Raw genomic sequence first — 49,959 nt, forward strand, 5'->3', positions numbered from 1 at the left:
CCGGCGCGCTATTCTCCCCGACCGCTCGCGGGCGTTCAAGAAATGCCCGTCCGCAAACGCCCGCCGCGACGGGTGATTTCATGACTCGCGCGTCATCTTTAGGCGGGCTACACTGCCTGCGGCAGCACAACAAGCAGTCCGCGCCGAATCGTTGGCAGGAGGTGACCCGATGCGCGAAGTGGTGGTTGTCAGCGGCGTGCGCACGCCGGTCGGCACTTACGGTGGTTCCCTGAAGGATGTATCCCTCGGCGACCTGGGCGCCGCCGTCGTGCGCGAGGCCGTGAACCGTGCGGGTGTGGCACCGGAAGACGTGGGCCATACGGTGTTCGGTAACGTCATTCACACCGAACCGCGGGACATGTACCTGGCCCGCGTGGCCTCGGTTAACGGCGGTCTCCCGGTGGAGACGCCCGCGCTCACCTTGAACCGTCTCTGCGGCAGCGGGCTCCAGGCAATCCTCACGGCCGCTTCCTACATCCAGCTCGGTGACGCCCACTGCACGGTGGCCGGCGGTGGCGACGCCATGAGCCGTGCCCCCTACTGGCTGCCGAGTGGCCGTTGGGGCCAGCGTATGGGTGACGGCCAGATGCTCGATGCCATGGTGGGCGCCCTCACGGATCCCTTCGACAAGTGCCACATGGGCATCACCGCCGAGAACGTCGCGGAAAAGTGGAGCATTTCCCGTGAGGATCAGGACGCCCTCGCCGCCGAAAGCCACCGTCGCGCCGTCGCTGCCATCGAGGCTGGCTACTTCCGTGAGCAGATCCTGCCGATCGAGATCCCGGGGCGAAAGGGGCCGACGACGGTGGACACCGACGAGGGCCCGCGCCGCGATGTCGACCCGGAGAAAATGGCCGCCATGAAGCCGGTGTTCAAGCGCGACGGCGGCACCGTTACCCCGGGCAATGCCTCGACGCTGAACGACGGCGCCGCCGCAGTGGTGCTCATGGAGCGGGGCCTCGCTGCCGAACGCGGGTTCACCGCCAGGGCACGCCTGGTGGGGGGCACCGTGGCCGCCGTGGATCCCAAATACATGGGCATAGGCCCGGTGCCGGCGGTACGTCGGCTGCTCGACAGAACCGGCGTGGCCAGTAACGACGTGGACGTCTGGGAGATCAATGAAGCCTTTGCCGCCCAGGCACTCGCCGTGACGCACGACCTCGACCTCGATCCGGCGCGGGTCAACCCGAACGGCAGCGGCATCTCCCTGGGGCACCCCATCGGTGCCACCGGCGCCATCCTCACGGTCAAGGCGCTCGCGGAGCTGGAGCGCGTCGACGGCCGGTACGCGGTGGTGACCATGTGCATCGGTGGCGGTCAGGGCATCGCGGCGCTGTTCGAGCGGCCGTGAGCCGGGAGCGCAGCGGCGGGGCGTTCGACGCCCCGCTGATGTGCAGCCTGCTCGCCGAATGCCTGGGCGGCGCCGGCCGCGCCGGCGAGTGGGTGCGCATGCTGGTCAACGGTTTTCGCCCGCGCCCCGATCCGTTGCGCACCCGCGCCGCTTCCGTGGGACAGCTCACCACGCTCACGCGCATTCCCGCCCCCAGCCTGCGTCTGCTCCGCGACGCGCCGGATCTGGATACCTACGTGCAACGGTGGAACGCCCTCGACGCCACATGGTCGGTACCGGTGCGCACCCGTCTCATGCGAACATCGGATGGCAACCTGCACCTGCATCGCCATCGCTTCGACGGCCTGCCGCCCCAACCCCATCAGGACGCCGCGGTCACCGCACTGATGGCCGCCCACCTCCGCGGACAGGGGCTGCACGTCAGCCGGCCCGACGCGGCAAAACCCCTCGAGCTCACCCTTACCCTCGGCGAGCCCGCCGCGACCACGGACTTCTTCCCCCCCGGCGACGCCACGCCGTCGGTATGGTCAACGCTGACAAGCGCGCCGGACGCACACTGGACGCTGGCACGAACGGCAACCCGCCTCGGCGTGTCTGCCCGCACCCTCCAGCGCCAACTTGCCCGTGAGGGCGTGGCCATTCGCCAGCTCAAGGTCGGCGCGCGGGTGACGCTGGCGAGCGGCGCGCTCATCGCGGATGCCCCCTCGGTCACCGAGCTGGCGCATGCGCTTGGTTTCAGCGACTCTGCCCACTTCTCCCATGCCTTCCATCGTGCCAGCGGCGTAACGCCCAGCCGCTACCGGGCTATCGCCATGGCCTGAGGCGGTGGCACGAAAATACAAGCCTCGCCGAACGGCAACGCGCAAGACTCTGCCTCCGCCACACCCCGATACACGGAGGATTACGACGATGCGCGCCGCCGCCCTGTTCCTCGCCGCCGCCGTCATGATGGGCGCCACCCTGCCCCTGGGCCGCACTCTGCGACTCGCTGGCGCCCCGGCGCTGCCGCTGCTCGCCGCGGCCTTCGCGATTGCGGGCCTCACGTTGCTCGTACTCACCGTGCGCCGGGAGCACGGTCAGCTCACCGCACCGCGCACCTGGCGGTTCGCCGCCGTCGCCGCCCTGCTGGGCATGACGCTGCCGCACACCATCGCATTCTCGGCGCTCTCCACCCTCGGGGCCGCCGCTGTGGCCCTCGGCTACGCGTTGCCGCCGGCATTCACGTACCTGCTCGCCCGACTCACAGGCATGGAGAGCGGGCGCCCCGTTCGCCTCGCGGCGACCGCGCTGGCGCTCGCCGGCGGGCTGGTCCTGGCATGGCCGTCGGACACGTCCGTGGAATCCGCGTGGCTCGCGAAGACCGCCGTGCTGCTCCTGCTGCCCTTCTCCCTGGCCGCCGGCAACCTCTATCGCAAGCGTTTCATGCCGCCACGCGCCTCGTCCGCCCTACTGGCGGGGGTTACGCTGACCGCCGCCGCGGTGGAGCTCACGCTCACCACACTGGCCAGCGGTGCATCGTTCACCGGTCCGTGGCTCACGAACCCGGCGTTCGCCGCCCTCGTGATCGCCACCGGCATCGGGTTCGTCTTCTACTTCGCCGCGCAGAAACGCATCGACGTGACCCTTTTCAGCCAGATCGGCAACCTGATGGCCATCACCGCCGCCCTGGTCGCATGGGTCCTGCTCGGCGAGGCTCCGCCGCTCGCGATGGCGCCTGCGGTACCGTTGATCGCGGCGGGGGCCTGGTTGCTCGCGCGGTATCCGGCACACCGCGCGAACGCCAACGCCAGGGAACGCCGGGATGCGTATCTGGACCCGGAGTCAGGATAGCGCAGGTCCCGCAGTCGAACTGGCCGGACGGGGGTGAAACCATCCACGCGCAGCGGTAACGCGAGCGCCCCGCGCGCAAGATGATGAGCACCCTGCCCGGTGTGCCCGTCGAATGGTGACACCGAGCGGCAACACCCCGTGCGCGCTCCCCCCGAGCCGGCGCGCTTGGGCATCGTCAATAGGCCCTAGTAGACTCGAGCGATGAGCATTGACAACGCCCCCGCACCGCTTCGCGACGCCCTGGACACCCTGCCCGAACGGCTACGGGCCGTGGTCGCCGATCAGCTCGCGGACTTTCTCGCCGAGCACGCACCACCGGCCGACGAGCGGATACAGGCGACCCTGCCCCCCGTGTGGGCGGCGAGCGAGTTCGTTGCCCGCACCTGCCAGAAGCGCCCGGCGCTGTTCACCGACATAATCCGGCCGGCGGGGCTCGACACGCCACGAAGCCTCGACGACTACCGCGCGCGGCTCGACGATGCCCTGGCCGACGTGGCGGACACGGACGCCCTGCATCGCAGCCTGCGCCGTTTCCGCGAAGCGGAGATGGTACGCATCGCCTGGCGCGACCTCGCCGGTATCGCGGCGCTCGACGACACGCTCGCCGAGCTCTCGGCCCTCGCCGAGGCCTGTATCGACCGCACCCTCGCCCACCTCTACGCCGCCCGCTGCGAGCGCTGGGGCACACCGCGCAATGCCGCCGGCGAGGCGCAGCAGCTGGTGGTGCTCGGCATGGGCAAGCTCGGCGGTGGCGAGCTCAATTTCTCCTCCGATATCGACCTTGTCTTCGCCTATCCGGAGGCAGGCGAGACCGATGCACGCAGACCCCGCGCCAATGAGGAGTTCTTCAACCGCCTCGGCCGAGAGCTCATCGCCGCACTCGACCAGCAGACCGTCGACGGTCAGGCATTCCGTGTGGACATGCGCCTGCGCCCCTATGGCAGCGCCGGCCCGCTCACACAGAGCTTCCGTGGCATGGAGATCTACTACCAGGACCAGGGCCGCGAGTGGGAGCGCTACGCGCTCATAAAGGCCCGGGTAGTCGGCGGTGACTACGAACGTGGCGCCGAGCTTCTCACCACGCTGCGCCCCTTCATCTACCGGCGCTACCTGGACTACGGGGCATTCGAGAACCTCCGCGAGATGAAGGCCATGGTCGACCGCGAGGTTCGCCGCCGCGGCATGGCGGACAACATCAAGCTCGGCCGCGGCGGCATCCGCGAGATCGAGTTCATCGGCCAGGCGTTCCAGCTCATCCGCGGTGGCCAGGAGCCGGCGCTGCGGGAGCGACGCCTGCTACCCGTACTCGACCGCCTCGCCGGGCAGGGGCAGATCCCCGAATGGGCGCGGGACGAGCTCGTCGAAGGCTACGACTTCCTGCGCCGGACGGAGAACCGGCTCCAGGCGATGCACGACCAGCAGACCCACGAGCTCCCCTCGGACTCACTGGAACGCCAGCGCCTGGCCTTCGCCATGAGCTACGAGGACTACGAGCGCTTCGCCACGGACCTGGAGGCCTGGCGGCAGAGAATTCAGGGACACTTCGATCAGGTCTTCGTCGCACCGCAGGAAGCCGGCGAGGCGGACGGTGCGGCTCTGGACTTCGGCGACGTCTGGGCGGCAACGGCCGACGACGACGAAACCGACGAATTCCTCTACGACGCCGGTTTCCAGCGCCCCTCCCGCGCCCGTGAGCGCATCGCCGCCCTGCGCGAGGGCCACAGTACCCGCTCACTGTCGGCACGGGGCCGGGCGCGGCTGGACCGGCTGATGCCCATGCTCCTGCAGGCGGTGGCCGCCCAGGATCGAGCCGATGCCGCACTGGAGCGGGTGCTCGCGCTGCTCGAGGCGGTGGCCCGCCGCACGGTCTATCTGGCGCTGCTCAACGAGCACCCCATGGCACTGTCACAACTCGTGCAGCTATGCGGCGCGAGCCCCTGGATCGCCCGCCTGCTCACGCGACACCCGGTGCTGCTCGACGAGCTGCTGGACCCTCGCACCCTCTATGCACCGCTGCGCCGTGAAGCGCTCACCACGGAGCTCGCCCGCCGTCTCGACCAGGTGCCCGCCGACGACCTGGAGCAGCAGATGGAGGTGCTTCGCCACTTCCGCCAGGCCAACGTCCTCCGCGTCGCCGCCGCCGACATCGCCGGCGCCATCCCCATCATGGTGGTCAGCGACTACCTCACCGAAATCGCCGAAGTGGTCCTCGAGCAGGTTCTCGCCGTGGCCTGGCATCACGTCACCCGCCGCTTCGGCCAGCCCACCGGCCAGGTGGATGGCGAAGCCGTGGCGCAGGGTTTCGCCATCCTCGCCTACGGCAAGCTCGGCGGCATCGAGCTCGGCTACGGCTCGGACCTGGACCTGGTGTTCATCAACGACGCGAACGGCGAGCAGCTCGTCACCGACGGCGAGAAATCCGTGGAGAACGCCGTGTTCTTCGCCCGGCTCGCCCAGCGGATCATTCACATCCTCTCCACGACCACGCCCGGTGGCGTTCTCTACGAAGTGGACACGCGCCTGCGCCCGAGCGGCAAGTCGGGCCTGCTCGCCACCAGCCTGGATGCCTTCGCGGAATACCAGCATCGCAATGCCTGGACATGGGAGCATCAGGCGCTGGTGCGCGCCCGTGTCGTCGCCGGTGACCGGACACTGGCGGAACGGGTCGAAGCGGTGCGACGGGAAGTGCTCGCCACCGAGCGCGACCGCGAGAGCCTGCGTGCCGAAGTCGCGAACATGCGCGAGCGCATGCGCCGCGAGAAAGCCTCCCGGGAGGCGGACGTCTTCGACCTCAAGCAGGACCGCGGCGGTATCGCGGACATCGAATTTATGGTGCAATATGGCGTCCTTGCCGGTGCCCACGCGAACCCCGGGCTGCTGCGCTTTACCGACAATATCCGTCTGCTCGGCGAGCTGAGTGGCGACAACGGGCTTTTCGGCGCGGACGCCGCCGAAAGGCTGGCGGAAGCCTATCGGGTATTCCGGGCCAAGATTCACCGGCTGACGCTGCAGGAAGAGCCGGCACGCGTGCCCGCGGACGAGTTCCCGAACGAGCGCGAGGCCGTGACGGCACTGTGGGACGAGATCATGGGGGCGGGCCGCGACGAGGCGGCGGCGCCGCAAAGCGAACGGTAGAGCGTGAGGGAGAGCCGCGCATGAGCATGGCGGACCGCGATGGCGTGATCTGGTTGGACGGCGAGTTCGTGCCCTGGCGGGAAGCGAAGGTCCACGTTCTCACTCACACGCTGCACTACGGCTTCGGCGTGTTCGAAGGCGTGCGCGCCTACCAGACCGTGAACGGCCCGGCGATCTTCCGCCTGCGCGAGCACACCAGGCGCCTGCTCGACTCCGCCAAAATCCTCGGCATGCACATGCCGTTCAACGCCGAGCAGATCAACCAGGCCTGCATCGAAACCGTCCGCGAAAACGGTCTGGAGAGTGCCTACCTGCGCCCCATGGCGTTCTACGGCTCCGAAGGCATGGGCCTGCGCGCCGACAATCTCTCCACGCACGTGATGATCGCCGCCTGGGAGTGGGGTGCGTACCTGGGCGCAGAGAACATCGAGCGCGGCATCCGCATCAAGACTTCGTCCTACACCCGGCATCACGTCAACGTGACCATGTGCCGCGCCAAGGCGAACGGCAACTACATCAACTCGATGCTCGCGCTGCAGGAGGCGGTGGCCGCCGGCTACGACGAGGCGCTGCTGCTCGACACCGAGGGATTCGTCGCCGAAGGCTCGGGAGAGAATTTCTTCATGGTGCGCGACGGCGTGATCTATACGCCGGAACTCGCCTCGGCACTCGCCGGCATCACCCGCGACGCCGTGATCCAGCTCGCCGCCGAAGCCGGCTTCGAGATTCGCGAGAAACGCATCACCCGGGACGAGGTCTACGTCTGCGACGAGGCCTTCTTCACGGGCACTGCCGCCGAGGTGACGCCCATCCGCGAACTCGACGGCCGCATCATCGGCGAAGGCGCCCGCGGGCCGATCACGACGCGGCTGCAGAAGCTCTTCTTCGACCAGGTGGAGGGCCGCCGGGACGCCCACCCGGAATGGCTCACACCCGTGGCCTGACCATCGCTCGGGAGGATACGACGTGCCTGACCCGCAGACCCACGACCAGGAGGGCCTGATCGAGCCCAGCTCCGCCCATCGCTACGAGGTGACCGCGGACGACCTGCCACTGTCCTGCCCCATGCCGGGAATGTACCTTTGGAGCTCCCACCCCAAGGTGTACATACCACTGCACAAGACCGGCGAAGGCAAATGCCCCTACTGCGGTGCGGAATATGTGGTCAAGGATTTCGACCCGGACGACCCACGCATCCGCGCCCAACACCGGCGCGAGTGACCGCCTGGCGCCGGCGGACCACCGTCGGCGCCACCTCCACCCGTGTTTCGAGCCCGACTCGTCGACTGCCTGCTGCGCCTCACCGCCCGGCTCCCGCTGCCGCTGTTGTACGCCGCCGGCGGTGCGCTCGGCCGCCTCGCCGACCGCATTCCGAACGACGCCCGCCACATCACGCGGGTGAACGTGGAGCTGTGCTTTCCGGAGCTCGACGAAGCCGGCAAACGCCGCCTCGCCCGCCGGGCGCTCGCCGCGTCGGCACGTAACCTCCTCGAGCTCGGCGCGCTGTGGCACCGGCCACTGCCGCGGACCCGGGCGCTGGTGCGCGAGGTGGACGGTGCAGGGGTGTTCGACGACGCTCTCGCCGAGGGCCGCGGCGTCCTCATCATCGCCCCGCACCTGGGCGCCTGGGAGCTGCTGCAGGCGTGGGTGGCCGCGCGGGCTTCGCTCCATGCCCTTTACCGACCGCCACGCCAGCAGTGGCTGGAGGGGGTCATCACCCGCGCACGCTCGCGCACCGGCGCTCGCATGTGGCCGGCACGCCCTTCGGGCATACGGGCGCTGTTCAAGGCGCTGCGTGCCGGTGAGGCGGTAGGCATCCTCCCGGATCAGCAGCCGCCGGGCGAGGGCGTGTTCGCGCCGTTTTTCGGCCAACCGGCGAAGACCATGACACTGTTCGGCAAGCTCGCCGCGCGTGGCAATGCCCCGGTGCTGGTGGGCTGGGCGGAGCGTCTGCCCGGCGGTCGCGGCTACCGCGTGCACTGGCGCCGCGTGCAGAAACCGGTCGCCGATCCGGACCCCCAGCGGGCGGCCGAGGCACTCAACGACGCGATCGAGGCGGCGGTGCGCGAATGCCCGGAGCAGTACCTGTGGACCTACCGCCGCTTCTCCCGCCAACCCCAGGGTGTGCGCAATCCCTACAAGTGCTTCGCAAGCCGTGGGGGGTGGTTGGTGCGGAGGGATTGATCGCTCGGCGTCGAGAATACGACAAGCAAGCTCGTGCCGCTTCGCGGCGAATGGATCATGCCGGCATCCGATGCGCTTGCGCGCACGTGTGCCGGCCTACGCGAGTTGCACCTTCTCCCCCACCAGGGGCATCGATCCACCGTCCCTCGCGGGAACGCCCGTAGCGTTTACAGGTGCCGGAGGCGGGCGTTGCGGCGGGAGCGTCTGCCGCCGCAACGTCCGCCTCCGGCACACCCCCAACGGTAACCGGTACCTGAGGGGACGCGGGCCGCAATGCGCGATTACGCCTTTCACAAGAAGACGGCTGTAAAGCGAGCCCCGACGGCGGTAAATCCGCGCAATAGGGGCCGGCCACCAGAAGCAGCCGACCCACCGGGATTGACCCCTTCGCGCGGGCCACCTCAGGCGGCGGCTTCCTCGTCCGATTCCTGGTCCACCGAGTTGCGGATGAGGAAGTCGAACGCGCTGAGTGCAGCCTTGGAGCCCTCGCCCATGGCAATGACGATCTGCTTGTACGGCACGGTGGTGGCGTCGCCGGCGGCGAACACGCCCGGCACCGAGGTCTCGCCGCGGGCGTCCACCTCGATCTCGCCGAACTTGCTGAGCTCGATCGAGCCCTGAAGCCACTCGGTGTTGGGCAGCAGGCCGATCTGGACGAATACGCCGGCGAGCGCCACGTGGCGGGTCTCACCAGTGGCACGGTCCTCGTAGTCGAGGCCGTTGACCCTGGAGCCGTCGCCGGTGATCTCGGTAGTCTTCGCCGAGCAGATCACGTCCACGTTGGAGAGGCTGTGCAGCTTCTTCTGCAACACGTCGTCGGCGTTCAATTCGTCGGCGAACTCCAGCACGGTGACGTGGTCGACGATGCCCGCCAGGTCAATGGCCGCCTCGACGCCGGAGTTGCCGCCGCCGATGACGGCAACGTGCTTGCCCTTGAACAGCGGGCCATCGCAGTGCGGGCAGTAGGCAACACCCTTGTTGCGATACGCTTCCTCGCCGGGCACTCCGAGCGCCCGCCACCGCGCTCCGGTGGCAAGCACCAGCGTTCTGGCGCGCAGCGATCCACCGTTGGCCATCTGCACCTCGTGCGGGCGCCCCGGCGCATCGGCGGGCACCAGCCTCTCCGCGCGCTGAAGGTTCATGATGTCCACGCCATACCCCCTGACGTGCTCCTCCATGGAAGCGCTCAGCTTCGGCCCCTCGGTATAGGGCACGGAGATGAAGTTCTCGATGCCCAGGGTATCCTGCACCTGACCGCCGAAGCGCTCAGCGGCGATGCCGGTGGTAATGCCCTTGCGTGCCGCGTAGATGGCCGCCGCCGCTCCGCCAGGGCCGCCGCCGACGACGAGCACGTCGAACACGTTCTTGGCGTTGACCTTCTCCGCCTCGCGTGCCTCCGAGCCGGTGTCGAGTTTGGCGACGATCTCTTCCAGACCCATGCGCCCCTGGGCGAAGGGCTCGCCGTTGAGGAACACGCTCGGCACGGCCATGACCTCGCGGGCCTCGACCTCATCCTGGAACAGGGCACCGTCGATCGACTCGTGACGGATCCTCGGGTTGATCACGCTCATCAGATTGAGCGCCTGCACCACGTCCGGGCAGTTCTGGCACGACAGCGAAAAGAACGTCTCGAAACGGAAGTCGCCGTCCAGCGACTCGATCTGCTCGATCACCTCGCGGGTGGCCTTGGACGGATGACCGCCCACCTGCAGCAGCGCCAGAACGAGCGAGGAGAATTCGTGGCCCATGGGAATGCCGGCGAAACGCACGGCGATGTCGGTACCCGCGCGCTGGATCGTGAACGACGGCCTGCGCACGTCGGCGCCATCGTCGCGCAGCAGAGTGATCTTTTCCGACAGCGCCTTGATCTCGTGGAGCAGCTCGTCGAGCTCCCGCGACTTCTCGCCGTTGTCCAGGGTGGCGACCAGCTCGACCGGCTGCGTCACATTCTCGAGATAGGCCTTCAACTGGTCCTTGAGTTTGGCGTCCAACATCACGACGGCTCCCCCCATCGGCTGAGCTTGGTTCCGGTGCGTCGCCGGCCCGGCTTCGCGTATCCGGCGTGCGCGGGAATATTCTCGGGTAGCGGACCCGGGCCCCCCGGGTCCGCTGGAGCGGCATTCAGATCTTGCCGACCAGGTCCAGGGAAGGCTCGAGCGTCGTCTCGCCCTCCTTCCACTTGGCCGGGCAGACCTCGCCCGGATTGTTGCGAACGTACTGGGCGGCCTTGACCTTGCGCAGCAGGTCGGCGGCATCACGGCCGATGCCCTCGGCGGTCACCTCGACGGCCTGGATGACACCGTCGGGGTCGACCACGAAGGTGGCCCGGTCCGCCACGCCCTCGTTCTCGCGCAGGTTCTCGAAGTTGTTGGTGATCGCGTGGGTGGGATCACCAATCATGGTGTAGTTGATCTTGCCTATGGCCTCGGACGTGTCATGCCAGGCCTTGTGGGCGAAGTGCGTGTCGGTGGACACGCTGTAGATCTCCACACCCAGCTCCTGGAACTCGTCGTAGTGATCGGCGAGATCCTCGAGCTCCGTGGGGCAAACGAACGTGAAGTCGGCCGGGTAGAAGAACACCACCGACCACTTGCCGCGGAGATCCGCATCGGAGACCTCGAAGAACTTGCCCTGCTTGAACGCCTGCGCCTTGAACGGCTTGATCTCGGTGTTGATCAGAGACATCGGTTTACTCCCTACCGTTGAAAATCACGGATAAGGGTAAGGATCCACCAACAATCAATCCAATCGATAGTTTTTCTTGTCGCAATAGGCGGTCGCTATCGAATGTGCGCGCAACCACCTCGGGCGGCAGCGGTCCGCTTTACGCACCGAAGCGGTAGCCAAAGCGCTGAATGTCTTCGGCGTAGTGCCGGGCCACCAGCTCGCGGGTCTCGGGGGTGTAATAGTCGGTATAGGGGCGTCGGCCCCCGGCTTTGCGCCGGTGCGGCAGGTCGGGCGGCGCAATGCCGATGTGACCACAGATCTCGGCGAAATCCTCCGCCAGGCACTCATAGCGCGCGATGTAGTCGACGATCTGCCGGCCCTGGAAGTCGCAGACATACTCCCACTGCCGCTCCTGGGAAATATCCAGGAGGTAGTCGTACTCCCGTTCGGGGTCCAGCTTGGCGTGCAGGAACTGCTCGAAGGTCTCCAGATGGGCGAAGCGATGGGGGCGCTCGCGTTTCAAGTGGTGAAAGGAGCTGACCTGCAGATCCCAGGGGTTGCGCACCACCGCGAACTTGAAGAACCCGTCGAAGAGCTCCCGTGGCAACATCTCCATCGCAGCGATCGCCTTGGCGTGGCGTGGAAACTTGATGCCGAGCGCGTGTTTCGGCCGGGTCGACTGGCTTATCAGGCTGCAGAAGGCGAGCAGCGGCGTGTACGGCCACCCCCAGCGGTACGGGCGCAGCGCGGTACGGATGCTGGTGCCACCGGTTTTGGCGATGTGCACGAAAAGAAAACGGTGGGTATAGGAAATCAGCATGGCGACTCAGTGCGTGTCTCGTCGTCCGCGGGCTCGAGCCCCAGGCAGCGGAGGTAGCCATCGGCGCTCGCTTCCACCGTATAGCCGGCCACCGCCTCCCGCAGCAGCGACGCCGGCGTGGGCTCGGCAAGCACGTGCGCCATGGCCGTGGCGAGCGCCTCATCGTCGCCAACCGGTACCAGCGGGCCGTAGCGCCCGTCGGCGAGGAGCTCACGGGGGCCGCTGGGACAATTCGTCGCCACCACCGGCGTTCCGCAGGCGGCTGCCTCCGTGAGCACATTCGGCGACCCTTCCCAGGCGGAGGAGAGCACGAAGAGGTCGGCTCGGGCCATCCAGGCGTACGGGTTGTGCACCTGCCCCACGAGATCCACCGCCTCCGCCACCCCGGCTTCGGCCGCACAAGTCTCCAGATGCGAGCGCTCGCCGCCCTCGCCGAGAATAATGAGCCGAGCATCGCGCACCCGGCGCATGCGGGCGAAGGCCCGGATAAGGGTGACGAAGTCCTTCTGCCGGGTGAGACGCCCCGCCCCCATCACCACCGGCACCGAACCAGTATCCAGCCACCGATGCACCACCGGCTCGGCAATGAGCCCGGGCAGCTCCGTGGTGATCACCGGGTTGCGCACGACATGAACCCGCTCGGCCGGCAGCCCGGTGATGTGCCGCGTGTCCGCCGCCACCCCTTCGGAAACCGCCACGACGGCGTCGATGCGTGGGTACAGACGCTGCATCGGGGCACAGCGCCACCACCGCTGGATCGCGCTACGCCCCTCCAGCGCCGCGGACAGGTTCGTTCCCAGGCGGCCCACCAGCCGCGTTGGCACCCCTGTGAGCGCCCGCGCGACGATCGCGGTGCGAATGGCTCGATCCTTGGCCGCGAGCAGCGCCGCCGGACGCTGCCGGCGCAGATAGCGGCAGAGTGCCGGCAGGGCCATGCGCGTGTGGTCGGTGCCGGCATCCACGAGCCGCACCCCCGGGGGCAACGGCTCGGCCAGCGCGTTCGCGCCCACGGCAATCAGGTCCACGGCGAACCCGCGTTCCACGAAGGCCCCCAACAGCCGCAGCACCATGCGCTCCACGCCGCCGCGGCCGGAGAAGGACACGAATGCCGCGACGCGGGTATCCGTATCCGCTGCAGCATCCACGCTGCGGCGGCCGGTCCGGTCCGAATGGGTGATAGCCACTACAGCCCAGCTCCCCCTAGTGTCCGGGCACGGACGTTCGTCGTATTGATGAACGCGCCGGCCCGGCGCGGGAATCTCGCGCACCTAACCCGAGCGCCAGGGCGTAGGCCTCCGCACTCGCCGTCAGGGTGTAATCACTCACCGCCTCACGCAGCACTGCCGGTGACGGCGGCGAAGCGAGTGTCTTCTCGATGGCCTGCGCCAGGGCCTGCGGGTCGGCCACGGGCGCAAGCGCACCGAAACGCCCGTCACCCAGGATATCGCGGGGACCACTCACGCAATCGGTGGCGACCGCCGGCGTCCCGAGCGCCATGGCCTCGATGAGCACGTTGGGCTGCCCTTCCCAGCGCGAGGACAGTGCAAAGAGCGCGGCACGGCGCATATAAGCGTAAGGATTGTCCGTGAACCCGGGCAGGGCGACGTCATCCTGCACCCCGAGACGGCGAATGAGCCGCTCCATACGCTGGCGCTGGCGACCTTCGCCGAGAATTACCAACCGCACCGGACGCCGGGCCCGCACGGCAGCGAAAGCGCGGATCAGGGTGGGAAAGTCCTTCTGGCGCCGGAACCCGCCGACACCGAGAATCACCGGTGCCCCCCCGTCCTCGAGCCAGGGATGCGGACACGGCGCCGCCGCCGCGGCGTACAAGTCGTCGTCGATTACCGGGTTGGGCAACACGTGCACCCGCTCCGGGGCCACACCCAACGGCCCCGTGAGCTCGTCGCCCGTGGCCCGGGAAACCACGAGAAAACCGTCCACGTTGCGATAGGTCGCGCGCAGCCGCCGCCGCAACCACCAACGCCGCAACGGATTGCGGGAGCGCTGGCGCACCCGGTGAAGCTGAGGCACACCAATACGACAGTACAGTGGCACTTCCAGGCCGGCACGCGTGAGCACGCCCACCGCCAGCGCTTCGTCTTCGGGCTTGCCGGTGACCAGTCGCGCCGGGCGCTCACACTCGAGATAGGCTTGCAGCTGACCGGCGGGATCGTCTCGTTCGTGCCGGAACACGCGCACATGGGTCTCCAGCTGCTCCACGTAGGGAAGCTCGCCCTTCGGCACCAGGAAGTCCACCGCGAGACCGCGCTCCCGGGCGAAGCCGAGCGCGAGCCGCACCAGCATCCGCTCGACACCGCCTTTTCCGTAACCGCTCAGAAAGATCGCCAGATCACGGCTCATGGGCCCTCCGTCGCAGCCGCCGGGGATACTACCATGCGCGCTCGCCAGCGCCGCGGATCTGATACCATCCGTGTCACACCGACCCAACCGCTATACGCATCACGGGAACCACCGCCGCCGCATGCGCCCGACTTATGACATCGTGCTCTTCGGCATGATAAGCCGCCATCCGGGCAAGAACCGGGGCGGTGTCTCCATGAGTGTGCGCCGGCTGGCCAATGCCCTGAACGCGCAAGGCACCCGGGTGGCGATCGTCACCTCCCAGGCCGCCTGTCACGACGAGTGGCTGGAGCACGTCGATCCGGCCGTCACCGTCATCGCCCATCGCCGGCTCTCGCGGCTGCGGCTGAGTCTCGCGATGGCACGGTTTCTCGCCGTGCATCGTCCACGAAGCGTGGTCGCTTTCGACCAGCGTGCCGGGCTCATCCTTCGGCGAACGCCGCGCCTGCCTGGCACCACCCCCCGTTTGTTCTGGTCACCGCGGGTTGCGGTATCGGCCCGTACCGCAGCAGCCGGCGATCGCGCCCGGGTCCGCCGTGTGCGCGAAATTCGCGCCATACACCGCGACTTCGACGGTATCATCGCCATCTCCCACGGGCTTGCGGAAGACCTTACCGCCTTCGCCGGCATTCCGGCCGACGCCATTACCACGATCCACAACCCTGTGATCGACGCCGCATTCAGCCAGGCTGCGGCCCGGCCCTGCCCAAAGACACCGGAGATTCCCCCGCAGCGACGCCTGATCGTCACCACCGGCCGCCTCACCGGCCAGAAAGATCACGCTACGCTGATCGCCGCCTTCGGTCGCGTCCAGGAGCGAGTTCCATCGCATTTGCTGATCATAGGCGAAGGCCCGGAGCGCGCCGCGCTGGAGCACCGCATCACCGAAGCCGGGCTCGCCGGGCACGTGAGCCTTCCCGGACACATCACCAACCCGCTGCCGCTGATGGCGCGCGCCGACGTCTTCGCGCTTTCGTCACGCTGGGAAGGCTTCGGCAACGTGCTCGCCGAGGCTCTCGCCCTGGGGCGGCCGGTGGTGGCCACGGACTGCCCGTTCGGCCCGCGGGAAATTCTCGACCACGGCCGCTACGGCGCGTTGACGCCCGTGGGTGATGCCGATGCCATGGCCGATGCCCTGTTGCAAACGCTCGCCGCACCGCCTGCGCCGGCTCACCAGCGCACCGGCAGCACGCGTTTCGATGCCGAACACATCGCCGCCCGCTACCGCCAGCTCATGCTGGCGCGGACGTGATACCCAGACGTTACTAACCTTTGCGAAAGTATTGCCAGGTTTCAGCGCCACTGCGCGGTGTCTCGGCAAGGCGCGGGAGCGCCGGCGTGGCGAGGCTCACGTCAAGCGAGCGCAACGCCGCCGAGGCGCCGCGCAGTGGCGCCCTGCGGGTGGCCGTGTGCGCCGCTGTGGACTGCGTTGCTCGTCGCTCATGTAGAGCTGCTACACCACACTCCTCGCGCCACTGACCGTCGAGGCGAGTGACTCGGGATACCGCAAGCCCACAGTGGCGGCGTACCGCCACGGCTTGTCGAAGCGAACAGCGGCGCACACGGCCACTGAAACCTGGCAATACTTTCGCAAAGGTTAGTACCGGGCACGCCAGCCGCGGGCGACGGCGAGACCGGCGAAAAGCGCGAGCACGAACGGCGCGCGATAGCCGCCAAGCACGTGGTTCGACATGGAAGCGCCGAACATGGCAATCAACACGACGAGACTGAGCACGGCGTAGCCCTCGCGTTCTCCGGCCCGTAGTGCCCGCCGGGCGTACCAGGCAGGCACTAGGAAGAACGCCGCGAAAAACGCGAGCCCCGGCATCCCGTATTCCACCCACATCACCAGGGCACTGTTGTGGAGATGCTCGACGCCATAATGCGCCACCACGGCGTCACCCGACGCCGCGAGGACGGCAGCGTCGGTACCCGGCCCCTGACCCAGCCAGGGCCGCTCGCTCACCGCCTCGATGCCGACTTGGTAGATATGCAGGCGCTGGCCCACGGAAGTTTCCGTATCCACGTCTTGCCACTCGCCCACCAAGGCACTGACGAGCGCGTCGTGCTCGCCGCGCCAGCGTTCCAGCATGCCCTCCCCCAGCACCAGGGTGGCGCCAATGAGCACCGACGCGAGCCCGAGGATGGCGACGACGAGCGCCGGCCAGCGGCAACGGTTCGCCGTACCGGCTCGAAGCAGGGCGACAACAAGCACGGGTAAGAGCACGATTGCGAGCAGCCACACGGCGCGCGTCTGCGACAGGAACACGCCGGCCAGCGTGACCGCCGCGAGGACCAGCAGCGCCCCCCCCGCACCGAGACGTACCGGCCGCGACCACGATGGCTGCTGCGAGACCCTGTAGGCCGCGAGAATCGCACACAGCGCCCCGATCAGCGCCCACAGAGCGAAATTGACCGCCGAGTCGCCGAACGACGCCCGCGCGCTGCCGGCGAGCAGCGCCCAGCCGTCCTCGGCCTGCCAGCGCGCCAGCACCCTGGCAAGGAGCCCCAGAGGCAGGAGGGCGATCGTCCAGGCAGCAGCCGACGGCAGGCGCTCGAACCAGAAAGCGAGCACCAGTATCGACAGCAACCCACCCTGGACGTACGGCGCGGTGGCGGCAAACGGCGCGAGCGTACCAGAGAGGGTCGCCGACACGGCGGCGTAGATGCCGATGTAGCCAAGGTAGGCGAGCGTGATCCGTCCGGCGAGGGTGTGGACGAGATATCGCAGGAGCCCGTCGCGCATGACGACGGCGGCGATCAGGAGCAGACCGAGCGCCGAGTTGGCCCAGCTCACCTTGTAGGTCGCACTGAACGCGAACACGGCGACGAGCGCCAGTGCCACGCGCTCCGCCCAGCGTGGCGACCGACTCGCTGTGCCCCATAGCCCGCTCACGCCTGCACGCATCGACGCCAGACAGACTCGTTGCCGTTCACCATGGCCTCCACGGAGAAGGCCCGGAGCACACGTTCCCGCCCCGCCGCACCCAGCCGTTCCCGGATATCGGGTTCGGCGAGCAGGCCGATAACCGCCCGTGCCAGCGCGTTCGCATCGCCGACCGGAACCAGGTGCCCGTTCTCGCCATCGACCACCACCTCAGGGATACCGCCCACCGGGGTGGCGACCACCGGTACCTCGCAGGCAGCCGCCTGCAGCAGCGAGACGCCGAGCCCTTCCATGTAGGCGGGGTGGGCGAGCACGTCGAGGCAGGGCATCACCTGTTCGAGATCATCGCGAAAACCGGCGAAGACGAAGCGTTCCGCAAGCCCCGCCTCTGCCACTGCCGCACGGATTGCGTCGACCTCCGGGCCCTGGCCGAAAAGCAGAAAACGGGTGCGTGGCTGCGTGGCCAGAATGGCCGACGCCGCCTCGACGAGCAACCGATGCCCCTTCCGAGGGATGAACTGGGCGACCATGCCAACGGTCTGCTCATCGGCGTCCAGCGAGAAGATGCGCCGGAACCATTCACGGTCGCCGCCGGGGCGATAGCGCTCGGTGTCCACCGCGCTCGGTACGCAGGTCACCTTCTCCGGCGGCACGCCTTCGGCGAGCAGAACGCGGCGGATGCCCTCGGAGATCGTCACGACGTGGGCATAGAGGCGATACTTCAGCGCGACCTGCCAGCGGCGTTCCGGGTTGTCCACGCGCCGGCTGAGCACCGCCGGCACGCCGGCGAAACGCGCGGCGATACCACCGAGCACGTCCGCACCGCGGCGACTGTGCAGGTGGACCAGGTCGGCGCACTCCTCGCGCAGCACCCGGACGAGCCGGCGTGCGAACCCAATGTCCAGATCGCCGCGTACCGGAATGGCCACGACACGGTCGGCGACGCCCTCGGCGGCCGCAGCGATTTCGCTGCCCGCGGGGCAGACGAGCACGTGCCGGCCCGGATGCTCGCGCACGCCGCGCAGGAGAAAGAGCACCTGGAGGGCGCCGCCGTAGAGGTGCATCCCCGTCTCCACGTGGACGACGGTCATGCCGCCTCCATGAGCGACCGGGTCAGCGCATACACGTCATCGGCGCGATGCAGCCGCATGCAACTGAACACGCCGCCGCACAGTGGACGGCGCCGGCACGGCGAACACCACAGGGGTTCGTAAAGCACCCGGGTCACCGGGCTGTCGGTCTCCAGGTACGGCCGGGTCGAGCCGAACAACGCCACCGTGGGCACGTTGAACGCGCTGCCCATATGGGTGAGCGCGGTATCCACGCCCACCAATGCACGGGCGCCGGCGACCACCGCAGCGCTCGCGCGCAGCGACAGCTTGCCGGCGAGACTCACCGCGGCGGTGTCGGCGGTCAGCCGCGCCGCGGCCTCCCTGTCATCTCCTCCGCCGAGAATCACCGGGGTCACGCCTGCCTCGGCGGAGAAGTGCCCCGCCAGGCAACGCCAGCGCTCCTCGAACCAATGCTTCTGGGGGCGGGTCGTAAACGGGGCGAACACCACGTGATCGCCGACCACCCCAGCGCCGGAGACGGCTTCCCGGGCGGCGGCACGATCGTCCTCGGCAAGCGCGAGGTCCATGGGAAAACGCTGCGCATCGACGCCAAGGTGTTCGGCAAGCGCACGGTATTCGCTCCCGATACGCGGATCGTCGCGGGGTGGTGCGAGAACACGCGTCATCAACCGTTCGCTACCCTCGCGCGAGGCAATGCCGATGCGTTCGCCCGCACCGGTGATACGCGCCCATGACCCGCTCTTGAGCAACCCCTGGGTGTCCAGCACCAGATCGAACTCACGTGCACGCAGCTCGCGTACGAAGGCTCTCACCGAGCGCACGAGCTCAGGGTAGCGACGCTCGCCGCGCAGCCGCTGCCACTCGCCGCGCGGCCAGACCATGACCTCATCGAGACGCGGGTTGGCCTGCAACAGGCTGGCGCCGGCGGGCTCGGCGAGCCAGGCGATATGGGCGTCCGGCCACCGGGCGCGCAACGCCGGGATCAACCCGGATGCCATGACGATGTCGCCGAGCGCCGAAAGCCGGATCACCAGAATACGGCGCATCAGCCGGCCTCCCGATGGCGGCCGTTGCGCAGACGTTCGTAGAGGCTCACGTAGCCATCGACGACGGCGGTCTCGCCGTGCTCGCGCTCCAGCGTCTCACGCCCGGCGGTGACCAGCGATGCGCGTTGGCTGTCATCGAGGGCCAGCAGCTCGGCGAGCACCGCCGCCAGCCCCGCCGGGTCCTCGCAGGGCGCCAGCAGACCGTTGTCCCCGTCGCGGACGATCTCGTTCGCCCCGGGCGTGCGGGTACCCGCCACCGGCAGCTCATGATTCCAGCCTTCCAGGATGACGTTGCCCAGCGTCTCGTGGCGCGAGGGACAGACGAGAACATCACCGAGCGCGAACCAGGGGTCGGGATCATCCTGCCAGCCGGGCCAGTGCACGCGCGGCGCCACGCCCAGCTCGGCGGCGAGCGCCCGCAGGTCACCGGCGAGCGGTCCATCGCCAACGATAATGAGATGCAATGGCCTGCCGCCGTGCTCGGCGGGCAGACGCGCGAAGGCCCGCAGAAGGTCGTCGAAGCCCTTGATATCGATGAACCGCCCCAGCGTGAACACCACCCGGGCCTCCTCGGGGAGGCCAAGGCGCAGGCGCAGCGCCGCCCGCTCCCCCGCCGTCACGGTTCGCGGGGGTGGCACGAAATTGCCGATGTGGAAGACGCGCTCGGCGGGCAGTCCCTCGCGCACCAGATAATCACAGACACCACGGGTGTTACCGACCCAGGCATCGCAATGACGGTAATACCCATCGAGCTTGTAGTAGCCACCAAGGCGTGCGATGTGAGACGCACCGAGACGTGCCGGCACCCTGGTCAGTCGCGTCGCCCGCCCCATGTACGTCTGCACCGCGTCGGGTCGCTCCCGGCGCAACAGCCGCCGCAGACGCGCAACGGTGCCGGCGTCCCACTTGTTGGCGAAGGGAAGGTGGTACTGACGCACGCCCGAAGCCGCGAGTGCACGCGCCACCGGACTGCCCGGACGATTGACCGCCACGGTCTCGTGGCCGGCGGCGTTGAGGGCCTCGATCAGACGCACGTAGAAGCGGTCCGCCCCCCCGAACTGCCGGCTGCCGAGCACGTGCACGCTTTTCATGCGGCCCGGGCACCACCGGCGCGGTCCTTGCGCGCATGCTTGCAGTGAAGTTTCCAGAGAAAACCGATGAGGTTGTCCCCGTAGGAAATCGCCTTGCGGGGGATCTCCTGCGCGCCATCGGCGGTGTTCGCGGCACCGCGGATACAGGTAAGCCCGCTGGCATAGCCGGCCTCGGCGACGAGTTCCCGGCTGCGGACGTCGTAGTCGCCGTAGGGATAGCAGAAATGGCGTACCGGCACGCCGAGCAGCGTCTCCAGGCGAACCTTGCTCTCGTGGATCTCCCGCCGCTGCGCGGTTTCGTCCAGGCGGGAGAGCCGCGGGTGGCTCAGGGTGTGGGAACCGAACGTCACGCCCTCCGCGCTCAGGGCACGCAGGGTGTCCGCATCCATGAGCGGCGCCTTCGCCTGCCCGTCACCAAGCCACTCCGCCCGCCCGCCGATATGGTCGGCGACCAGGAAAACCGTCGCGGGAAAGCCATGGCGCCGCAGCACCGGCCAGGCATGCTCGCGGAAATTCTCGTAGCCGTCGTCGAAGGTGAGCACCACCGCGCGGGGCGGCAGGGTCGCGTCCCCGTAGAGTCCATCGAGCAGGCGGTCGAGACCGATGACGTTGTAGCGGAACCGGCGCAGCCAGGCCATCTGGGCCCGGAATCGGCGCACATGACAGTAACCTGCCCGGTGCAGCTTGGGTGCGGCGAACGGCCCCACCTGGTGATACATCAACACGGAGACCGGCGGTTCGGCAGGCGGCATCGACTCGCTCATCCCTGGGGCGTGGCGTGAACGCACGGCGCGGAGTTTACTAAGCTTGCGTGCGGCATTGCCATGCATCAGTTCCGCGCCAGCCGTTCCACAATACCGGTGGTGGAGTAGCCGTCCACCAGCGGCAGAATACGCACCTCGCCGCCGCGAGCGAGCACGTGCTCGTGCCCGGCCACGTCCTCGACGCCGTAGTCGCCGCCCTTGACCAGCACGTCCGGGGACACCGTCTCGATCACGCGCGTAGGAGTATCCTCGGCAAACGGCACGACCCAGTCCACGCTCGCCAGCCCCGCGAGCACCGCCATGCGATGCGCCAGCGGGTTCACCGGCCGTGCCTCGCCCTTGAGCCGACGCACCGAGGTGTCGTCGTTCACCGCCACCACGAGGCGGTCACCGAGGGCGCGCGCCTGCTCCAGGCAGGCGACGTGGCCCGGGTGGAGAATGTCGAAACAGCCGTTGGTCATGACCACGACTTCCTGCCGCGCGCGCGCGGCGGCCACCCTTTCGAGCAGCTCTGCCTCACCGAGCACATCGTGACGGCCCCCGCCGGGCTGCCAGCGCCGCGCGGCACTGCGAAGCTCGGCGGCACTCGCCGTGGCAGTACCCAGCTTCCCCACGACCACGCCTGCGGCCAGATTGGCGACGGCCGCCGCCTGGGTGAGATCATCGCCGGCAGCGAGCGCCGCGGCGAACACCGCGATGACCGTGTCCCCGGCACCGGTGACATCGAAGACCTCCTGCGCCTGGGCTGGAATGTGCACCGGCTCGGCGCCCCGGCGCAGCAGCGTCATACCTTCTTCGCCCCGGGTGACCAGCAATGCGTCCACCTCCAGCTGCTCGGCGAGCGCCGCACCGCGGGCGTGAAGCGTCGCCTCGTCGGCGCACGTACCCACCACACGCTCGAATTCCGAGCGGTTCGGCGTGATTACCGTCGCTCCCCGGTAGGCCTGGAGGTCCACCCGCTTCGGGTCGACGAGCACGGGCAGACCGCGGGAACGGGCTGCCGCGATCAACGGTCCGGGGTCGCCGAGGGCCCCCTTCGCGTAGTCGGAGAGAATGAGCGCGTCCATGCCATCGAGTGCCGACTCGATGGCGGCGGAGGACAACGCCGGCACACGCTCGGCGGCATCCTCGAAATCCAGGCGAATCATCTGCTGGTGCTGGCTGACCACGCGCAGCTTCGTGATCGTTCGCATCGCTGAATGACGCTGCCAGTGGCACTCGACGCCGTCGCCCATCAGCGCCCGGCCGAGCGCTCCGGCGGCCTCGTCCTCACCCACCGGGGCAACCAGACGGGCCCGCCCCCCCAGGGCGGAGACACCGCGTGCCACGTTCGCGGCACCACCGGGGCGATCACTCGCCTCGCCCACGCGAACCACCGGCACCGGTGCCTCCGGCGAAATCCGTGCGGTTTCGCCGTACCAGTAACGATCCAGCATGACGTCACCGGCCACGAGCAGGGCCACATTGTCGAACTCGGGTATCCTCATGAGCGTTTCCTGCGTCTGCGCCGCGTCCGCGTATAGGGTCGCGACTCGCCCTCCGGGCGCGTCTTGAAGCGCCGATGCACCCAATAGTACTGATCCGGGTAGCGGCGCACCTCCGCCTCCAGGGACGCATTCAGCCGCGTCGCGTCGGCGAGGTCATCCCCGCTGGGGAAGCCCTCCAGCGGTGCCCCGAGCTTCACCACGTAGCCGGCGCCATCTTCGCGAGCGAGCCCGTAACAGGGAATCACCGCGGCGCCGGAAAGCCTCGCCAGACGCGAGGTCATGGTAATCGTGGCCGCCGGCACGCCGAAAAACGGTGCGAACACGGCGTGGCGCCGACCGTAGTCCTGATCCGGCGGATACCACACCACCCGGCGCGCACGCAGCGCCCGCACCAGCGCCCGCATGTCGCGACGGTCGAAGGCGTGCTCCAGGTGACGCCGCCGGCTCTCGCCCATGAAATGCTCGATCACCGCGTTGCGATTCTGCCGGTAGATCACCTGGAAGGGGAACTCCCGGGCCAGGATCCGCCCGGAGATATCCAGCGGAATGAAGTGCGCGCTGACCAGGATGACGCCACGGCCTTCGGCCAGGGCGCGGTGCACGTGCTCGACGCCTTCCACATGCCCGAGCCGGGCGATGCGGCGCTCGGGCGCCCACCAGGCCAACGCCAGCTCCACCAGTCCGCGTCCGGTGCGACGGAAATTGCGCCTTGCCAGGGTGTCGCGCTCGGCGCTGGACCACTCGGGAAAGCACAGCCGCAGATTGGTATCGACGATATGGCGGCGATAGGGAATGAGGTACCAGGCGAGCCACCCGAGCACATCCCCCACGGCCATGCCCCAGCGATACGGCAGGCGAGCGGCGCCCCACAATACTCCAATGCCCAGCCAGGTCAGCCAGTAACGCGGCGCGAGCAGCTTGCGATCCATGGACGATACGCGTGGATGAGACAAGCGGTGCAGTATACCAGACGGCCGGTAGCGCACCGCTATGCTAGTGTGCGCGGCGATGGATCCACGCACACCTTACACTGCCGCCCTGCGTGTGGCGACACCGTTACTGTTCGCGCGCCTGCTCTGGCGCGCGCGCCGGGCGCCCGGCTACCGGGCGCGCTGGGGTGAACGGCTCGGCTACGCACCCGCCCTGCCCGGCGGGTGCATCTGGGTGCATGCGGTCTCGGTGGGTGAGACCATCGCCGCACGCGGGCTGATCGAACGGCTCATGCACGAGCACCATGATCGGCCCATGCTGGTGACTTCCACCACCCCCACCGGCTCCGCGCGCGTACGCGCGCTGTTCGGCGACCGCGTCCACCACTGCTACCTGCCCTACGATGTCCCCGGAGCGGTATGCCGATTCCTCGACCGTACTCAGCCCTCGCTGGGCATCGTCATGGAGACCGAGATCTGGCCGAACCTGCTCGCCGCCGCCGAGCAGCGCCGCGTGCCGGTCATGCTGGCCAATGCTCGCCTGTCGGCGCGTTCGGCGGCGGGGTATGCCCGGGTACCGCGGCTCGCTGCCGCCGCGCTTCGTCGCTTCGCCGCCATCGCCGCACAAACCGAAGCGGATGCCGCGCGTTTGCGCACGCTCGGGGCACCACCCGAACGCATCGCGGTCACCGGCAGCCTCAAGTTCGACCAGGAAGTAAGCGAGGCACACCGAGTGGCAGGGCGAACGCTTCGTGCGGTGCTCGGCACACGACCCGTCTGGGTCGCAGCGAGCACCCACGAGGGCGAAGACGCCGCGGTGCTCGATGCACACCGCTCACTACGGCAGCGCGTCACCGACGCCGCGTTGGTCCTGGTGCCCCGCCATCCCGAGCGGTTCGATGCCGTCGCCCGCCAGGCGCAGGCGGCAGGATTCCGTATCGCCCGCCGCTCGGTCGCCACACAGGCCGAACTCGAGCCCGCGGAGGTGATCATCGGTGACACCATGGGTGAGCTCCCTGCGCTGCTGGCCGCCGGCGACCTGGCTTTCATGGGGGGAAGCCTGGTGGACGTGGGCGGGCACAACCCCCTGGAACCGGCCGCGCTTGCCCTGCCCGTGCTCACCGGCCCGGCCGTGCACAATTTCAGCGAGATCTTCAGGATGCTGGAATCGGCGGGTGCGGCACGTTTCGTCAGCGACGGTGGAACACTCGCGGCGGCGGTCGAAGCCCTGTTCACCGATCCTCAGATACGGACCGACATGGGCGCGGCCGCGGCGGCCGTGATGGCGGCCAACCGCGGTGCGCTGGAGCGGGTCACTGCGACGGCGACGCGTCTTCTTCGGAGTCGATAGCCTCGACACTCACGTACGGCCCCACCTCCTCGGCGAGCAGCTGGTTGATCGAGGCGAGATCGTCCTCGCCCAGACTGCCGACGGTCTCCTGCAGCCGCAGTGTATTCAGCAGGTAGTCGTGCCGGGCCTGCTGGTAGTCGCGTTCAGCCTCGAAAAGCCGCTGCTGGGCGTCGAGCACATCCACGATGGTACGCGTGCCCACCTCGAAGCCGGCTTCGGTGGCGGACAGCGCCGTGCGGTTGGACGTGCGTGCCTGATCCAGCGCCTGCACGCGCTGAAGCGCCGTCTGCACGCCGCGGTAAGCGTCCGCCGCGGCGCGGGTGACGCTGCGCCGGGTGGCCTCCAGTGCGGCCCGCGCCTCGGTGTACTGGGACTGTGTCTCGCGCACCCGCGAGCTCGTCTCCCCACCGGTGTATAGCGGCACGGTGAGCTCCAGGCCAGCGGCGAGTTCCTGGCTATCCGAGCCACCGGTCACCCCCGAGGAACCAACGCCGCCGCTGGCGTGGCTACCGCCGTAGCTCGCCACGGCGTCGACCTGCGGGTAGTGTCCGCCACGGGCGACGTCCACGCGCTCCATGGCCGCCTCCGCCGACCGGCGGGCCGCCGTCAGATCCCAGTTCTGCTCCTCGGCACGCTGCCGCCACGCATCCTCCTCGGCCGGCGAGGGCGCGGTGAGCTCGACGCCCTCACGCACGCGGGCGAGGTCCTCATAGCTCGCGCCGGTTACCTCGCGAAGGCTCGCCAGTGCGCTTTCCAGGGCGTTCTCGGCCTGAATCACACCGGCACGGGCGGTATCGTAGCGCGCCTTGGCCTCCTCCACGTCGGTACGCGCGATGAGCCCGACATCGAAGCGCTCGCGGGCCTGCTCGAGCTGGCGGTTGATCGCCTTGAGCTGGGCCTGGGCCGCCTGCAGCGCGACCTGGGCATCGAGCACACCGAAATAGCGTTCCGCGACACGGGTCATCAGTGCCTGCTCGGCACTGGCGAAGCGCGCCGTCGCCTGGGCTACCGACGCCTCCGCCACATCGAGCTGCTCAAAGGCGTCATAACGGAATACCGGTTGACGCAGCTCCACACCGTAGCTCACGGAATTGAAGCTCTCGTTCATGGACGGCGCCCCGTCCGGGTCGACATCCTGGTAGGTGCGCTGCGCCGAGGCGTTGGCGCCGATCTCCGGAAGAATGCCGGCCCGCGCCTGGGGCAACGCTTCCCGGGCGGTTGTCAGCTCGGCCTGCGCCTGCTGGAACGTCGGGTCGCTCTCGCGGGCCTGGCGATAGGCATCGATCAGGTCCTCGGCAGCCACCGCCGGCAGCGACGCCGCAGTCAGCACCGCGGTGAGCACGATACGTTTCATCATCCACTGGACTCCCTTCAGTAGCGTGGCACGGCCGCATCCACGTGCTGCGACCACGCATCGATACCGCCACTAAGATTGATGATTTCGTCGAATCCGGCCCGTTCGAGCCACTGCCCGGCCATGGCGCTGCGCACGCCGTGATGACAGATCACCGCCGTGGGGCGGCGCGGATCGAGCTCCGCGGCGCGCTGCGGCAACTCGGCGAGCGGAATGTGATGGGTCCCCGCGATGGCCGCGGTATCGACTTCCCAGGGCTCGCGCACATCGACGAGCTGGAGGTTCGGCTCCGCCTGCAGGCGGGCGGCCAGCGCCGGCGCGTCTAGTGATTCCATGCCGTCCCGGAGACCACCCTAGAGCTCGAACCGGGGGGTGACCCGGGCGCCGCGCAGCGGCGGTATGCTGGTATCGAACAGGCTCTCCACGGCCCACTGGTCATCCGCCACCCGCGTGATGAGCAATGCCTCCATGATCGGCAGCTGGCCAACCACGACGATGAGCCGCCCACCGATGGCAAGCGTACGGTGAAACCCCTGGTGCAACTCGGGCAGGGAACCGGTGACAGCGATGACGTCATAGCGATGACCGTCATCCCAGCCCGCCGCGGCATCGCCGACCTCGAGGCGGACGTTCTCGACGCCGCGGCTGGCGAGGTGCTCGGCGGCAAGCTCCCGGAAACTCTCGTGTATGTCCACGCTGGTGACCTCGCCTGCCAGCCGTGCGAGGCAGGCAGCGAAGTAACCGCTCCCGGTACCGATCTCCAGCGCGCGTTCACCGGGTTGTGGTTCGAGCGCCTGCAGCATGCGGGCCTCCACCCGCGGCTCGAGCATTACTTCATCATGGGCCAGCGGCAGCTGCAGGTCCGCGTACGCGAGATTGCGGTACTGGGCGGGGACGAAGTCCTCGCGCGGCAGCGCCTCGAGTACGTCCAGGATACGGTCGTTGAGCACCTCCCAGGGCCGAACCTGCTGCTCGACCATGTTGAAACGTGCCCGCTCGAGATTGACTTCGGTCATGCCGCGATCCTCGGTTCATCCACCCCACGGAAACCGGTCCAAGACTAAGCACTTTGCTATTACCAGGCAACCGCATGACCGTACAATCACTTGAGTGGCTTCCACGCCCCGCGCCCGCAACAGCCGGCCTCAGGGCAGTAGCGCCTTGGCCGCCCCCAGCCCCGTCAGCCAGGCGCGCCACAAAGCCAGCGCCAGGCCGATCAGCGAACGGCTGTCGCGTCGCTTCCAGGCCGGGCGGCGCATCCCCAGCAGGAATCCGCCGACACCCGCGGCAGCCAGCACCGACGGCCGGCCGGCCACACGCCGAAACGCCTGACGGCAACGCCCCCGTGCCGCCGCGAGCGTCTCACGATCGCTCTTCAGCCGCAGGCGCTGACGACGCACTGCCCGTTTGAGTCCGTGCATCCTCGCCTCCGCCCAGCAACAGTTCCCGCGTATGCTCGAAGGTGAGCCAGCGCGACAACCGGCGCAGGTACCAGCCCACTGCCCAGGCACCGGCAACGTTCACGCCGGCGAGAGCGAGCAGCACCCAGACCACGGGGGCCCCGACGGCCGTCACCCACACGAGCACTGCCGCCTGCGCCAGAAGCCAGGCGGCAGTGACAAGGATCGCGGCTGCGACGCCCGCCCCCACCATTCGCACCGCGGCGAGGCCGGCCAGACGCGTCTCCAGGGCGGCGAGCTCACCGGCATCGGCGGCAAACCGGCGGTAACCGGCAACGACTTCACCGACCGCCGTCGCCGCCTCGGTGAATGGTCCACCTTCCTGTGAAGCTCGACCGTCGCCCTCGCTCATGCTCACCGCCGGCGCAACAGCGCCCCGACGATGAAGCCCGCAGCCGCGGCGATCCCCAGGCTGGTATAGGGATGCGTGCGGAGATAGCCGTTGAGTTGCTCGTAGACTTCCTCGCCTTCGCTGCGGGCACGCTGGCGCGCCTCGTTTACACGACTAGCAGCGTCGGCGCCGCGTTCGCGGATGCGCTCCTCGGCGTAGCCGCCGCGTTCGGCGAGTCGGTCCACGGTCTCGTGGGCGGCGCTCGCCAGACGCTCGGTGGTGCGATGGCGCTCGTCACCCGCGCCCTCGTTCATCGGGGTCGACGTCTGATCGCTCATGCTCACTTCCTCCCGGGCCCTTCGGCCCAAAAGTGGCTGTGATTACCCCATCATATGTCATGCGGCCAGGAGCGCGTTCCATCAACCCTTGCGGCGCCGCAGATCCGCGCGCGGGTCGAAACGGCACTGCTCGCGCATGCGCTCGAACAACGTCCGCGCGCGCTCGTCGTCGGCGGGCGGATTGACGATCCGCAACGTTATGTACTGATCACCCGGCGGATCTCCGGGCAACCCGCGGCCGCGCAGGCGCAGGCGCCCGCCGCTCTGCGAGCCCGGCGGAACCCGCATCTCCACATCCCCGTCCAGCGTCGGCACCTTCAGTCGCGCCCCAAGCGCCGCTTCCCATGGCGCCACCGGCAATTCCAGATGAATATCGCGGCCACGGAGCTCGAAGTAACGATGGGGCGCGATGTGGATCTCGAGATACAGATCGCCTGCCTGACCGCCCATGCCGTAGCCGCCCTGGCCGGCCAGACGAATGCGCTGCCCCTCGGTGACACCTGCGGGTACACGCACCCTCAGACTCCTCCGAGTGCGGCGCACGCGCCCGGCGGCGTCCGGCTCGCTGCCCTCGAGCTGCACGGTGCGCGTGACGCCGTGGTAGGCCTCTTCCAGGGTCACGGTGAGGGACGCGCCCTGGTCCGCACCGCGGGGACGCGCTCCGCCGGCGAAACCGTGCGCACGCCCCGGACCGCCACCGGCTGACCCGGCGTGGCGACCGAACAGGCTGTCGAACGGGGAACCGTGCGCACCGCCGAACAACGCCTCGAAGAAGTCGCTGAAGTCCTCGTCGAACCGGCCATGGCCGGGGTCGGCGCCATGGAACTCCCAGCCGGGCGGCGGCCGGAAATCCTCGCCGGCGTGCCAGCCGCTGCCGAGCTGATCGTAGGCGCGGCGCTTGTCGGGGTCGCTCAACACCTCGTACGCTTCGCCGACTTCCTTGAAGCGCTGCTCGGCGTCCGGCTCACTGCTCACATCCGGATGATAGCGACGCGCTAGCTTGCGGTACGCCCGCTTGATCTCGTCGGCGCTGGCGTCACGGCTCACTCCCAGCGTTTGGTAGTAGTCCTTGTATTCCATGTAACCCTATGCCCCTGATGCACTGACCCGTCGGGACTTCGAACACCGGGGCGTGGCGAGGGGGCGCGGCTGCGCCCCCGTGCTCACCCCTCGACCTGAATGCGTCGTGGCCGGGTCTTCTCCTGCTTCGGAATCACCACCTGCAACACACCATGGTCACTGCGAGCGCTGATACGCTCTGCATCGGCGGTGTCCGGCAGGCTGAACCGCCGGTAGAAGGATCCGGCCACACGTTCGACGCGCTTGTAACCTTCGGCCGATTCGTTCACTTCCGACTGCCGACTCCCGCTTATCGTCAGCAACCCGCCTTCCATGTGTATGTCGATGTCCTCGGGGCGGACGCCGGGCAGATCCGCTTCGATGACATAACGGTTCGGCTCTTCGCGAATATCCACCGCCGGTGTCCAGTCGCTGGTCGCCAGGCTGCTGGCGTCGTCACCGCCCTCGGAGAGGCGGCTCAGCTCGCGGGTAAGCTCATTGATCAGCCCCAGGGGCTCATAACGTCGAATCGCCATATCTGAAACCTCCGTTCAACGACATTGCTTTCATGGCGGCAGCGACGAGAGCCGATCAGCGCTTCCATCAGCACCGCCGTCAACAGAGGAAGTGGTGCCGGGGACAACGAATTCAAGACAACTCGGCGACTTGCGCTTGCAGCAGCGTGCGGGCGCTGGTATAAAGACCGGTCTTCGAGGAACCTCTGATCAGCACCATGTCCTGCCGCCGGATCGCGGGCGGCCGCGGAGGGGTCTGATCAGAGGTTCCTCGTACGTGGATCGACTAGGGGTCGAACGGATACGCCGATTCAGGAGGCAGTTCCCATGGCGAAGGTCTGCCAGGTAACGGGCAAGCGCCCGGCTACGGGCAACAACGTCTCGCACTCGAACATCAAGACCAAGCGCCGCTTCCTGCCCAACCTGCGGTATCACCGCTTTTGGGTGGAGAGCGAGCAGCGCTTCGTTCGTCTGCGGGTTTCTTCCAAGGGCATGCGGATCATCGACAAGAAGGGCATCGACGAGGTGCTCACCGATATTCGCGCCCGCGGCGAGAAGGTCTGAGGTGAAGCATCATGCGCGATAAGATCAAGCTCGTCTCCAGTGCCGGCACCGGGCACTTCTACACCACGGACAAGAACAAGCGGAACACCCCGCACAAGCTGGAGTTCCGCAAGTACGATCCGGTGGCGCGCAAGCACGTGATTTATCGTGAGGCGAAGCTCAAGTAAGCACATCGCCGCCACGTGACGGATCGAGAAAAACCCGCCTTTTCGGCGGGTTTTTTGTGCCCGGATCCCGCCGAGCACGCCCTCATGGCCACGCGGCCGCCGCTACGCCGCCGCCGGCTGCACGACGGTGAAACCGCGCAGACGCCGGGCGAAATCCTCCAGAGTCTGAATGCCGGTGGCCTCCGCCTCCGCACACCACTGCCGCAGCTGTTGCAGCAGCGCTTCGTGGGAGCGCGGCGCCCTCACCCAAAGCTGCTGCAGGGCGAGCTTGTATCGGTAGACGGTCTCCAGGCGCGCGCTTTGCGCCAGTGCCTGCTCGAGCCGCGCCTGCGCGGACTCGTCCACCAGCGCGGGATCCCGCACCAGCGCACGCCGTGCCCGCCGCAACAACCGCCGGCAACCCCGATCGGCGTTGGCGCGCTCCGCCCGCCATGTGGGCAACAGCACGTCCCGGGCATAGAAAGCCATCACGTGTACCCGTGCGCGCACGAGTGAACGCACGGTCTCCAGATCCGCCTCGGGTTTGTCCTGGATGCGCGCGCTCGGGGCGACACGCTTGACCCGTGCAAGACCCAGCGCCTGCAGGGCCCGGATATAGCACCACCCCAGATCGAACTCCCAGGGCCGAAGCGCGAACCGCGCGGAGCTCGGGAACGCATGGTGGTTGTTGTGAAGCTCCTCGCCACCAATCACCGCCCCCCACGGAACAAGATTGGTCGACGCGTCGGCGGGCTCGAAGTTGCGGTACCCCAGTGCGTGGCCGACACCATTGATCACGCCGGCCGCCCAGAAAGGAATCCACAGCATCTGCACCGCCCAAATGGAGATACCCAACGCCCCGAACAGCGCGACGTCGATGACCGCCATCAGGGTTACGCCAAGGAAATTGAAGCGGCGGTAGACGTTACGCTCCACCCAATCATCAGGCGTACCGTGCGCGAATTCGGCGACGATCGACGGATCCGCCGTCGCCCCGCGGTAGAGTTCGGCCCCCTCCAGCAACACGCGCCGCAGCCCGAGCACTTGCGGGCTGTGCGGGTCCTCTTCGGTCTCGCAGCGGGCGTGGTGCTTGCGGTGCACCGCAACCCACTCCGCCGTGACCATGCCGGTAGTCAGCCACAACCAGAAGCGGAAGAAGTGCGCGACCAGCGGATGCAGATCCAGGGCACGGTGCGCCTGGTGGCGATGGAGATAGAGGGTGACGGCAGCGATGGTGACATGGGTGAGCCCCAGCACCACCAGGATATACCCCCACCACGGAAGCGGAAGAAGACCAAACCACATGGGCGCGGGAAACCTCGGGGCCACTGCATTATGGCGAACGCCTGGCGGCGCTCCCTATGACACTATAGCGAAGCGGCCGAGACGCCGTCCAACCGGCTGCATCCTCCGCCGCTCGCCGGTATCATGCCGCCGTTGCACGCCACCCCGGGAGGGATCCCGATGCCCGCGCCCGTCGTCGAAGCCCGCGCACTGGCACTACGCCGCGGCCGCCGTATGGTGGTGCGCGCGGCAACACTGCAGCTCGCCCCGGGCGAGCGCCTGGGCCTGGTTGGCATCAACGGCAGCGGCAAGACCTCGCTGCTTCGCGCCATCGCCGGGCTCGCACGCCCCTGTGCCGGCGAGCTGAGCGTCTTCGGCATGCCACCGCACCGCCACGCATCGGCACGCCGGCGCATCGGATGGCTGCCCGAGCAGGCGCCGCTGCTGCCGGAGCTCGACGTGCGCGGCGCCCTGCGTCACGCGGCCGCTCTCGCCGGCGTGCCCGCCAGGGCGCGCACCAGGGCCGCGGAGACGGCCGTAGAGCGTTGCGGCCTAACGGCGGTGGCGGCAAAACGGGTCACGCAGCTTTCGCTCGGTTACCGCCGACGCCTCGGACTCGCCCAGGCGCTCGTCCACGAACCACGGCTGCTGCTGCTGGACGAACCCAGCAACGGTCTCGACGCCGAGGCCCGCGGGGCGCTCTACGAACTCATCGCCGGGCTCTCCCCGGCGCCGGCGCTGATCGTGGCGACGCATGCCGGCAGCGACCTCGAAGCCCTGTGCGGGCGCATACGCGTTCTCCACGACGGCCGCCTGAGCGACCCGGCAGCAGGCAACCACGACTGGTGGCTGGTGCTTGGCGCGAACGCCGGGCCGGCCCCCGGGAGCCTGCCCGGCGTTGCCGACGCCCGAGCTGCTGGTGAACGCCGCTGGCGGGTGCGTCTCTCCCGCGATGCCGAGCCGGAGACAGTGCTCGCTGCGGGCATCGAGGGCGGCTGGCGCGTCGCGGAATGGCGCAGCCTGCGCTCGGATCCGGAAGCACTCATCGGCGCCACCGGCAACACGGAGACGATGCCATGATCGCCATCGCCCGTCGGGAATTCCTTGCACTGTGGCGCACGCCCACGGGCTGGGCACTGGCCGCGGCCAGTCAGCTGGTGCTCGCCTGGTGGTTTCTCAGCCTCGTCGACCGCTACCGGCGGGAGTACGAACCCGCCCTGACCCGGGTCGACAGCGCGCTCGGCGCCGGCGAGCTGATCATCGCACCCTGGTTCGGGGGGCTGCCGACGCTCACCCTCGTGCTCATGATTACCGCGGCCCTGGGCGTGCGTCTGGTGACCGATGATCGCCGCTGGGGCGGCCTCTCTCTGGCGCTGGCCGGGCCAGGGCGAGCAGGGGCCATCGCCGCCGGCAAGTATCTTGGCGGCCTGGGCTATCTCACCGTGCTGCTGTGCCTGTGGCTGACATTGCCGCTGTCACTCGCCATCGGGACGACGCTGGATCTTCCCGCGCTGGCGAGCGCCGCACTGGGCATGTGGCTCGCGACAGCCGCCCTGCTCGCGCTGTCGCTGGCGATGGCCGCCCTTGCCGAGACGCCCGCGGCGGCCGCCGGCCTCGCATTCGGTTCCGGCCTTCTGCTCATGCTCATCAAAGGCGGCGAGGCACCCGGCGCCCTCGCGTGGTGGGGTCTTGGCGGACACCTGCAGGGCTTTCTCGACGCTCGCGTTCACGCCGCGGACATCGCCTATTTCGTGACCCTGGTCACCACCGGGCTGCTCGCCACCACGGCGCGGCTCATGCAGTTGCGGGAGGCGCCATGAAACGGCTACGCGTTCGCATGCCCGGCCGCTGGCTGCTCGCCGCATTGGCCGCAGTCGCGGTAGCCGTGACGGGCACGCTTCTCGCTCCACGGACAACGGCTGTCTGGCACTGGACGGCAAGCGGCACGCAACTGTCCGAGGCCAGCATCCGCCTGCTCGAGACCTTGCAGGGACCGATCAGCCTCACCGTGGCACTGCCCGAAGGTCACCCGGTAAGAGCCCATGTGCGCCGGCTGGCCGCCAGTTACGAACGCCACACGACGGTGGAGCTCGAGTTCGTCGACCCCGGGCGCTCGCAGCAACGCGCCCGGGAACTCGGCTTGCTGCGTGACGGTGAAGGCCTCGTCGGCTGGCAGGGACGCCATGAACGGTTTTCGACGCCTTCCGAGGCGCGGATATCGAGGGCATTGCAGCGCATGAGCCGGCGTTCCGGGCGCTACGTCGTCTGGCTGACCGGTCACGGAGAGCGCCGTCCCGACCGCGGAACGAACTTCGACATGCAGGCGTTCGCGCAGGCCCTGGAGCGTCGCGGTTACCGCCCGCGCAGCGTGCACGCCAAGCGCGTTGCGAGCATCCCCGACAACACGGCAGTGCTGGTGGTGGCGGCACCGACACGTCACCTGGATACCGCCGCGCGAACGTTGATCGACGACTACATCTCCCGCGGCGGGTCGGTGCTTTGGCTAACGGAGCCCGGCGGCCAGGCGGGAACGCTGTTGCCCGTGGCCGTGGGCGACGCCCCCCTCGAGGATCCGCGCACACCGGAACTGCTGGACGTGGACGATACCCGGCTGCTGGTGCTCGACGCCGAGCAGGGCCATCCGGCCTCACGAGGTGTGCAGGCGCCGCTTCTGCTCTCGCGGGCCACCTCGCTCACACCCGGCGAAAGCGAGTGGCAGATCACGCCTGTGATCACCGGCAGCCGCCGGCTCACCAGTGATGAGCGACCTGCCACGCTGGCACTGGCGCTAACGCGGCAGCTTGAGGACCGACGCCAGCATGCCGCCATCGTCGGCGATGCCGACTTCCTCGCCGATGCCTATCTCGGCAACGGCGCGAACCTGCCGTTTGCGCTCAATCTCGTTGACTGGCTGGGCGGGAACAACGCGCTGACGGGCACGTTCATGCGGGGCGCCCCGGATCAGCGCCTGGATTTCCGGCGCACGGACGTTCTGCTGCTCGGCTTCGGGCACATCTTCGCCCTGCCCATACTGCTCGCCCTCGGCGCCGCGTGGACCTGGCGCAGGCAACGCGGCGGACGAGCATCCACCGGCTGACCCGGTGGTATCATCCGGACACCACCCGGCACGCCAGCGACGACACCAACCACATGCCCGAGCTCCCGGAAGTCGAGACCACCCGCCGCGGCATCGCGCCACACGTGATGCATCGCCACATCGCCGCACTCACCGTGCGCGAACGCAGGCTACGCTGGCCGGTCGCCGATGGCCTGGAAGCCCGGGTACGGGGACGACGGGTCGTGGACGTGGGGCGGCGCGCGAAGTATCTGCTCATCACCCTGGACGATGACAGCACGTTAATGGTGCACCTGGGCATGTCGGGCAGCCTGCGCATCGTGACCCACGACACTGCGCCACAGCCCCATGACCACGTGGATTTCGCCTTTACCGAAGGCGCGGTACTGCGATTCAACGACCCCCGCCGTTTCGGCAGCATCCACCATGCCGCCGCGCCGGTGGCGCAACACCCGTTGCTCGCCGAGCTCGGGCCGGAACCGCTCGGCGCGGACTTCGGCGGTGACTGGCTGTATGAGCGCGCCCGCGGGCGACGCGCACCGGTGAAAAGCTTTCTGATGGATAACCGCACCGTGGTGGGCGTTGGCAACATCTACGCAACGGAAGCACTCCACCTCGCCCGCATCCACCCCGGCCGGCCCGCCGGGCGCATCGCCCGCAAGCGCTATCACACACTCGCCGAGACGGTCATGGCCGTGCTGGGCGACGCCATCGAAGCCGGCGGCACGACCTTGCGGGATTTCAGTGACGTCAACGGCCGGCCTGGTTATTTCAGCCAACGCCTCGATGCCTACGGACGCGCCGGCGCGCCGTGTCGCCGATGTGGTGGCACGTTGCGCTCCCGCCCGATCGGTCAGCGCACAACCACTTTCTGCCCGCGCTGTCAGCGCTAGCGTCCTGGAACACAAAATGCTTTGTATTTCTGCGTGTCATGGCGCCGCTGTCGCAAGGCGGCGGCGCGAAGGCGTGGCAGTCCCACGTCGAACGGCACCAACACCGCGACAGTGGCGCCATGACGCGCCCGAAGGGAGCGCCCCAGTCTTGTCAGGGCGGTGTGGCGCCTCCTCGCCGTAGCGCCACCACGACTCGTCGCTGCGCTTAGCCCTGACAAGACTGGGGGCGCTCAGAAATGCAACGAATTCGTGTTCCAGGACACTCGTCCGTCACCCGCTGTCTGCAATCGGCGACGGCCGTGCAAGTGCGCGCGCTACCATGCCGAGCCACTCATGGCCCCGTTTTGCGTCGCCTGCCGCCGACACAAAACGGGTGGGACAACAACACCGTCATCCCCAGAAACCGAGCACTACGTTGCCCGAACAATAACTTGAGAACGCTGGCATCGATGTTGCTTTGAGTTCGCGGCCAACTACACGTCGGCCCGGTGCGCCGGCCACAACCGCGGATCGATCATGTCCACCTCACCCGACCAACCACAGGACAATCTCGCCGACGGCGTCACGGCAATCATCGCCCGCCTGGCAAACGCCCTGCGCAGCCACGAGTGGCAGGCCGCGCGGCCCCGGGGGCTGACCCCCACCCAGGCGCACGCGCTGCATCTGCTCGCCCAGCGCGAGCCCGCGCGCGTGCGCATCAGTGACGTCGCCCGGGAACTCGGCGTCAGCCCTGCGACCGCCAGCGATACCATCGCCACGCTCGAACGCAAGTGCCTGATTACCCGGGCACCGTCGACCGTGGACCGGCGCGCGGTGGAGCTGCGGCTTACCCCGGAAGGGCACGACGCGGTACGCGCGGTGGCACATGCCGGCGCATTCCTCGGCCAGGCGGCAGCGGACCTGCCAGTGGCGACGCAGACCACCCTCTTTTCCGGACTGCTGGAGCTCGCCACCACCCTGGAAGCCACGCGCATGCTGCCGCCGGCACGCATGTGCCCGACCTGCACGCACCTTCGCCGCGGCAGCCGCGGTGCACCCCACTACTGCACCGCCTACGAACGCCCCCTGAACGAGCGCGAGCTGCGCGTCGACTGTCCGCGACACGAGCCGGCGCCGGAGACCGTCGCCAGCACCCGGTAGGCGCGCCCGGCGCTGGTCTGACGCCGGTATCTGCTCTATCGTGGCTTGTTCGTCCATCGGCCAGCGTCCGTTGCGGAGAGCAAGTGCACGTACTAAGCATCCAGTCCCAGCTCGTCTACGGGTACGCGGGTAACAGCGCCGCGGTACCGGCCCTGCAACGCGCCGACATCGACGTCAGCGCGGTGCCCACCGTGCTGCTCACCAACAACCCTCACTATCCCGACACGGCGGGCGGCCCCATGCGTCCCGATACCGTCGCGGCCCACATCGCGACGGCACTGGAACGCATCGGACGGCCGGATGCCGTGATCACCGGATTCCTCGGTGACGGCGCGATCGCCGCCGCAGTGGCTGACGAGCTCGCTACGCTCCGGAGCCGCTACCGCGAATGCCCGATCATCTGCGACCCGGTGCTCGGCGACGAGGACGTGGGCCGGGTACTCGACGACACGGTACTCGCCGCGTTACGTGACACGCTGGTACCTGCCGCGGATCTGATCACACCGAACCGTTTCGAGCTCTCGGAGCTTCTCGGCATCGAGCTGCCGAGTGTGGCAACGGCCGTTCCCGCGGCCAGAACACTCATCGGCGACGGCGGCCCATCCGAAGTGGTGGTCACGGGGCTGCCCACAGCCAACGCAGCCGTCGCGACCCTGGCGGTGACCGCGGAGGCGGCCTGGTGTGTGCCGGTACCTCACATTCCGGTGCGGCCCGTCGGTACCGGCGACGTCTTCACGGCGCTGCTCACCGCCCACCGGCTACGCGGCCGGCCTCTGGCAGAGGCGATGGAGCGGGCCGTCGCCGGGCTGCACGCGGTCCTCGTGCGCACCCACGAGCTCGACCGCGAGGAGATGGCGCTCGTGACTGACAGCGCACGGCTACTCGACCCCGCCGAAACCTTCGACATCGAGCGTCTGGATTAAATCACGCGCCCCCACTGACCGATTTTTGCCTCCCATTCACTAAAGCTGTGATGTTGCGTAGCAGCATTCACAGCCCAACGTGTCTATAGTGAGCGGCAAATAGAATGCTTTTCCGCGTCACGGGAGGTGACTGCAATGATCGACGGACATCTGCTTACCGAAGCCTTCATCCGCGCCTACGAATTCGCCGGCAAGGACGTGAAGCGCCACCGCAAATCCCGTCCCGCTGGGCTCGACTGGAGCATTCTCGGGTACCTGCGCTGGGCCCGCCGGGCGGCCTGAGGTTTCGGGTTTCGGGAATCGAGTCAAAAGTCGAAGGGTTCAAGCGGCAAGCGCGCCCTTCGACGCCCGGTGGGCGCACAACGAAACCCGAAACGCACAACCTCTCGTTTCAGTCGGCACGTCGGCCAGCGCTACGCGCTCGCCGACCTACGACTGAGGTTTCGGGTTTCAGCCGAAAGTCGAAAACTTCAAGTGACAAGCGGCGAACTCGACCCACCGCGTATGCTTCGCGGACAAGAAACCCGGAACCTGAAACGCGCCCCGCTGTCTCGGCACGGCCTTCGGCCGTGAATCAGCGGGATCCCGGATCCGGGAATCGAATCCAGTCAAAAACATCAAGTGGCAAGTGTTCGCCTTCACGGCTCGGCATGCGTTTCGCGGACGCGGAACACGAAACCCGGACCGCGAAACAGCAGGTTTGCCCGTTCGGCACGGCCACGCCCCCTCTTTGAACTTGCCACCTGCCACTTTCTACTTCTTACTCGTTCCCCACCGCCTCAGCGCTCTGGAACCCCCGCACCAGATGGTCGAATAGCAACCCGTAGGCAATGCCCAACGGAATCGCCACCACGGCCGTCGCCGCCATCAGCGACGGCCAGAAGTAGACGTCCCCGCGAATCAGCTCGGTGGGCACGCCGGCGCTGATGTTCCGGCCCGCGCTCTCGGTCACGAAAGTCACCGAGTAGATGTAGTTCGACTGCGCCAGCGAGAACGCGAAGACGATGACCGCACCGATACCTGGCAGGGCCTGGGGCAGCACCACCTTGCGGAAAGCGGCGAAACGCGAGCACCCGTCCAATAACGCCGCTTCGTCGAGCTCCCGTGGCACCGAGCGGAAGAACCCCAGCAATAGCCACGTACAGAAGGGAATGGTGATGGTCGGCAGTACCAGAACCAGGGACCAGATGGAATTGGCAAGCCCCAGCCACACCACGATACGGAACAACGGAATGAACAGCAGCGTGGGGGGAATCAGGTAGACCAGAAATATCGCCATGCCCGAGTGTTCGCCCCACGCTCCGGTCAGTCGCGCCAACGCATAGGCCGCCGGTACGGCGAACGCAACGGTAATGGCCACCACGCACAGACCGATGATCAGGGAGTTGAGCAGAAAAGTCGGAAACTGCGTCTGGGTGAACAGGAACACCAGATGGTCGACGGTTGGCCCCTCGCCGTACCAGAAGGGATTGCTCTGGGGGTTATAGAGCTCCGACTCACGCTTGAAAATGGTGAGCACGGCATAGCCAATGGGCAGCGTGGAGAACAGCACCAGCAGCACGATCGCGAGGTAGAAACCGGCTTTGCGTACCTGAGCCCGCATGATTCCTCCCCTCAGTCACTGCGAAGCCGGTAGGCGTAACGCAGTGCGAAGATCGCCGCGGCCAGCAATACCGGGAACAGGAACAACGCCACCGCCGCCCCCTGACCGAGATCGCCGCTCTCGATACCTTTCAGGAACGCCCAGTACGGGAGGATCTGGGTGGCGTGCCCCGGCCCACCACGGGTGAGCAGTGCCACCACCGACATTTCGCCGATGACCAGCAGCGCCGTGAACAGCACGGCCACGATGAGCACCGGGGCGAGCGCCGGGATGATGATCCGGAACAGGATGCGGAAGAATCCCGCGCCGTCGATCTGGGCCTGCTGCAGCCGCTCCGGCGGAATCGACAGCCGTCCGGCCAGGACGATGATGGTGGCGAGCGGCAGCGTGCGCCAGACTTCCACGAACACCACGCTGCCCATCCCGAGCCATTCCCGGCCAAGATAGTAAAGGTGCCGAGCCGGCCCGAGGGGCCCGCCCGGGCCGAGAATACCGAGCTGCACCAGCAACCAGTCGATGGGGCTGAACTGGGAGTCGAGCAGCCACAGCCAGGTGATCGCGGCGAGTGCCACCGGCATGGCCCAGGGCATGATGAACAATACCTGCACCAGCCGTTTGCCATGAAAGTCCCGGGCGAGCAGCTCCACCGCCGTCGTCGCGAGCACCAGCAACACGGCCACCGTGGCGAGCGTGACCATCACGCTGTTGCGCAGCGCGGTAACGAACGCTTCCTGGCGGATCACTTCCACGAAGTTCTGCAGGCCGACGAACGTGTCCACGCTCGGGTCGCCGACGGTCGCATCGCTCGTGCTCAGCGCGATGGCGTAGAAAAACGGAACAGCAACGAAAGCGACTACGTAGATCACCGCCGGGCCGAGCATCAACGCACCCAGCACCCCCGGCCGCTCCAGCAAGTCGGACATGGGCCGCCGGGGAGCCACGGCTGGTCCGGTGCCGCGACGTTCGGCGACATCCCGGGCGCTCATGCCACCGCCACCTTCGAGGCGGAGGTGCGCTGGCCGCTGCGGGCGTCGAAATAGCAGGCGTCGCTGCGCCGGATCACGAACGGTTTGCGCTCGCCGGTCCCGAATGCCGGGGGCCCGGCCTGGCGCAGCCGCCCGATCACCCGTGGCGGACGCACGCCCATCGGTACGCCGGCGCGTACAACGCCGTAAACCAGCCATTCCGCACCGAGGAACTCCAGGTGCTCCACTTCCACGTCCAGCGTCAACGCGCGCTCGCCGTGCGGTGCATCCGCCTCGGGCAGCATGTGCTCCGGGCGGAAGCCGATGACGACATCCTCGGCCTCCAGGCGGTTCATCGGGGGATCACCGATAAACCCCGCGACGAAAAGATTGCTTGGATCGTGATAGAGCTCGCGTGGCGTCCCGATCTGCTGGACTCTGCCCTCATGAACGACGGCCACACGGTCCGCCAGGCCCAGCGCCTCGAGCTGATCGTGGGTGACGTACAACGTGGTGATACGGGTGCGGTCGTGAAGCTCGCGCAGCTCACCACGCGCCTGGCTGCGGATCTGGGCATCCAGCGAGCTCAACGGCTCGTCGAACAGGAACAACTGTGGATCCCGCACCAGCGCCCGCGCCAGAGCCACGCGCTGACTCTGGCCTCCGGAAAGGCGCGTCGGTCGCCGGTTGAGGAGATCCTCGATCTCGAGAATCCGGACTACCCAGTCGAGCTTGCGGCGTTGCTCTTCCGACGGCACCTTGCGCGCAGCGAGCGGGAATCGAATATTCTCGCGCACGCTCATGTTGGGATAGAGCGCGAAGCTCTGGAAAACCATCGCCACGTTGCGACGCTTGGGAGGAATGCCGACCACGGTGACACCATCGACCAGGATATCCCCCGACGAGGGCTCCTCGAGTCCGGCAACCATGCGCATCAATGTGCTCTTGCCGGAGCCGGAGGGGCCGAGGATGGCGAGCAACTCGCCATCCTCGGTTTCCAGGTCGATGCCGTCGACGGCCCGAATGGCGCCGTAGAACTTCTTCAGTGCACGCGTCTGCAGGACCGCCATAGGACCTCATTCCGGCCGCGCCGCGGACCGGCCTCGCGTCGCGAACATCATCCGCAGCGGCGGGGGCTCACTCGCCCCCGCCGCTACCGACGAAGCCCCGCTCACGCCATTTAGCGAAAATCGCCTTGATCTCGGCCGTCGTGTCCTCGAGCGCCTCCTCGGGGGACTTCACCCCGCGCGCGACGTCGGCCATCATGCTCGAGACGAGGTGGGACTGGTAAACCTCGCTGATCGCCGGGTTCGCGTAGCCGGGATAACCGAGCCACGCCGTCCACTCGTCGGCGGTACGCAGCAGCGAGAGCTTGTCCCGCGGCTCCGCCCCCCACGGATCGTCTGCCAGCCAGCCGTCCTCGGCGAAGAGATCCGGCGAACGCGAAGGATAGGCCGGGAAGTTGTAGAATTTCGCGTAGAAACTCGCCAGGGCGTAGTTGCTCTCGAGATCCAGCATGAACTTCTTCGCCGCGCGGATCTTGTCCTCGTCGGTGACATACGAAGGCATCGTGTAGATGAACCACACGTGCGCCGGCATCTTCACGTCCCCGCGCGGGCCCTTGAGCCCCGGCCGGAAGCCCGTGTCGGCGGCAACCTCAGGGGCAGACTCCTGGGCACTGCGGTAGAACGAAATGGAATTCTGGATATACGACGCCTGCCCGCCGATGAACGTCTGATTGTTGGACGCGGCGTTCCAGGCGAACACCTCCGGCGTCATCGCGTTGTCGAACAGCTGCTTGAGGAACCGCACGGCCTCCAGGACCTCGGGCGAGTCGAACACGACGTTACCGTCCTCGTCCTGGATCGAGCCGCCGTGGGACCAGATCAGCGCCCGCGCCCAGAACTCCGAGTCGATCTCCGGCGACAGGCCCACGGCCACGGGGATGCCGGTTTCCTCGAAGATCTTGCTGCCACCGTCGAGAAGGTCGGCATAGGTTTCCGGGCCGTCCGGGTAACCGGCGTCCGCCCACAGCGAGCGGCGGTAGTCGCCGGGGTCCGGCACCCACCCGTGACAGAAGCCGTACCACATATCCTTCGCGGGCAGGTAGCTGGAGCGCTCGCAGGTACCCACCGGGTCCCCGCCGAACGCCGCCATGGCCGCCTCGTTGACGTCGTCGAGCGGCTGAAGCCCATCGATGAACGCGGTCGGCGGTGCGACCATCTCGAACAGCGTCGCTCCCTCGCCGGCGGAAACAGACGCCGACAGCGTCGACGCCAGGTCGGCGATATTGATCATGTTCACCGTGACGTCGACGTTGTGCGCCTCGCCCCAGCGCTCGGCGTACTGGCGGAACCATTCGTCATAGCGCGGAACGAAATGACTCCACTGGGTGATGCTGATGGAAGTCCCGTCGGGGAACGACTCGGGGAAAGTCATCTCCCCGTAGGTGGTTTCGAAAGTGGGCTCACCGGGCGCTGCCTCTTCCTGGGCCTGAGCGGCGCCGGACAACGCGAGTGCGATGGCGGCCACACCCGCCACGAATGCTCCGGCAACCCGGCACGATGACGGTTGGTAACTTCGGCGATCGTCTGTCATGGCCATCCCCCTCCTAGAGGGCACGGAGAGACCATATTAATCAGGAGTCTAGAAAGCGGCGGTTGACTGTCAAATGGATCGCTGTCCAATGGACACGCCGACGCTGACGGATTCCGGGCGCTGCCCTATAGTTGCCGAAGTTCCCACAGCCAGGGCGTGTCAGATGCCACGGGTATCGTTCACACCCACGTTGCGACGCCACCTCGACGTGCCTGCCCGGACAGTCACGGCGGCGACGGTGGGTGCCGCGCTCGACGCGATCTGCACCGACCATCCGACGTTGCGCGGCTACCTCCTGGACGACCAGGGCCGGCTCCGCCACCACGTCGCGGTATTCGTGGACGACGTCCAGCTCCGCGGTGGCAGCGCACTGACCCACCCCCTCGAGGAAACCAGCGAAGTCGTGATCATGCAGGCCCTGTCGGGTGGCTGATCAAGCGCTAGTGTCCTGAAACGCAACGGGTTGGGTTTAATGGGAGGCACACCAATGAGCGCACGACTGTTCATCGGTACCCGCAAGGGCCTATTCATGCTGGAGGAGGATGCGGACTGGCACATCACCCGCACGGCGTTCCTCGGTGAGCCCGTGACCATGCTGCTGCCCGCAGACGACGGCGAGACACTTTTCGCGGCGTTGAATCTCGGGCACTTCGGGGTGAAGCTGCACCGCTCGCGTGACGGCGGCCGCAGCTGGAGCGAGATCGCCACGCCCCAATACCCGCCGCAGCCGGACGACGCGCAAGGCCCGGACTGGTCGCTCGCGCAGATTTGGAGCCTGGAGACCGGTGGCGCCGACCGCCCCGGCTCGCTCTGGGCCGGCACCATTCCCGGCGGGCTTTTCCACTCGGGCGACGACGGCGATTCCTGGGCGCTCGTGGAATCTCTCTGGTACCGGCCCGAGAGGGCCGAATGGTTCGGCGGGGGATATGACGCGCCCGGAATACACTCCATTTGCGTCGATCCCCGCGACAGCCGACGCGTGACGGTCGCGGTCTCCTGCGGCGGCGTCTGGCAGACCCGGGATCTGGGGGAAAGCTGGTCCCTGCGCGCGGGCGGCATGCGTGCCGCGTACATGCCTCCGGGACGCGCGGACGACCCGGGCGTCCAGGACCCGCACCGTATGGTCCACTGCCCCGCCGCACCCGACACCCTGTGGGTGCAGCACCACAACGGAATCTTCCGCAGCACCGACGGCGCGGAAAGCTGGCAGGAGGTGACCGGCGCGGAACCCTCGAGCTTCGGCTTCGCCGTGGTGACCCACCCCAGGGATCCGCAGCGCGCGTGGTTCGTCCCGGCAGTCAAGGATGAGTGCCGTATCCCGGTCAACGCCGCACTCGCCGTGACGCGCACCCGCGATGGCGGACGAAGCTTCGAAGTATTGCGCGACGGCCTGCCCCAGCGCGACGCCTACGACCTTGTCTATCGCCACGGCATGGATATCCACCCGGAGGAGGCGGTGCTGGCGTTCGGCTCCACCACCGGCAATCTATGGCTCTCCGAAGACCAGGGCGTGCACTGGCGACAGCTCGCCGCCCATCTGCCTCCCGTTTACTGCGTGCGCTTCGGGTAGCACCCGATCACGTTCGATGTCGCAGAAAGCGCTCATGGAGATCGAACACAGAGCACACGAAGGTAGTTGTCAAAATGACAGCGTGGCTTACTAACCTTTTCGAAAGTATTGCCAGGTTTCAGCGTCACTGCGCGGTGTCTCGGCAAGGCGCGGGAGCGCCGGCGTGGCGAGGGCCACGTCAAGCGAGCGCAACGCTGCCGAGGCGCCGCGCAGTGGCGCCCTGCGGGTGGCCGTGTGCGCCGCTGTGGACAGCGTTGCTCGTCGCTCATGGTGACCCTGCTACACGTCCCTCCTCGCGCCACTGACCATCGAGGCGAGTGACTCGGGATATCGCAAGCCCATTGTGGCGGCGTACCGCTAAGGCCTGTCGAAGCGAACAGCGGCGCACACGGCCACTGAGACCTGGCAATACTTTCGAAAAGGTTAGTATCCTTGCCTGCTGCACATGAGAGCCATTGCGCAGCGGAGGGAGCATGGGTCGCTATCGCCCGCCGCGGCCGAGATCGTCCCCATACATCACACCGGAAGGCTGGAACCGCCTGAATCAGGAGCTCGACTGGCTGTGGCGCGTCCGCCGCCCCGAGGTGACACAGGCGGTCTCCGAAGCCGCGGCCATGGGGGATCGCTCCGAGAATGCGGAATACATCTACGGCAAGAAGCAGCTCCGCGAGATCGACAGTCGGATCCGCTATCTCAGCAAGCGCCTCGATGCGCTGACCGTCGTGCGCGACCGCCCCGCCGATCCGGACCGCGTGTTCTTCGGCGTATGGCTGGACGTGGAGGACGAGGCCGGCGAGACCGCCCGCTACCGCATCGTCGGCGCCGACGAGATCGATCCCGCCGCCGGCTGGATCAGCGTGGACTCGCCCTTCGCCCGGGCCGCGCTCGGCAAGGCCGTGGACGAGGAGTTCACCGTGCCGACGCCGCATGGTGAGGTTGTCTACTTCATACTTGCCGTCTGGCAGGATCCCCCGATGGACTGAGAAACCGCGACCACGCGCCCGTTCCCTGCAGCCTCGGGTGGCATATTGCCGCTGTATCCGATGCACGGGCTCGCGTACATTGGCGCCTCCGAACTGTCGCAGAGGATGCATGCCCATGTTCGATGCGCAGCCCGTTCGCACTCGCGTGAAAGTCTGCTGTATCGCCTCCGCCGAAGAAGCATGGACCGCGATCGCCACCGGCGCCGACGCGCTGGGCCTCGTCGGCGCCATGCCCTCCGGTCCCGGCACCATCGACGACGCGACCATCGCCTCCGTCGCCGCGCAGGTTCCGCCACCGGTGGCAAGCTTCCTGCTCACCGCCGAAACCACCGCTGAAGGCATCGCGGAGCACGTCCGTCGTACCGGGGCATCCACGGTTCAGATCGTCAACCACATCGATCCGGCACAGACTCGTGCGCTCGTCCGTGCGCTACCGTCAACGCGCCGCGTGCAGGTCATCCACGTCGAGGATGAAAGTGCCCTCGGCCTCATCGACCGTTACGCCGACTCGGTGCATGCCTTTCTGCTCGACTCCGGCCGGCCCACTCTGACGGTACCGGAGCTCGGTGGTACCGGTCGGGTTCACGACTGGCGCGTGAGCGCCGAGTTCGTTCGCCACAGCCCGTTGCCGGTATTCCTGGCCGGCGGCCTGACACCCGGGAACGTCGACGAGGCCATTGAGACCGTTCGCCCGTACGGGCTCGACCTGTGCTCGGGCGTACGCACCGATGGGCGTCTGGATCCTGACAAGCTCTCCGGTTTCATGACGGCCGTTCGAGAGGCCGACCGGCTCGTGAGCACCGCATCGCACGCGTAGTTCGACTAATCCGATCACAGGTAATGCCACGTGTCAGCGCGGCAGCCGCGTTGCGCTTACTCGACATGAGCCACGCCTTCGCTCGCGCGCCTTGCAGCCGAACCGCACAAGCACTCTGACACGTGGTATTAGTGTGATCGGATTAGTAAGCCCATACGCCGGCCACGAAAATGCCGACGCCGATGAGTCCCAGCGCGACGCCGGCAAGACGTCCGAGAAGACGCCCGCCCGGGGCCAGTTTTTCGAGCAGAACGAACCCGGCAATGACGGCAACCCAGAACAGATTCATCACACCGGCGGTAAACAGCAGCAGCATAAGCGTCCAGCAACAGCCAACACAGATGAGGCCGTGCTCCGCGCCCATACGGAAAGCGCCGAGCAGGCCCGACCGCCACCGGAACATGAAGAATCGAAAGGGCGAACGGCACTTGCGCAGGCACACGTCCTTTAGCGGCGACCACTGGTAGAGACCCGCCACCACCAGCAATACGCCGGTGAGGGCCAGGTTGGCGGAATCCATCGCCGGCATCCTCAGCAGCCGTTCATATACCAGCGTGGCCTGCAGCAACGTCGCACCGAGACTGAAGGCTGCCCATACCGCGAGATAGCCGCCGGTGAAGATCCATACGGCGCCATGCGCGGGTGCACTATCCCGGCGCCTGGTGACGATGGTGGTGTACACGAGGATGGCCGGCGCAGCGCTGGGTACCATCATGCCGACCATCATGACCGCCCACATGACGAACGTCAGCGCCAGAGGCCCAATGTCCCACACGCGGACGGCGGCTGCCGGCGCCATCACGTCGCCGGCGGCGCTCATGTGGACAATGCGGCCGGTATCGATCCAGAGGTAGACCCAGGCGAGCACGGTGAGCAAGCATAGCGCGGCGAGCACCACCAAACGGTCCCGCCGAACCGCCCTCGATGCCGCGGATGCCGCGTTGGCGACCATGGCTTACGCGAATGAATACCCACCAACCGCCGACCCGCTCCTAGCCCGTCCAGGAAAACGGCGCGAAATGACCGTTACGCGTACCGCTGGAGTCGTCCCAGTCGATCCCGAACGCGTGAAAATGACTATGGGTGGCATTGGCCAGCGCCAGTCGCGAGGAGACCGGATGGACCGTGTTCTCCAGGTAGATCGGCTCGCCTTCCCTTACCGCACTGGGAACCCCGGTCAACGCTTGGTCCACGAGATCGCCGGCCTTCACGGTGCGAACGAACCCTTCGTCGACCTCGAATTCCACCTTCCGTTTCTCGATGCCCGCATGCTCCCCCACCAGAGGCGCCAGCGCGGCCATCGGTCCACCGGCGGCGCCCGAGACGATATCGTTGATCGCCTGCGTCTGCGCGTCATCGGCGCGTTCGTCCACGATCACCCCGACCTTGATGTTGCCGTCCGCCATCGGGCCCGGTGAATGCATCAGAACAACGAGCGCGATGCCGTCCAGCACAACCTCATCCTTGCGCCCCGTGTCGATGTGCATCGCGATGGCTGCCTTGCAGTCCCCTTCCGTGGGCTTCGCCGCCAGGTTGGAGCCAATGCAGGGGCAGATGAACTCACAATTGCACGTTTCCACGTACTGCCCTTCGATCCGCCAGTCCGCCATGTCGAGACCCTCCCTCCAGACATCCGAATACCGGCCGTCCCGGACACTGCTCGCAACTCGCGCTCCACAGGCGCGAATGCTCACTCGAGTATAGGTTCCGCGCCGCCCACTCCCCCTCACGAACACCTACCGGCCATCAGACCGGACCGGTAGCGCGCTCGTCACCCGACATCCGGTTTCACTCCGGATTCGAAAACCGTTGCCGACCCTGTACGCCTCGCCGCCAACGGTCTAGACACAGGGCAACGAGGCGGCGATTCGATCGGGGGACGATTGGGGGAAGCATGAACGTTTCAGCCCTAAAATGTCCCGCTTTTAGGCCGGCCATTAATGTCGAACTCTGTAGCGGCTACGGGAGGCGCAAATGAATGATCAATGGACTGCGTGGAAAATGGAAGGCGTCCCTGTAGACCGCCCCACGGTCCGCTTCGACGGTATCTGGATCAATAAACTGGGATCGGAAATGTCCATTTCCGTCGAAGGAAACACCCTCTCCGGCTCTTATCGCACGGCGGTCGGCGCCCCGGGCCATTACGAAAATTTCCCGCTCATCGGTTTCGTCAACGGCGACTTGATCGGGTTCGTCGTTGACTGGGGAAAGTATGGCTCGATGACGTCGTGGGCTGGGCAGTACACGAACGCCGACGACAATACAGGCGAGCGCATCGAAACGATGTGGTATCTCGTCAACAATGTGGCCGAAAAGGACGAGCCGGACGGCCCGTGGAACGCGACACTCTCCGGTTCGAACGTATTCACCAGAAAATGAGGCGGCGGCGGGCCATCACCCGTAGAAGTGTTGAGCCCGCCACTGCGCCACCCGAGCACGCCACCGTAAAACGGAGCTCGAGGTCAAAGCCGATCGCTTCCCGCCTGGCCCGCCTCCTGTCTCACCGTCTTTATCCGATGAATGACGTGCAGGATCTCTTCCGCCGATTTCCCTTCGAATTCTTCCTGCAGCTCATTGAGCTGAGCCTCGAGCTCCCAGGCAACACGCGCCTTCTCGTACTCATGAGGACTGGTCAACGCGTCCAGCTCGATTTCGTCGTTTTCGAAATCCTCACCGAGCACGAGCCAAAGCGAGTACGGCTTCCATTTCCTGGCGGCAAACTCTATGAAGTCAGCGGTCAGCCTGACGCGGCCGTTCAGGACATTGACCCACCGCCGGTAGGCGATGCCGGACTCGCGGGAGAGATCATTGAGGGTTTCTCCTGACTGCCTCACGATATGCTTGAACCGTTCCTGAATGTCGGACATATGGTCGTTCCCCGTGCGCGCAGCAAGCGCATGACACTTCCGAATGCTCGTCATCGAAGCAATTTTGAAAAAATATACTATGCAACAACCCACACTCGGCGTTCAATTGCCGTGAACGAACAGGCGGTGCAATAAATGCACGCTTGTCACTCGCCGCAGGAAAAGGTTCCTTCTCGATCTGTGTGGGTTCCAGGGTGTGAAGGCGGGTAGCCGGTAGGTAGCGATGACCGATATGTTGTGTCCCCCATCACCGCTGCCGGAGTACCGCGACCATGGCGCCGAACGCCTCTGAGCTGAGCCTGTTCACCGCTGCGCTGGGTCTGTATTCGCCCTGGGAAGTTGTCTCGGTGGACTTCGATCCCGGCGCCAAGCGCATTGATCTGGAGGTGGGCTTTGCCCGCGGGGCGCGCTTTAGCTGCCCGGCCTGCGGGGCGGCGGATCAGCCGGTCCACGACAGCCGCCGGCGTAGCTGGCAGCACCTGCACTTCTTCGAG

The 49,959-nt window shown here is 67.5% G+C and carries 52 protein-coding genes; 24 read left to right on the forward strand and 28 right to left on the reverse strand.

From position 1 onward, the window contains the following. Window positions 1-169: 169 nt before the first annotated feature. The 7 genes from ACPEES_RS10375 (at window position 170) to ACPEES_RS10405 (ending at window position 8,500) form a co-directional block, all read left to right on the forward strand. A complete protein-coding gene (locus tag ACPEES_RS10375) occupies window positions 170-1,351 on the forward strand; it encodes an acetyl-CoA C-acyltransferase family protein (RefSeq protein ID WP_435103399.1) in 1,182 nt (393 codons plus the stop codon). Beyond that, entirely contained in the window at window positions 1,348-2,172 is an 825-nt protein-coding gene (locus ACPEES_RS10380) for a helix-turn-helix transcriptional regulator (protein WP_435103401.1), read from the forward strand. The genes ACPEES_RS10375 and ACPEES_RS10380 overlap by 4 nt, the downstream gene beginning before the upstream one ends. An 88-nt stretch (window positions 2,173-2,260) precedes the next feature. Beyond that, the gene (locus ACPEES_RS10385; protein WP_435103402.1) at window positions 2,261-3,181 is read left to right on the forward strand and encodes a DMT family transporter; all 921 of its coding nucleotides are present in this window, start codon (window positions 2,261-2,263) and stop codon (window positions 3,179-3,181) included. Window positions 3,182-3,382: 201 nt separating this feature from the next. Continuing rightward, window positions 3,383-6,316 carry a bifunctional [glutamate--ammonia ligase]-adenylyl-L-tyrosine phosphorylase/[glutamate--ammonia-ligase] adenylyltransferase gene (glnE, locus tag ACPEES_RS10390; protein WP_435103403.1) on the forward strand — a complete coding sequence of 978 codons (2,934 nt, stop codon included), beginning with the start codon at window positions 3,383-3,385 and terminating at the stop codon, window positions 6,314-6,316. 20 nt (window positions 6,317-6,336) lie between these two features. Next, on the forward strand, window positions 6,337-7,260 hold the full coding sequence (locus tag ACPEES_RS10395) for a branched-chain amino acid transaminase (protein WP_435103404.1): 924 nt from the start codon (window positions 6,337-6,339) through the stop codon (window positions 7,258-7,260). Between the two features lie 22 nt (window positions 7,261-7,282). Continuing rightward, complete coding sequence (locus ACPEES_RS10400) at window positions 7,283-7,537, forward strand: zinc-finger domain-containing protein (protein WP_435103405.1); 255 nt, start codon at window positions 7,283-7,285, stop codon at window positions 7,535-7,537. 42 nt (window positions 7,538-7,579) lie between these two features. Next, entirely contained in the window at window positions 7,580-8,500 is a 921-nt protein-coding gene (locus ACPEES_RS10405; protein WP_435103406.1) for a lysophospholipid acyltransferase family protein, read from the forward strand. A 401-nt stretch (window positions 8,501-8,901) separates the two neighbouring features. On the opposite strand, the gene ahpF is transcribed toward ACPEES_RS10405, so the two are convergent. The 5 genes from ahpF to ACPEES_RS10430 form a co-directional block, all read right to left on the reverse strand. Further along, complete coding sequence (ahpF, locus tag ACPEES_RS10410) at window positions 8,902-10,494, reverse strand: alkyl hydroperoxide reductase subunit F (protein WP_435103407.1); 1,593 nt, start codon at window positions 10,492-10,494, stop codon at window positions 8,902-8,904. Between the two features lie 127 nt (window positions 10,495-10,621). Next, the gene (ahpC, locus tag ACPEES_RS10415) at window positions 10,622-11,185 is read right to left on the reverse strand and encodes an alkyl hydroperoxide reductase subunit C (protein ID WP_435103408.1); all 564 of its coding nucleotides are present in this window, start codon (window positions 11,183-11,185) and stop codon (window positions 10,622-10,624) included. A 139-nt stretch (window positions 11,186-11,324) separates the two neighbouring features. Next, entirely contained in the window at window positions 11,325-11,987 is a 663-nt protein-coding gene (locus tag ACPEES_RS10420; protein WP_435103409.1) for a sulfotransferase family 2 domain-containing protein, read from the reverse strand. Beyond that, window positions 11,981-13,057, reverse strand: coding sequence for a glycosyltransferase (locus ACPEES_RS10425; protein ID WP_435103456.1), 1,077 nt, complete (start codon window positions 13,055-13,057; stop codon window positions 11,981-11,983). The genes ACPEES_RS10420 and ACPEES_RS10425 overlap by 7 nt, the downstream gene beginning before the upstream one ends. A 130-nt stretch (window positions 13,058-13,187) precedes the next feature. After that, the gene (locus tag ACPEES_RS10430; RefSeq protein ID WP_435103410.1) at window positions 13,188-14,351 is read right to left on the reverse strand and encodes a glycosyltransferase; all 1,164 of its coding nucleotides are present in this window, start codon (window positions 14,349-14,351) and stop codon (window positions 13,188-13,190) included. 121 nt (window positions 14,352-14,472) lie between these two features. Here ACPEES_RS10430 and ACPEES_RS10435 point away from each other — a divergent pair, with 121 nt between their 5' ends. Next, window positions 14,473-15,603, forward strand: a complete 1,131-nt coding sequence (locus tag ACPEES_RS10435) for a glycosyltransferase (RefSeq protein WP_435103411.1) — start codon at window positions 14,473-14,475, stop codon at window positions 15,601-15,603. Between the two features lie 345 nt (window positions 15,604-15,948). Here ACPEES_RS10435 and ACPEES_RS10440 read toward each other — a convergent pair whose 3' ends face one another. The 7 genes from ACPEES_RS10440 to lpxL form a co-directional block, all read right to left on the reverse strand. Continuing rightward, window positions 15,949-17,247: an O-antigen ligase family protein gene (locus ACPEES_RS10440; protein ID WP_435103412.1), complete on the reverse strand. Its 1,299-nt coding sequence runs from the start codon at window positions 17,245-17,247 to the stop codon at window positions 15,949-15,951. After that, the gene (locus ACPEES_RS10445; protein WP_435103413.1) at window positions 17,244-18,329 is read right to left on the reverse strand and encodes a glycosyltransferase; all 1,086 of its coding nucleotides are present in this window, start codon (window positions 18,327-18,329) and stop codon (window positions 17,244-17,246) included. Before ACPEES_RS10445 ends, ACPEES_RS10440 begins: the two co-directional genes overlap by 4 nt. Next, the gene (locus ACPEES_RS10450) at window positions 18,326-19,357 is read right to left on the reverse strand and encodes a glycosyltransferase family 9 protein (protein WP_435103414.1); all 1,032 of its coding nucleotides are present in this window, start codon (window positions 19,355-19,357) and stop codon (window positions 18,326-18,328) included. The genes ACPEES_RS10445 and ACPEES_RS10450 overlap by 4 nt, the downstream gene beginning before the upstream one ends. Next, entirely contained in the window at window positions 19,357-20,448 is a 1,092-nt protein-coding gene (locus ACPEES_RS10455) for a glycosyltransferase (protein ID WP_435103415.1), read from the reverse strand. Before ACPEES_RS10455 ends, ACPEES_RS10450 begins: the two co-directional genes overlap by 1 nt. After that, the gene (locus ACPEES_RS10460; protein ID WP_435103416.1) at window positions 20,445-21,200 is read right to left on the reverse strand and encodes a polysaccharide deacetylase family protein; all 756 of its coding nucleotides are present in this window, start codon (window positions 21,198-21,200) and stop codon (window positions 20,445-20,447) included. Before ACPEES_RS10460 ends, ACPEES_RS10455 begins: the two co-directional genes overlap by 4 nt. Before the next feature lie 77 nt (window positions 21,201-21,277). Continuing rightward, window positions 21,278-22,699: a bifunctional D-glycero-beta-D-manno-heptose-7-phosphate kinase/D-glycero-beta-D-manno-heptose 1-phosphate adenylyltransferase HldE gene (gene hldE, locus ACPEES_RS10465; RefSeq protein WP_435103417.1), complete on the reverse strand. Its 1,422-nt coding sequence runs from the start codon at window positions 22,697-22,699 to the stop codon at window positions 21,278-21,280. After that, window positions 22,696-23,628 (reverse strand): LpxL/LpxP family Kdo(2)-lipid IV(A) lauroyl/palmitoleoyl acyltransferase, encoded by a 933-nt coding sequence (lpxL, locus tag ACPEES_RS10470; RefSeq protein ID WP_435103418.1) that lies wholly within the window; start codon window positions 23,626-23,628, stop codon window positions 22,696-22,698. Before lpxL ends, hldE begins: the two co-directional genes overlap by 4 nt. Window positions 23,629-23,707: 79 nt before the next feature. Here lpxL and waaA point away from each other — a divergent pair, with 79 nt between their 5' ends. Further along, window positions 23,708-24,979 carry a lipid IV(A) 3-deoxy-D-manno-octulosonic acid transferase gene (waaA, locus tag ACPEES_RS10475; protein WP_435103419.1) on the forward strand — a complete coding sequence of 424 codons (1,272 nt, stop codon included), beginning with the start codon at window positions 23,708-23,710 and terminating at the stop codon, window positions 24,977-24,979. Here waaA and ACPEES_RS10480 read toward each other — a convergent pair. The 8 genes from ACPEES_RS10480 to ACPEES_RS10515 all read right to left on the reverse strand — a co-directional run bounded on the left by ACPEES_RS10480 (window position 24,942) and on the right by ACPEES_RS10515 (window position 30,057). Further along, complete coding sequence (locus ACPEES_RS10480) at window positions 24,942-26,336, reverse strand: TolC family outer membrane protein (protein WP_435103420.1); 1,395 nt, start codon at window positions 26,334-26,336, stop codon at window positions 24,942-24,944. The two genes, waaA and ACPEES_RS10480, sit on opposite strands and share 38 nt — an antisense overlap. A gap of 14 nt (window positions 26,337-26,350) precedes the next feature. After that, window positions 26,351-26,668: a rhodanese-like domain-containing protein gene (locus tag ACPEES_RS10485; RefSeq protein WP_435103421.1), complete on the reverse strand. Its 318-nt coding sequence runs from the start codon at window positions 26,666-26,668 to the stop codon at window positions 26,351-26,353. 18 nt (window positions 26,669-26,686) lie between these two features. Then, on the reverse strand, window positions 26,687-27,349 hold the full coding sequence (locus tag ACPEES_RS10490; protein ID WP_435103422.1) for a protein-L-isoaspartate O-methyltransferase family protein: 663 nt from the start codon (window positions 27,347-27,349) through the stop codon (window positions 26,687-26,689). Window positions 27,350-27,478: 129 nt separating this feature from the next. Next, window positions 27,479-27,754: a hypothetical protein gene (locus ACPEES_RS10495; protein ID WP_435103423.1), complete on the reverse strand. Its 276-nt coding sequence runs from the start codon at window positions 27,752-27,754 to the stop codon at window positions 27,479-27,481. After that, window positions 27,696-28,145 carry a hypothetical protein gene (locus ACPEES_RS10500; RefSeq protein WP_435103424.1) on the reverse strand — a complete coding sequence of 150 codons (450 nt, stop codon included), beginning with the start codon at window positions 28,143-28,145 and terminating at the stop codon, window positions 27,696-27,698. Before ACPEES_RS10500 ends, ACPEES_RS10495 begins: the two co-directional genes overlap by 59 nt. Before the next feature lie 2 nt (window positions 28,146-28,147). Next, window positions 28,148-28,462: a DUF883 family protein gene (locus ACPEES_RS10505; RefSeq protein ID WP_435103425.1), complete on the reverse strand. Its 315-nt coding sequence runs from the start codon at window positions 28,460-28,462 to the stop codon at window positions 28,148-28,150. Window positions 28,463-28,543: 81 nt separating this feature from the next. Then, window positions 28,544-29,542, reverse strand: coding sequence for a DnaJ C-terminal domain-containing protein (locus ACPEES_RS10510; protein WP_435103426.1), 999 nt, complete (start codon window positions 29,540-29,542; stop codon window positions 28,544-28,546). Between the two features lie 83 nt (window positions 29,543-29,625). Beyond that, a complete protein-coding gene (locus tag ACPEES_RS10515; RefSeq protein WP_435103427.1) occupies window positions 29,626-30,057 on the reverse strand; it encodes an Hsp20/alpha crystallin family protein in 432 nt (143 codons plus the stop codon). A 306-nt stretch (window positions 30,058-30,363) separates the two neighbouring features. Between ACPEES_RS10515 and rpmB the strand changes: the two genes are divergently transcribed. Both rpmB and rpmG read left to right on the forward strand, forming a co-directional pair. Then, window positions 30,364-30,600, forward strand: a complete 237-nt coding sequence (gene rpmB, locus ACPEES_RS10520; RefSeq protein ID WP_435103428.1) for a 50S ribosomal protein L28 — start codon at window positions 30,364-30,366, stop codon at window positions 30,598-30,600. Between the two features lie 11 nt (window positions 30,601-30,611). Continuing rightward, window positions 30,612-30,767, forward strand: coding sequence for a 50S ribosomal protein L33 (gene rpmG / locus ACPEES_RS10525; protein ID WP_435103429.1), 156 nt, complete (start codon window positions 30,612-30,614; stop codon window positions 30,765-30,767). Between the two features lie 102 nt (window positions 30,768-30,869). Here rpmG and ACPEES_RS10530 read toward each other — a convergent pair whose 3' ends face one another. Further along, window positions 30,870-32,051 carry a DesA family fatty acid desaturase gene (locus ACPEES_RS10530; RefSeq protein ID WP_435103430.1) on the reverse strand — a complete coding sequence of 394 codons (1,182 nt, stop codon included), beginning with the start codon at window positions 32,049-32,051 and terminating at the stop codon, window positions 30,870-30,872. 159 nt (window positions 32,052-32,210) lie between these two features. Between ACPEES_RS10530 and ACPEES_RS10535 the strand changes: the two genes are divergently transcribed. The 7 genes from ACPEES_RS10535 to ACPEES_RS10565 all read left to right on the forward strand — a co-directional run bounded on the left by ACPEES_RS10535 (window position 32,211) and on the right by ACPEES_RS10565 (window position 38,344). Further along, entirely contained in the window at window positions 32,211-33,110 is a 900-nt protein-coding gene (locus tag ACPEES_RS10535) for an ABC transporter ATP-binding protein (protein ID WP_435103431.1), read from the forward strand. After that, window positions 33,107-33,850 (forward strand): ABC transporter permease subunit, encoded by a 744-nt coding sequence (locus ACPEES_RS10540; RefSeq protein WP_435103432.1) that lies wholly within the window; start codon window positions 33,107-33,109, stop codon window positions 33,848-33,850. The genes ACPEES_RS10535 and ACPEES_RS10540 overlap by 4 nt, the downstream gene beginning before the upstream one ends. Continuing rightward, window positions 33,847-35,127, forward strand: a complete 1,281-nt coding sequence (locus ACPEES_RS10545) for a Gldg family protein (RefSeq protein ID WP_435103433.1) — start codon at window positions 33,847-33,849, stop codon at window positions 35,125-35,127. Before ACPEES_RS10540 ends, ACPEES_RS10545 begins: the two co-directional genes overlap by 4 nt. A gap of 53 nt (window positions 35,128-35,180) precedes the next feature. Continuing rightward, window positions 35,181-35,999, forward strand: a complete 819-nt coding sequence (gene mutM, locus ACPEES_RS10550) for a bifunctional DNA-formamidopyrimidine glycosylase/DNA-(apurinic or apyrimidinic site) lyase (protein ID WP_435103434.1) — start codon at window positions 35,181-35,183, stop codon at window positions 35,997-35,999. 516 nt (window positions 36,000-36,515) lie between these two features. Further along, window positions 36,516-37,139, forward strand: a complete 624-nt coding sequence (locus ACPEES_RS10555; RefSeq protein ID WP_435103435.1) for a MarR family winged helix-turn-helix transcriptional regulator — start codon at window positions 36,516-36,518, stop codon at window positions 37,137-37,139. Between the two features lie 83 nt (window positions 37,140-37,222). Then, entirely contained in the window at window positions 37,223-38,062 is an 840-nt protein-coding gene (pdxY, locus tag ACPEES_RS10560) for a pyridoxal kinase (protein WP_435103437.1), read from the forward strand. Between the two features lie 135 nt (window positions 38,063-38,197). Next, window positions 38,198-38,344 carry a hypothetical protein gene (locus ACPEES_RS10565; protein WP_435103438.1) on the forward strand — a complete coding sequence of 49 codons (147 nt, stop codon included), beginning with the start codon at window positions 38,198-38,200 and terminating at the stop codon, window positions 38,342-38,344. 478 nt (window positions 38,345-38,822) lie between these two features. On the opposite strand, the gene ACPEES_RS10570 is transcribed toward ACPEES_RS10565, so the two are convergent. From ACPEES_RS10570 to ACPEES_RS10585, 4 genes are all read right to left on the reverse strand, one after another. Beyond that, entirely contained in the window at window positions 38,823-39,665 is an 843-nt protein-coding gene (locus tag ACPEES_RS10570) for a carbohydrate ABC transporter permease (protein WP_435103439.1), read from the reverse strand. Window positions 39,666-39,676: 11 nt separating this feature from the next. Further along, window positions 39,677-40,651: a carbohydrate ABC transporter permease gene (locus ACPEES_RS10575; RefSeq protein WP_435103440.1), complete on the reverse strand. Its 975-nt coding sequence runs from the start codon at window positions 40,649-40,651 to the stop codon at window positions 39,677-39,679. Beyond that, window positions 40,648-41,700 (reverse strand): ABC transporter ATP-binding protein, encoded by a 1,053-nt coding sequence (locus tag ACPEES_RS10580; RefSeq protein WP_435103441.1) that lies wholly within the window; start codon window positions 41,698-41,700, stop codon window positions 40,648-40,650. Before ACPEES_RS10580 ends, ACPEES_RS10575 begins: the two co-directional genes overlap by 4 nt. A 67-nt stretch (window positions 41,701-41,767) precedes the next feature. After that, on the reverse strand, window positions 41,768-43,228 hold the full coding sequence (locus tag ACPEES_RS10585; protein ID WP_435103442.1) for an ABC transporter substrate-binding protein: 1,461 nt from the start codon (window positions 43,226-43,228) through the stop codon (window positions 41,768-41,770). A gap of 163 nt (window positions 43,229-43,391) precedes the next feature. Here ACPEES_RS10585 and ACPEES_RS10590 point away from each other — a divergent pair, with 163 nt between their 5' ends. The 4 genes from ACPEES_RS10590 to ACPEES_RS10605 all read left to right on the forward strand — a co-directional run bounded on the left by ACPEES_RS10590 (window position 43,392) and on the right by ACPEES_RS10605 (window position 46,598). Next, the gene (locus ACPEES_RS10590) at window positions 43,392-43,661 is read left to right on the forward strand and encodes a MoaD/ThiS family protein (RefSeq protein ID WP_435103443.1); all 270 of its coding nucleotides are present in this window, start codon (window positions 43,392-43,394) and stop codon (window positions 43,659-43,661) included. A gap of 54 nt (window positions 43,662-43,715) precedes the next feature. Continuing rightward, window positions 43,716-44,798, forward strand: a complete 1,083-nt coding sequence (locus tag ACPEES_RS10595; protein WP_435103444.1) for a WD40/YVTN/BNR-like repeat-containing protein — start codon at window positions 43,716-43,718, stop codon at window positions 44,796-44,798. Window positions 44,799-45,271: 473 nt separating this feature from the next. Then, entirely contained in the window at window positions 45,272-45,781 is a 510-nt protein-coding gene (greB, locus tag ACPEES_RS10600) for a transcription elongation factor GreB (protein ID WP_435103445.1), read from the forward strand. A 115-nt stretch (window positions 45,782-45,896) separates the two neighbouring features. Beyond that, window positions 45,897-46,598: a phosphoribosylanthranilate isomerase gene (locus ACPEES_RS10605; RefSeq protein ID WP_435103446.1), complete on the forward strand. Its 702-nt coding sequence runs from the start codon at window positions 45,897-45,899 to the stop codon at window positions 46,596-46,598. 142 nt (window positions 46,599-46,740) lie between these two features. On the opposite strand, the gene ACPEES_RS10610 is transcribed toward ACPEES_RS10605, so the two are convergent. Both ACPEES_RS10610 and ACPEES_RS10615 read right to left on the reverse strand, forming a co-directional pair. Then, window positions 46,741-47,550 (reverse strand): DUF2182 domain-containing protein, encoded by an 810-nt coding sequence (locus ACPEES_RS10610; RefSeq protein ID WP_435103447.1) that lies wholly within the window; start codon window positions 47,548-47,550, stop codon window positions 46,741-46,743. A gap of 40 nt (window positions 47,551-47,590) precedes the next feature. Next, a complete protein-coding gene (locus ACPEES_RS10615) occupies window positions 47,591-48,208 on the reverse strand; it encodes a DUF1326 domain-containing protein (RefSeq protein ID WP_435103448.1) in 618 nt (205 codons plus the stop codon). A gap of 364 nt (window positions 48,209-48,572) precedes the next feature. On the opposite strand from ACPEES_RS10615, the gene ACPEES_RS10620 reads away from it, so the two are divergent. Beyond that, a complete protein-coding gene (locus ACPEES_RS10620; RefSeq protein ID WP_435103449.1) occupies window positions 48,573-48,977 on the forward strand; it encodes an avidin/streptavidin family protein in 405 nt (134 codons plus the stop codon). An 83-nt stretch (window positions 48,978-49,060) separates the two neighbouring features. Here the strand turns inward: ACPEES_RS10620 and ACPEES_RS10625 are convergent, their stop codons facing one another. Next, the gene (locus ACPEES_RS10625; protein WP_435103450.1) at window positions 49,061-49,465 is read right to left on the reverse strand and encodes a hypothetical protein; all 405 of its coding nucleotides are present in this window, start codon (window positions 49,463-49,465) and stop codon (window positions 49,061-49,063) included. A 272-nt stretch (window positions 49,466-49,737) separates the two neighbouring features. Between ACPEES_RS10625 and ACPEES_RS10630 the strand changes: the two genes are divergently transcribed. Next, on the forward strand, window positions 49,738-49,959 hold a 222-nt coding region (locus ACPEES_RS10630), incomplete at its 3' end, for a transposase family protein (RefSeq protein WP_435103451.1).

The sequence above is a fragment of the Arhodomonas sp. AD133 genome (genome assembly GCF_051195215.1).
Lineage (GTDB): Bacteria > Pseudomonadota > Gammaproteobacteria > Nitrococcales > Nitrococcaceae > Arhodomonas.

Bases quoted from the DNA above. Each gene is read 5' to 3' on its own strand.
- ACPEES_RS10590 (WP_435103443.1), top strand. From the start codon at position 43,392: ATGCCACGGGTATCGTTCACACCCACGTTGCGACGCCACCTCGACGTG.
- ACPEES_RS10625 (WP_435103450.1), bottom strand. From the start codon at position 49,465: ATGTCCGACATTCAGGAACGGTTCAAGCATATCGTGAGGCAGTCAGGA.
- ACPEES_RS10515 (WP_435103427.1), bottom strand. From the start codon at position 30,057: ATGGCGATTCGACGTTATGAGCCCCTGGGGCTGATCAATGAGCTTACC.
- ACPEES_RS10595 (WP_435103444.1), top strand. From the start codon at position 43,716: ATGAGCGCACGACTGTTCATCGGTACCCGCAAGGGCCTATTCATGCTG.
- ACPEES_RS10530 (WP_435103430.1), bottom strand. From the start codon at position 32,051: ATGTGGTTTGGTCTTCTTCCGCTTCCGTGGTGGGGGTATATCCTGGTG.
- ahpC (WP_435103408.1), bottom strand. From the start codon at position 11,185: ATGTCTCTGATCAACACCGAGATCAAGCCGTTCAAGGCGCAGGCGTTC.
- ACPEES_RS10565 (WP_435103438.1), top strand. From the start codon at position 38,198: ATGATCGACGGACATCTGCTTACCGAAGCCTTCATCCGCGCCTACGAA.
- ACPEES_RS10445 (WP_435103413.1), bottom strand. From the start codon at position 18,329: ATGACCGTCGTCCACGTGGAGACGGGGATGCACCTCTACGGCGGCGCC.
- ACPEES_RS10425 (WP_435103456.1), bottom strand. From the start codon at position 13,057: ATGGTGCTGCGGCTGTTGGGGGCCTTCGTGGAACGCGGGTTCGCCGTG.
- ACPEES_RS10495 (WP_435103423.1), bottom strand. From the start codon at position 27,754: ATGCACGGACTCAAACGGGCAGTGCGTCGTCAGCGCCTGCGGCTGAAG.
- ACPEES_RS10500 (WP_435103424.1), bottom strand. From the start codon at position 28,145: ATGAGCGAGGGCGACGGTCGAGCTTCACAGGAAGGTGGACCATTCACC.
- ACPEES_RS10420 (WP_435103409.1), bottom strand. From the start codon at position 11,987: ATGCTGATTTCCTATACCCACCGTTTTCTTTTCGTGCACATCGCCAAA.
- ACPEES_RS10395 (WP_435103404.1), top strand. From the start codon at position 6,337: ATGAGCATGGCGGACCGCGATGGCGTGATCTGGTTGGACGGCGAGTTC.
- ACPEES_RS10535 (WP_435103431.1), top strand. From the start codon at position 32,211: ATGCCCGCGCCCGTCGTCGAAGCCCGCGCACTGGCACTACGCCGCGGC.
- ACPEES_RS10540 (WP_435103432.1), top strand. From the start codon at position 33,107: ATGATCGCCATCGCCCGTCGGGAATTCCTTGCACTGTGGCGCACGCCC.
- ACPEES_RS10510 (WP_435103426.1), bottom strand. From the start codon at position 29,542: ATGGAATACAAGGACTACTACCAAACGCTGGGAGTGAGCCGTGACGCC.
- mutM (WP_435103434.1), top strand. From the start codon at position 35,181: ATGCCCGAGCTCCCGGAAGTCGAGACCACCCGCCGCGGCATCGCGCCA.
- ACPEES_RS10385 (WP_435103402.1), top strand. From the start codon at position 2,261: ATGCGCGCCGCCGCCCTGTTCCTCGCCGCCGCCGTCATGATGGGCGCC.
- ACPEES_RS10455 (WP_435103415.1), bottom strand. From the start codon at position 20,448: ATGAAAAGCGTGCACGTGCTCGGCAGCCGGCAGTTCGGGGGGGCGGAC.
- greB (WP_435103445.1), top strand. From the start codon at position 45,272: ATGGGTCGCTATCGCCCGCCGCGGCCGAGATCGTCCCCATACATCACA.
- ACPEES_RS10505 (WP_435103425.1), bottom strand. From the start codon at position 28,462: ATGAGCGATCAGACGTCGACCCCGATGAACGAGGGCGCGGGTGACGAG.
- ACPEES_RS10480 (WP_435103420.1), bottom strand. From the start codon at position 26,336: ATGATGAAACGTATCGTGCTCACCGCGGTGCTGACTGCGGCGTCGCTG.
- ACPEES_RS10620 (WP_435103449.1), top strand. From the start codon at position 48,573: ATGAATGATCAATGGACTGCGTGGAAAATGGAAGGCGTCCCTGTAGAC.
- ACPEES_RS10585 (WP_435103442.1), bottom strand. From the start codon at position 43,228: ATGACAGACGATCGCCGAAGTTACCAACCGTCATCGTGCCGGGTTGCC.
- ACPEES_RS10460 (WP_435103416.1), bottom strand. From the start codon at position 21,200: ATGCCGCCTGCCGAACCGCCGGTCTCCGTGTTGATGTATCACCAGGTG.
- ACPEES_RS10555 (WP_435103435.1), top strand. From the start codon at position 36,516: ATGTCCACCTCACCCGACCAACCACAGGACAATCTCGCCGACGGCGTC.
- ACPEES_RS10575 (WP_435103440.1), bottom strand. From the start codon at position 40,651: ATGAGCGCCCGGGATGTCGCCGAACGTCGCGGCACCGGACCAGCCGTG.
- ACPEES_RS10570 (WP_435103439.1), bottom strand. From the start codon at position 39,665: ATGCGGGCTCAGGTACGCAAAGCCGGTTTCTACCTCGCGATCGTGCTG.
- ACPEES_RS10545 (WP_435103433.1), top strand. From the start codon at position 33,847: ATGAAACGGCTACGCGTTCGCATGCCCGGCCGCTGGCTGCTCGCCGCA.
- hldE (WP_435103417.1), bottom strand. From the start codon at position 22,699: ATGAGGATACCCGAGTTCGACAATGTGGCCCTGCTCGTGGCCGGTGAC.
- ACPEES_RS10375 (WP_435103399.1), top strand. From the start codon at position 170: ATGCGCGAAGTGGTGGTTGTCAGCGGCGTGCGCACGCCGGTCGGCACT.
- ACPEES_RS10450 (WP_435103414.1), bottom strand. From the start codon at position 19,357: ATGCGCCGTATTCTGGTGATCCGGCTTTCGGCGCTCGGCGACATCGTC.
- ACPEES_RS10580 (WP_435103441.1), bottom strand. From the start codon at position 41,700: ATGGCGGTCCTGCAGACGCGTGCACTGAAGAAGTTCTACGGCGCCATT.
- lpxL (WP_435103418.1), bottom strand. From the start codon at position 23,628: ATGGATCGCAAGCTGCTCGCGCCGCGTTACTGGCTGACCTGGCTGGGC.
- waaA (WP_435103419.1), top strand. From the start codon at position 23,708: ATGGATCCACGCACACCTTACACTGCCGCCCTGCGTGTGGCGACACCG.
- rpmG (WP_435103429.1), top strand. From the start codon at position 30,612: ATGCGCGATAAGATCAAGCTCGTCTCCAGTGCCGGCACCGGGCACTTC.
- ACPEES_RS10430 (WP_435103410.1), bottom strand. From the start codon at position 14,351: ATGAGCCGTGATCTGGCGATCTTTCTGAGCGGTTACGGAAAAGGCGGT.
- glnE (WP_435103403.1), top strand. From the start codon at position 3,383: ATGAGCATTGACAACGCCCCCGCACCGCTTCGCGACGCCCTGGACACC.
- ACPEES_RS10490 (WP_435103422.1), bottom strand. From the start codon at position 27,349: ATGACCGAAGTCAATCTCGAGCGGGCACGTTTCAACATGGTCGAGCAG.
- rpmB (WP_435103428.1), top strand. From the start codon at position 30,364: ATGGCGAAGGTCTGCCAGGTAACGGGCAAGCGCCCGGCTACGGGCAAC.
- ACPEES_RS10435 (WP_435103411.1), top strand. From the start codon at position 14,473: ATGCGCCCGACTTATGACATCGTGCTCTTCGGCATGATAAGCCGCCAT.
- ACPEES_RS10605 (WP_435103446.1), top strand. From the start codon at position 45,897: ATGTTCGATGCGCAGCCCGTTCGCACTCGCGTGAAAGTCTGCTGTATC.
- ahpF (WP_435103407.1), bottom strand. From the start codon at position 10,494: ATGTTGGACGCCAAACTCAAGGACCAGTTGAAGGCCTATCTCGAGAAT.
- ACPEES_RS10485 (WP_435103421.1), bottom strand. From the start codon at position 26,668: ATGGAATCACTAGACGCGCCGGCGCTGGCCGCCCGCCTGCAGGCGGAG.
- ACPEES_RS10615 (WP_435103448.1), bottom strand. From the start codon at position 48,208: ATGGCGGACTGGCGGATCGAAGGGCAGTACGTGGAAACGTGCAATTGT.
- ACPEES_RS10610 (WP_435103447.1), bottom strand. From the start codon at position 47,550: ATGGTCGCCAACGCGGCATCCGCGGCATCGAGGGCGGTTCGGCGGGAC.